The organism is Pseudomonas pharyngis (genome assembly GCF_021602345.1).
GTDB lineage: Bacteria > Pseudomonadota > Gammaproteobacteria > Pseudomonadales > Pseudomonadaceae > Aquipseudomonas > Aquipseudomonas pharyngis.
The window spans coordinates 1-55,609 of record NZ_BQID01000008.1 but is presented as its reverse complement, the minus strand read 5'-3'; the positions used below and the strand labels follow the sequence as shown (position 1 = coordinate 55,609).

The 55,609-nt window shown below is 60.5% G+C and carries 55 protein-coding genes; 21 read left to right on the top strand and 34 right to left on the bottom strand.

The window, feature by feature from the left end:
• Positions 1 to 35: 35 nt before the first annotated feature.
• Entirely contained in the window at positions 36 to 605 is a 570-nt protein-coding gene (locus tag L6D74_RS17350) for an elongation factor P (protein ID WP_007955690.1), read from the top strand.
• A 79-nt stretch (positions 606 to 684) separates the two neighbouring features.
• On the opposite strand, the gene L6D74_RS17345 is transcribed toward L6D74_RS17350, so the two are convergent.
• The 4 genes from L6D74_RS17345 to L6D74_RS17330 all read right to left on the bottom strand — a co-directional run bounded on the left by L6D74_RS17345 (position 685) and on the right by L6D74_RS17330 (position 3,929).
• The gene (locus L6D74_RS17345) at positions 685 to 1,698 is read right to left on the bottom strand and encodes an alpha/beta hydrolase (RefSeq protein WP_236189900.1); all 1,014 of its coding nucleotides are present in this window, start codon (positions 1,696 to 1,698) and stop codon (positions 685 to 687) included.
• Between the two features lie 33 nt (positions 1,699 to 1,731).
• Complete coding sequence (locus L6D74_RS17340) at positions 1,732 to 2,151, bottom strand: organic hydroperoxide resistance protein (protein ID WP_034155242.1); 420 nt, start codon at positions 2,149 to 2,151, stop codon at positions 1,732 to 1,734.
• Positions 2,152 to 2,424: 273 nt separating this feature from the next.
• A complete protein-coding gene (locus L6D74_RS17335; protein WP_039770460.1) occupies positions 2,425 to 2,889 on the bottom strand; it encodes a MarR family winged helix-turn-helix transcriptional regulator in 465 nt (154 codons plus the stop codon).
• Positions 2,890 to 2,972: 83 nt separating this feature from the next.
• Positions 2,973 to 3,929: a LysR family transcriptional regulator gene (locus tag L6D74_RS17330; RefSeq protein WP_236189898.1), complete on the bottom strand. Its 957-nt coding sequence runs from the start codon at positions 3,927 to 3,929 to the stop codon at positions 2,973 to 2,975.
• A gap of 112 nt (positions 3,930 to 4,041) precedes the next feature.
• Between L6D74_RS17330 and L6D74_RS17325 the strand changes: the two genes are divergently transcribed.
• Positions 4,042 to 4,791, top strand: coding sequence for a sulfite exporter TauE/SafE family protein (locus L6D74_RS17325; RefSeq protein ID WP_236189896.1), 750 nt, complete (start codon positions 4,042 to 4,044; stop codon positions 4,789 to 4,791).
• On the opposite strand, the gene L6D74_RS17320 is transcribed toward L6D74_RS17325, so the two are convergent.
• Positions 4,781 to 5,635, bottom strand: coding sequence for a LysR substrate-binding domain-containing protein (locus tag L6D74_RS17320; protein ID WP_170844876.1), 855 nt, complete (start codon positions 5,633 to 5,635; stop codon positions 4,781 to 4,783). The genes L6D74_RS17325 and L6D74_RS17320 overlap by 11 nt on opposite strands.
• A gap of 97 nt (positions 5,636 to 5,732) precedes the next feature.
• On the opposite strand from L6D74_RS17320, the gene L6D74_RS17315 reads away from it, so the two are divergent.
• Positions 5,733 to 5,948 (top strand): DUF1127 domain-containing protein, encoded by a 216-nt coding sequence (locus L6D74_RS17315; RefSeq protein WP_039770454.1) that lies wholly within the window; start codon positions 5,733 to 5,735, stop codon positions 5,946 to 5,948.
• A gap of 64 nt (positions 5,949 to 6,012) precedes the next feature.
• Entirely contained in the window at positions 6,013 to 7,233 is a 1,221-nt protein-coding gene (locus tag L6D74_RS17310) for a winged helix-turn-helix domain-containing protein (protein WP_236189895.1), read from the top strand.
• Between the two features lie 17 nt (positions 7,234 to 7,250).
• Here the strand turns inward: L6D74_RS17310 and L6D74_RS17305 are convergent, their stop codons facing one another.
• A complete protein-coding gene (locus tag L6D74_RS17305; RefSeq protein ID WP_007955704.1) occupies positions 7,251 to 8,597 on the bottom strand; it encodes a class II 3-deoxy-7-phosphoheptulonate synthase in 1,347 nt (448 codons plus the stop codon).
• Between the two features lie 150 nt (positions 8,598 to 8,747).
• On the opposite strand from L6D74_RS17305, the gene L6D74_RS17300 reads away from it, so the two are divergent.
• Entirely contained in the window at positions 8,748 to 9,503 is a 756-nt protein-coding gene (locus L6D74_RS17300; protein ID WP_236189894.1) for a spermidine synthase, read from the top strand.
• Positions 9,504 to 9,506: 3 nt separating this feature from the next.
• Here L6D74_RS17300 and L6D74_RS17295 read toward each other — a convergent pair whose 3' ends face one another.
• Complete coding sequence (locus L6D74_RS17295) at positions 9,507 to 10,298, bottom strand: crotonase/enoyl-CoA hydratase family protein (protein WP_064598321.1); 792 nt, start codon at positions 10,296 to 10,298, stop codon at positions 9,507 to 9,509.
• Positions 10,299 to 10,720: 422 nt separating this feature from the next.
• On the opposite strand from L6D74_RS17295, the gene L6D74_RS17290 reads away from it, so the two are divergent.
• The gene (locus L6D74_RS17290) at positions 10,721 to 12,394 is read left to right on the top strand and encodes a DEAD/DEAH box helicase (protein WP_007955707.1); all 1,674 of its coding nucleotides are present in this window, start codon (positions 10,721 to 10,723) and stop codon (positions 12,392 to 12,394) included.
• Between the two features lie 77 nt (positions 12,395 to 12,471).
• On the opposite strand, the gene L6D74_RS17285 is transcribed toward L6D74_RS17290, so the two are convergent.
• The gene (locus L6D74_RS17285; RefSeq protein ID WP_236189893.1) at positions 12,472 to 13,239 is read right to left on the bottom strand and encodes a DODA-type extradiol aromatic ring-opening family dioxygenase; all 768 of its coding nucleotides are present in this window, start codon (positions 13,237 to 13,239) and stop codon (positions 12,472 to 12,474) included.
• A gap of 102 nt (positions 13,240 to 13,341) precedes the next feature.
• On the opposite strand from L6D74_RS17285, the gene L6D74_RS17280 reads away from it, so the two are divergent.
• Positions 13,342 to 13,995 (top strand): thiopurine S-methyltransferase, encoded by a 654-nt coding sequence (locus tag L6D74_RS17280; protein ID WP_236189892.1) that lies wholly within the window; start codon positions 13,342 to 13,344, stop codon positions 13,993 to 13,995.
• Positions 13,996 to 14,054: 59 nt separating this feature from the next.
• Here L6D74_RS17280 and htpX read toward each other — a convergent pair whose 3' ends face one another.
• Positions 14,055 to 14,942, bottom strand: a complete 888-nt coding sequence (gene htpX, locus L6D74_RS17275) for a protease HtpX (protein WP_064598312.1) — start codon at positions 14,940 to 14,942, stop codon at positions 14,055 to 14,057.
• 304 nt (positions 14,943 to 15,246) lie between these two features.
• A complete protein-coding gene (locus L6D74_RS17270; protein ID WP_007955711.1) occupies positions 15,247 to 16,458 on the bottom strand; it encodes a pyridoxal phosphate-dependent aminotransferase in 1,212 nt (403 codons plus the stop codon).
• A gap of 225 nt (positions 16,459 to 16,683) precedes the next feature.
• Here L6D74_RS17270 and msrB point away from each other — a divergent pair, with 225 nt between their 5' ends.
• The 3 genes from msrB (at position 16,684) to L6D74_RS17255 (ending at position 18,125) form a co-directional block, all read left to right on the top strand.
• The gene (msrB, locus tag L6D74_RS17265) at positions 16,684 to 17,079 is read left to right on the top strand and encodes a peptide-methionine (R)-S-oxide reductase MsrB (protein ID WP_064598308.1); all 396 of its coding nucleotides are present in this window, start codon (positions 16,684 to 16,686) and stop codon (positions 17,077 to 17,079) included.
• Between the two features lie 102 nt (positions 17,080 to 17,181).
• On the top strand, positions 17,182 to 17,667 hold the full coding sequence (locus L6D74_RS17260; protein ID WP_011335290.1) for a glutathione peroxidase: 486 nt from the start codon (positions 17,182 to 17,184) through the stop codon (positions 17,665 to 17,667).
• The gene (locus L6D74_RS17255) at positions 17,664 to 18,125 is read left to right on the top strand and encodes a MarR family winged helix-turn-helix transcriptional regulator (RefSeq protein ID WP_064598306.1); all 462 of its coding nucleotides are present in this window, start codon (positions 17,664 to 17,666) and stop codon (positions 18,123 to 18,125) included. The genes L6D74_RS17260 and L6D74_RS17255 overlap by 4 nt, the downstream gene beginning before the upstream one ends.
• On the opposite strand, the gene L6D74_RS17250 is transcribed toward L6D74_RS17255, so the two are convergent.
• Positions 18,109 to 20,472: a hybrid sensor histidine kinase/response regulator gene (locus tag L6D74_RS17250; RefSeq protein ID WP_373874476.1), complete on the bottom strand. Its 2,364-nt coding sequence runs from the start codon at positions 20,470 to 20,472 to the stop codon at positions 18,109 to 18,111. The two genes, L6D74_RS17255 and L6D74_RS17250, sit on opposite strands and share 17 nt — an antisense overlap.
• Positions 20,473 to 20,596: 124 nt before the next feature.
• Between L6D74_RS17250 and L6D74_RS17245 the strand changes: the two genes are divergently transcribed.
• Positions 20,597 to 21,487: an ATP-binding protein gene (locus L6D74_RS17245; RefSeq protein WP_007955716.1), complete on the top strand. Its 891-nt coding sequence runs from the start codon at positions 20,597 to 20,599 to the stop codon at positions 21,485 to 21,487.
• Complete coding sequence (locus L6D74_RS17240; protein ID WP_039770434.1) at positions 21,484 to 21,966, top strand: GAF domain-containing protein; 483 nt, start codon at positions 21,484 to 21,486, stop codon at positions 21,964 to 21,966. Before L6D74_RS17245 ends, L6D74_RS17240 begins: the two co-directional genes overlap by 4 nt.
• On the opposite strand, the gene L6D74_RS17235 is transcribed toward L6D74_RS17240, so the two are convergent.
• From L6D74_RS17235 to L6D74_RS17200, 8 genes are all read right to left on the bottom strand, one after another.
• Positions 21,967 to 24,909 carry an HD domain-containing phosphohydrolase gene (locus L6D74_RS17235; protein WP_236189890.1) on the bottom strand — a complete coding sequence of 981 codons (2,943 nt, stop codon included), beginning with the start codon at positions 24,907 to 24,909 and terminating at the stop codon, positions 21,967 to 21,969.
• A gap of 49 nt (positions 24,910 to 24,958) precedes the next feature.
• Positions 24,959 to 28,603 carry a transporter substrate-binding domain-containing protein gene (locus L6D74_RS17230; RefSeq protein ID WP_236189889.1) on the bottom strand — a complete coding sequence of 1,215 codons (3,645 nt, stop codon included), beginning with the start codon at positions 28,601 to 28,603 and terminating at the stop codon, positions 24,959 to 24,961.
• Positions 28,604 to 28,611: 8 nt separating this feature from the next.
• Entirely contained in the window at positions 28,612 to 29,238 is a 627-nt protein-coding gene (locus tag L6D74_RS17225) for a response regulator transcription factor (protein WP_064598296.1), read from the bottom strand.
• Between the two features lie 347 nt (positions 29,239 to 29,585).
• Complete coding sequence (locus L6D74_RS17220) at positions 29,586 to 30,914, bottom strand: deoxyguanosinetriphosphate triphosphohydrolase (RefSeq protein ID WP_064598294.1); 1,329 nt, start codon at positions 30,912 to 30,914, stop codon at positions 29,586 to 29,588.
• Positions 30,915 to 30,982: 68 nt separating this feature from the next.
• Positions 30,983 to 32,146, bottom strand: coding sequence for an EAL domain-containing protein (locus L6D74_RS17215; RefSeq protein ID WP_039770425.1), 1,164 nt, complete (start codon positions 32,144 to 32,146; stop codon positions 30,983 to 30,985).
• 124 nt (positions 32,147 to 32,270) lie between these two features.
• Positions 32,271 to 32,609, bottom strand: a complete 339-nt coding sequence (locus L6D74_RS17210) for a hypothetical protein (RefSeq protein ID WP_064598290.1) — start codon at positions 32,607 to 32,609, stop codon at positions 32,271 to 32,273.
• Positions 32,606 to 32,992 (bottom strand): phage holin family protein, encoded by a 387-nt coding sequence (locus L6D74_RS17205; RefSeq protein WP_011335280.1) that lies wholly within the window; start codon positions 32,990 to 32,992, stop codon positions 32,606 to 32,608. The genes L6D74_RS17210 and L6D74_RS17205 overlap by 4 nt, the downstream gene beginning before the upstream one ends.
• A 2-nt stretch (positions 32,993 to 32,994) precedes the next feature.
• A complete protein-coding gene (locus L6D74_RS17200; protein ID WP_007955729.1) occupies positions 32,995 to 33,309 on the bottom strand; it encodes an ElaB/YgaM/YqjD family protein in 315 nt (104 codons plus the stop codon).
• Positions 33,310 to 33,627: 318 nt separating this feature from the next.
• Here L6D74_RS17200 and L6D74_RS17195 point away from each other — a divergent pair, with 318 nt between their 5' ends.
• A complete protein-coding gene (locus L6D74_RS17195; protein ID WP_064598288.1) occupies positions 33,628 to 34,836 on the top strand; it encodes an ammonium transporter in 1,209 nt (402 codons plus the stop codon).
• Here L6D74_RS17195 and L6D74_RS17190 read toward each other — a convergent pair.
• A complete protein-coding gene (locus tag L6D74_RS17190) occupies positions 34,833 to 36,545 on the bottom strand; it encodes a cation:proton antiporter (RefSeq protein WP_236189887.1) in 1,713 nt (570 codons plus the stop codon). The genes L6D74_RS17195 and L6D74_RS17190 overlap by 4 nt on opposite strands.
• 190 nt (positions 36,546 to 36,735) lie before the next feature.
• Here L6D74_RS17190 and L6D74_RS17185 point away from each other — a divergent pair, with 190 nt between their 5' ends.
• From L6D74_RS17185 to L6D74_RS17175, 3 genes are all read left to right on the top strand, one after another.
• Entirely contained in the window at positions 36,736 to 36,972 is a 237-nt protein-coding gene (locus tag L6D74_RS17185; RefSeq protein WP_064598283.1) for a glutaredoxin family protein, read from the top strand.
• 165 nt (positions 36,973 to 37,137) lie between these two features.
• On the top strand, positions 37,138 to 37,455 hold the full coding sequence (locus L6D74_RS17180; RefSeq protein WP_064598282.1) for a hypothetical protein: 318 nt from the start codon (positions 37,138 to 37,140) through the stop codon (positions 37,453 to 37,455).
• 69 nt (positions 37,456 to 37,524) lie between these two features.
• Positions 37,525 to 38,418: a pseudouridine synthase gene (locus L6D74_RS17175; RefSeq protein ID WP_085612225.1), complete on the top strand. Its 894-nt coding sequence runs from the start codon at positions 37,525 to 37,527 to the stop codon at positions 38,416 to 38,418.
• A gap of 82 nt (positions 38,419 to 38,500) precedes the next feature.
• Here L6D74_RS17175 and L6D74_RS17170 read toward each other — a convergent pair whose 3' ends face one another.
• A complete protein-coding gene (locus tag L6D74_RS17170) occupies positions 38,501 to 38,722 on the bottom strand; it encodes a YgdI/YgdR family lipoprotein (RefSeq protein WP_039770418.1) in 222 nt (73 codons plus the stop codon).
• A 78-nt stretch (positions 38,723 to 38,800) separates the two neighbouring features.
• Positions 38,801 to 39,403, bottom strand: coding sequence for a molybdenum cofactor guanylyltransferase MobA (gene mobA, locus L6D74_RS17165; RefSeq protein WP_064598277.1), 603 nt, complete (start codon positions 39,401 to 39,403; stop codon positions 38,801 to 38,803).
• Between the two features lie 81 nt (positions 39,404 to 39,484).
• Between mobA and moaB the strand changes: the two genes are divergently transcribed.
• Both moaB and L6D74_RS17155 read left to right on the top strand, forming a co-directional pair.
• Positions 39,485 to 40,024 (top strand): molybdenum cofactor biosynthesis protein B, encoded by a 540-nt coding sequence (gene moaB / locus L6D74_RS17160; protein WP_064598275.1) that lies wholly within the window; start codon positions 39,485 to 39,487, stop codon positions 40,022 to 40,024.
• Positions 40,008 to 41,234, top strand: a complete 1,227-nt coding sequence (locus L6D74_RS17155) for a molybdopterin molybdotransferase MoeA (protein ID WP_236189885.1) — start codon at positions 40,008 to 40,010, stop codon at positions 41,232 to 41,234. Before moaB ends, L6D74_RS17155 begins: the two co-directional genes overlap by 17 nt.
• A gap of 56 nt (positions 41,235 to 41,290) precedes the next feature.
• Here L6D74_RS17155 and L6D74_RS17150 read toward each other — a convergent pair whose 3' ends face one another.
• Positions 41,291 to 41,599, bottom strand: a complete 309-nt coding sequence (locus L6D74_RS17150) for a hypothetical protein (protein WP_172829499.1) — start codon at positions 41,597 to 41,599, stop codon at positions 41,291 to 41,293.
• A gap of 314 nt (positions 41,600 to 41,913) precedes the next feature.
• Between L6D74_RS17150 and yegS the strand changes: the two genes are divergently transcribed.
• Positions 41,914 to 42,831, top strand: coding sequence for a lipid kinase YegS (yegS, locus tag L6D74_RS17145; RefSeq protein ID WP_064598268.1), 918 nt, complete (start codon positions 41,914 to 41,916; stop codon positions 42,829 to 42,831).
• Here yegS and L6D74_RS17140 read toward each other — a convergent pair.
• The 3 genes from L6D74_RS17140 to L6D74_RS17130 all read right to left on the bottom strand — a co-directional run bounded on the left by L6D74_RS17140 (position 42,815) and on the right by L6D74_RS17130 (position 45,314).
• Positions 42,815 to 43,474, bottom strand: coding sequence for a response regulator (locus tag L6D74_RS17140; RefSeq protein WP_064598266.1), 660 nt, complete (start codon positions 43,472 to 43,474; stop codon positions 42,815 to 42,817). The genes yegS and L6D74_RS17140 overlap by 17 nt on opposite strands.
• A complete protein-coding gene (locus tag L6D74_RS17135; RefSeq protein ID WP_236190004.1) occupies positions 43,471 to 44,364 on the bottom strand; it encodes a sensor histidine kinase in 894 nt (297 codons plus the stop codon). Before L6D74_RS17135 ends, L6D74_RS17140 begins: the two co-directional genes overlap by 4 nt.
• 479 nt (positions 44,365 to 44,843) lie before the next feature.
• Entirely contained in the window at positions 44,844 to 45,314 is a 471-nt protein-coding gene (locus L6D74_RS17130; protein ID WP_236189884.1) for a hypothetical protein, read from the bottom strand.
• A gap of 453 nt (positions 45,315 to 45,767) precedes the next feature.
• Here L6D74_RS17130 and L6D74_RS17125 point away from each other — a divergent pair, with 453 nt between their 5' ends.
• Both L6D74_RS17125 and L6D74_RS17120 read left to right on the top strand, forming a co-directional pair.
• Positions 45,768 to 46,703, top strand: coding sequence for a chemotaxis protein CheV (locus L6D74_RS17125; RefSeq protein WP_003226705.1), 936 nt, complete (start codon positions 45,768 to 45,770; stop codon positions 46,701 to 46,703).
• A 90-nt stretch (positions 46,704 to 46,793) separates the two neighbouring features.
• Positions 46,794 to 47,600, top strand: coding sequence for an MOSC domain-containing protein (locus tag L6D74_RS17120; RefSeq protein WP_236189883.1), 807 nt, complete (start codon positions 46,794 to 46,796; stop codon positions 47,598 to 47,600).
• Between the two features lie 70 nt (positions 47,601 to 47,670).
• Here the strand turns inward: L6D74_RS17120 and ppnP are convergent, their stop codons facing one another.
• The 8 genes from ppnP to L6D74_RS17080 form a co-directional block, all read right to left on the bottom strand.
• Entirely contained in the window at positions 47,671 to 47,955 is a 285-nt protein-coding gene (gene ppnP / locus L6D74_RS17115; RefSeq protein WP_007940055.1) for a pyrimidine/purine nucleoside phosphorylase, read from the bottom strand.
• Positions 47,956 to 48,037: 82 nt separating this feature from the next.
• The gene (locus tag L6D74_RS17110; RefSeq protein WP_236189882.1) at positions 48,038 to 48,580 is read right to left on the bottom strand and encodes a 3'-5' exonuclease; all 543 of its coding nucleotides are present in this window, start codon (positions 48,578 to 48,580) and stop codon (positions 48,038 to 48,040) included.
• A gap of 69 nt (positions 48,581 to 48,649) precedes the next feature.
• The gene (locus L6D74_RS17105; RefSeq protein WP_236189881.1) at positions 48,650 to 50,611 is read right to left on the bottom strand and encodes an acetyl/propionyl/methylcrotonyl-CoA carboxylase subunit alpha; all 1,962 of its coding nucleotides are present in this window, start codon (positions 50,609 to 50,611) and stop codon (positions 48,650 to 48,652) included.
• A 130-nt stretch (positions 50,612 to 50,741) separates the two neighbouring features.
• Positions 50,742 to 51,539, bottom strand: a complete 798-nt coding sequence (locus L6D74_RS17100; RefSeq protein WP_236189880.1) for an enoyl-CoA hydratase/isomerase family protein — start codon at positions 51,537 to 51,539, stop codon at positions 50,742 to 50,744.
• On the bottom strand, positions 51,536 to 52,693 hold the full coding sequence (gene atuD, locus L6D74_RS17095) for a citronellyl-CoA dehydrogenase (protein ID WP_007908685.1): 1,158 nt from the start codon (positions 52,691 to 52,693) through the stop codon (positions 51,536 to 51,538). The genes L6D74_RS17100 and atuD overlap by 4 nt, the downstream gene beginning before the upstream one ends.
• 29 nt (positions 52,694 to 52,722) lie before the next feature.
• The gene (gene atuC, locus L6D74_RS17090; protein WP_236189879.1) at positions 52,723 to 54,339 is read right to left on the bottom strand and encodes an acyl-CoA carboxylase subunit beta; all 1,617 of its coding nucleotides are present in this window, start codon (positions 54,337 to 54,339) and stop codon (positions 52,723 to 52,725) included.
• A gap of 3 nt (positions 54,340 to 54,342) precedes the next feature.
• Positions 54,343 to 55,212, bottom strand: a complete 870-nt coding sequence (locus L6D74_RS17085) for an SDR family oxidoreductase (protein ID WP_236189878.1) — start codon at positions 55,210 to 55,212, stop codon at positions 54,343 to 54,345.
• Between the two features lie 12 nt (positions 55,213 to 55,224).
• The coding region (locus L6D74_RS17080) for an AtuA-related protein (RefSeq protein WP_445009182.1) at positions 55,225 to 55,609 on the bottom strand (385 nt) is incomplete at its 5' end.

Genomic DNA, 55,609 nt, shown 5'->3' with positions numbered 1-55,609 from the left:
TTTTTGTAAATCCCATCCAAATTCGGATATTCGCAATGAAAACTGGTAAAGAACTCAAACCCGGTACCGTGATCCGTATCGACAACGATCCTTGGCTGGTTCAGAAAGCTGAATTCACCAAGTCGGGCCGTAACAGCGCGATCATGAAGACCAAGCTGAAGAACCTGCTGACCGGTTACAAGACCGAAACCGTTTACGGTGCGGACGACAAGCTGGACGATGTGATCCTGGACCGCAAAGAAGCGACCCTGTCCTTCATCAGCGGTGACTCCTACACGTTCATGGACACCACCGACTACACCATGTACGAGCTGAACGCCGAAGACATCGAAAGCGTTCTGCCATTCGTGGAAGAAGGCATGACCGACGTTTGCGAAGCCGTATTCTTCGAAGGCCGTCTGGTTTCCGTAGAGCTGCCGACCACCATCGTGCGTCAGGTTGACTACACCGAAGGTTCCGCTCGCGGCGACACTTCCGGCAAGGTGATGAAGCCTGCCAAACTGAAGAACGGTACCGAGCTGTCGGTTGCTGACTTCATCGAAATCGGCGACATGATCGAAATCGATACCCGCGAAGGCGGTTCCTACAAAGGCCGTGCCAAATAAGCACTGCTTTTTGCGGAAAGAAAAAGCCCGACCATTGAGTCGGGCTTTTTTGTGCCTGATGTCTCGTCCTGAATAAGGTTTACTTCTTCAGGTGCTGCTTCAGTTCTTCCGAGGCCTGCAGCATCGCCGAACGCACTGCCGGTACCTGGCTGACCACGTTGAGCAAACCGTAGTCGTGGATCATGCCGTTGTAGCGCACCGAGGTCACCGGCACGCCGGCTTCGTCAAGTTTGCGGGCATAGGCTTCACCTTCGTCACGCAGCACATCGGCCCCGGCGGTCTGGACCAGTGCAGGCGGCAGACCTTTCAATTGCGCGGTGGTGGCCCGCAGCGGCGAGGCGTAGACCTCGTTCCGCTGGTTGGCGTGGGTGGTGTAGTTGTCCCAGAACCACTTCATCATGTTGCGAGTGAGGAAGTGCCCCTCGGCGTACTGGTTATACGAACCGGTATCGAAATTGGCATCGGTCACCGGCCACAGCAGCACCTGGAATTTGATCGCTGGCGTGCCTTTGTCTTTGGCCATCAGGGCGACGACTGCCGCCATGTTGCCGCCGACGCTGTTGCCCGCCACCGCCAGACGCTTGCCGTCGACGTTGATCTCTTTACCATGTTCGGCCACCCACTTGGTGGCGGCGTAAGCCTGGTTGATCGCCACCGGGTAATGCGCTTCCGGCGAAGGGGTGTAGTTGACGAACACCGCCGCCGCACCCGAGCCGACCACCAGATCCCGCACCAGACGTTCGTGGGTCGGGAAATCCCCCAGCACCCAGCCGCCGCCGTGGAAAAACATGAACACCGGCAGCTCGCCCTTGACCCCGGCCGGCCGGACGATGGTCAGGCTCAACGGTTGGCCATCGACCTGGATGGTTTTCTCGCTGACGTCCGCTTTGGGCAGCGTCAGTTTGACCCCGGACTGCGCGCCCGTCAGCACGGCGCGGGCATCCTTGGGCGTCATCTGTTCCATCGGTTTGCCGGTGCCGGCATTCAGCACATCAAGGAACGCCTGGGTGTTGTGTTCAACCTCCCCGGCGAATGCGCTGTGGATGGACAGGGCGAGAAGAGTACCGGTCAAGACTTTGCTGAAAGTGTTCATGTTCATTTCCTGTACGGGCCTGAGTGTCAGTGATTACACGGTGACGTGCAGACGCACATCGACGTTGCCGCGAGTGGCGTTGGAGTACGGGCAGACCTGGTGGGCAGCGTCGACCAGGCTTTGTGCGTCAGCCTGTTCCAGGCCCGGCAGGCTGATGTGCAGGTCGATGTCCAGACCGAAACCGCCAGGGATCTGGCCGATGCCGACGTGAGCGGTGATCGAGGCGTCGTCCGGGATTTTGCGTTTGGTCTGGCTGGCGACGAATTTCAGGGCGCCGATGAAGCAGGCCGAGTAGCCGGCGGCGAACAGTTGCTCAGGGTTGGTGGCTGCGCCGCCGGCACCGCCGAGTTCTTTCGGGGTGGCGAGCTTGACGTCGAGGATGTTGTCACTGGAGATTGCACGACCGTCACGGCCGCCAGTGGAAGTTGCGATTGCGGTGTAGAGAGTTTGCATGATGTGAGCCTCATAAAGTGTGGTTTGTTGCGCTAATTGTTTGCGCGCTAACTAGGTGCGGAGTAAATGTACTTCGCTAATATTTAGCGCGCAAGATAAATTTTTGAAGAAAGCAGGAATTAGCGCTTGGGTTGGGAAGTGGCGTGATCTCAAGCTTTTGATATTAAAGGATTTTTTGAATGTAAAACGAGATGAAAAATTTTTCTGTGATAAGCGGGGAAGGGGCGATGCGCCTGCAGGCGCAAGGCTGCGCCCACAGGAAAAGGGGGAGTTTTAAGTGAGGCTGTCCTGCAAATGACCACGCAAGGCCTGCAATTCGGCTTGCAGGTTTTGCAGGCGCTCCAGCGTGAAGCCACTGGCCCCCAGGATGCATTGTGGAACGGTCCGGGCCTTGTCTTTCAAGGCGCGTCCCTGGGCAGTCAGTTCAACGATCACCACACGCTCATCCTCACGGCTTCGCGTACGGCTGAGCAAACCTTCACCTTCCAGCCGCTTGAGCAACGGGGTCAGTGAACCCGGGTCGGTCAGCAGGCGCGTGCTGATTTCTCCGACGGTCAAACCATCCTTCTCCCACAGCACCATCATCGCCAGGTATTGCGGATACGTCAGGCCAAGCGCTTGCAACAGCGGCTTGTAGACCTTGGTCATCATCAGCGAAGTGGAATGCAGGGCGAAGCAGGCCTGATTGTCGAGCAGCAAATCTTCGCAGTGATCGGAGGTGTTGCGGTCGGTGGTCATGTCAGTGCCTTGGACGGTGATGCAGATGAATCTAGCGCTCGAATCTTTAATGCGCCAGACAATTGTGCCCGGTGGCGAATCGGTCAGTGCCGGCCCAGCTCCCGTTGCAATGCCAGATCCCAAGGCGGCACGGGGCTGAACCGGGTCTTCAGGTATTCCAACAGCAGACGGCTGCGGGAGCTGGCCTGTTGCTCCAGCCGCAGTGCATAGATGCCGGTGCTTTCCGGCTTTGGCAGGCCGTGTTCGCAAAACAGCGGCAGCAACTCGCCACGCAACAGGTATTCGCTGGCCAACCAGGTTGGCAGATGCGCGATCCCGAGTCCCGCCAGCGCGCCGCACACCAGCGCCTCGGCGTTGTTGGCGCTCATGCGCACCCGCGCCGGGCGGTGCAATTGCATCTGCCCGTTCTGTTCGAAGCGCCAGGCGAAGGGCGGGGCAAGGCCGTCCCAATCCAGGCCGTCATGCTCGCTCAATTGCGCGGGTTCGCTCGGCACGCCGCGGCGCTTGAGATAGTCGGGGCTGGCGCAGGCGATGCGCACCATGCTCGCCAGAGGGGTGGCCACCAGCCGGGTGTCAGCCATTTGCCCGGCGCGCAACACCAGATCGACTTTGCCCAGGTTCGAACCGTCCATGTCGACGAAGCTGTCGATCAGATGCAGTTGCACATCCAGCCCCGGGTACAGCACCAGAAAATCGGCAATCACCGGCGCCAGATGCCGCCGCCCGAAGGCCGCCGGCGCATCCACCCGAATCAGACCTTCCGGGGCGCTGCTCAGGGACACCGCTTCAGCCCGGGCCAGTTGCAACTCCGCCACAATCCGCCGCGCTCGTTCGGCAAATGCCAGACCCGCCGGCGTGGCGCGCACTGCGTGAGTACTGCGGATAAACAACTGGCTGCCGACAGCACTTTCCAGACTGTCGATACGCCGGGCAACGGCGGATGGCGTCAGAGGATGTCGGCGCGAGGCAGCGGAAAAACTGCCACTCTCCAGCACATCGAGAAACAGCCCGAGTTGTTCGGTCAATTGATTGGGATTCATGAGTCGACTCAGTGCCTATGCGGATTTGGCACAGCCATTGTGCGTTGCTGTGCGTTTCCGTGCCAGCGCCGACTGCGTAGGATGAGTCGCCTGACGTATGAGGAATTCTGCTGTGATCGAGTTTTTGCTGTACCTGTTGTTTGGCGCCGCCCTCGGTACCCTGGGTGGGATTTTCGGTATTGGTGGCGGGCTGATCGCCATTCCGCTGCTGGGCGTGTGGTTCGGGCTCGATCAGCAGATCGCCCAAGGCACGGCGCTGGTGATGGTGGTGCCGAACGTAATGTTGGCGCTGTGGCGTTATCACCAGCGCAACCGCATCGAATTCCGCCATGCGTTGCCGCTGGCGGTGATGGGATTCTGTTTCGCGTGGATCGGCTCGATCTGGGCCGTGGGCATCGACGCGCAAACCATGCGCATCGGTTTTGTCGCGTTCCTCGTGGCGTTGTCGGCCTACAACCTGGTGCGCATGTTTGGCGCGCGTCCGGCAGCGACTTCCGAGATGCGTTATTCATGGCCGTGGCTGGGGGTGCTCGGCGCGGCGTCGGGCACCATGGGCGGCTTGTTCGGTGTCGGCGGGGCGGTGGTGGCGACGCCTGTGCTGACCAGTCTGTTCGGCACTACTCAAGTGGTCGCTCAGGGTCTTTCGCTGGCGCTGGCATTGCCGAGCACCGGCGTCACGCTGGTGACGTACGCGGTGCACCACGAAGTGGACTGGATGATCGGTCTGCCGCTGGCCATTGGCGGGCTGGCCAGCATCAGTTGGGGCGTGAAAGTCGCCCACGCGATGCCGGAAAAACTCCTGCGCGGGCTGTTCTGCGGGTTTCTGGTGCTGTGCGCGGTGATGCTCGCCTTTAAAGTTTGAAGCCTTCGACGATGTGCTCGGCCAGGCATTCAGTGATCGGCGACGGATTGTTGAGGTTGCGGATCAGCATGATGCTGGCCTCGGGCAGCAGCGGCAGATTTTCGGCATCTCCAAGAATCCGCATGTCGGGGGTAATCAGGCTCTCCAGTTGCGCGGTGATCGCCAGACCCGCGCTCACCACTGCCATCAGCGCCGATAGGCTGGTGCTGTTGTAGGCAATCCGGTATTCGCGGCCCATCGCGTCCAGCGCATTGCAGGCCCACAGGCGGCAGAAGCAATCACTGTTGAACATCGCCAGCGGCAACGGCGTCTGCTCGTGGGCGCTGAAATTCTGCGCCTCGGCCCACACGAAGCGTTCCTTGCGCAGCAACTGGCCAATTTCGTTGCCCGGCTCGCGGGTGACGATCGACAGATCGAGGTCCGTGCGTTGCAGCAATTGTTTGGTTGACTCGCAGTGCACTTCGATCTGGATCAGCGGATAGAACTGCGCAAAACGCGACAGAATCCCCGGCAGAAAGCGCATCACGTAATCGTCCGGGGTGCCGATCCGCACGGTGCCGACCATGTGTGGCTCGCGCAGGGTGTTGAACACTTCGCTGTGCAATTTCAGGATGCGCCGCGCATAACCGAGCAACACCTGGCCTTCAGCGGTCAGGCGCACCTGACGCCCGTCGCGCTCGAACAACTGGCGCTGCAGCACGTCCTCTTCCAGACGCTTCATCTGCATGCTCACCGCCGATTGGGTGCGGTTGACCATTTCGCCGGCGCGGGTAAAACCGCCCTGATCGGCAATCGCGACAAAGGTGCGCAGGACATCGGTATCGATACTGGGATATGCCGACAATTGATGAATCTCCGTGATGCATGCCATCAGAAACATTCGTTGGATTGATCGTAGCTCTGGCGGGAGACTTGAGCCATCCCAAAAAGGAGGCAACACGATGAAAGGTCAAAGAGAGTACGCAGGCGAAGAAAAATTTTCCGGCCATATCGTTTCCGATCTGTTGCACAAGTTTAGCCGCTGGTACGAATTGCACCGTGAGCGCGAGCTGCTCGCCAGCCTGAGCGACGAAGCGCTCAAGGACATCGGGGTCAGCCGTGCCGATGTCGAACACGAGTCGGTGCGGCCGTTCTGGGACGATCCGATGCATAAATGATGAGGCCATCGCTACACAAACCCTCTTGCAGTGAGGTAGGTTGCGAGCAGACATGGAGGTACACATGCCCGCGACACTGTCCTTTTCCCTTAAACAGGCTCGACGTCTGGCACTGGCTGCCCAAGGGTTTCACGGGCGCCAGCCGCCGGCTGTCAAGGCGATGCACGTCAACCGGCTGATCGAACGCCTTGGCCTGTTGCAGATCGACTCCGTCAACGCTGTGGTGCGCTCGCACTACCTGCCGCTGTTCTCCCGTCTCGGTTCCTATTCTGCTGACTTGCTCGACCAGGCTGCCTGGAGTTCGGGGCGACGTCGTTCGCTGTTCGAATACTGGGGCCATGAGGCGTCGTTGCTGCCGCTGTCGATGTACCCGTTGATGGGCTGGCGCATGCAGCGGGCCAAACGCGGTGAAGACATTTATCAGCAACTGGCGCGGTTCGGCCGTGAGCAGCAGGACACCATTCGCCGGGTGCTGGCGTCGGTTGAGGAGCAGGGCGCACTGGGCGCCGGCAGCCTGTCGACCCGCGAGGAAAAGGCCGGGCCGTGGTGGGACTGGAGTGCGGAAAAACATGCATTGGAATGGCTGTTTGCTGCTGGCGAAGTCACCGTCGCCGGACGCCGTGGCTTCGAGCGGTTGTATGACTTGCCGGAGCGGGTGATTCCGGCTTCCGTGCTGCAACAGCCATTGCCCGATGAAGCCGAGGCGCAGCGCGGTTTGCTGCTGCATGCAGCGCAGGCGCTGGGTGTCGGCACGGAAAAAGACCTGCGTGATTACTTCCGACTGAATCCTTCCGATGCCCGCCCGCGTCTGGCCGAACTGGTCGAGGACGGGCAGCTGCTGACTTGCGAAGTCGCCGGATGGCGGCAGATCGCTTATTGCCTGCCCGAGCCAAAAGTCCCGCGCAAGGTCGAGGCGAGTGCATTGCTGTCGCCGTTCGACTCACTGATCTGGGAACGCAGCCGGACCGAGCGGCTGTTCGACTTCCGCTATCGGCTGGAGATTTATACGCCGCAGGACAAACGTGTCTACGGCTATTACGTGCTGCCGTTCCTGCACAACGAACGGATCGCTGCGCGAGTTGACCTGCGCGCCGAACGGGCGGCGGGGCGCCTGGCTGTGCATGCGGTGCACGAGGAAGAAACGGGGCTGGATGATGCGGGGATGCTGGCGCTGGCGCTGAACCTGCGGCGCATGGCGGACTGGTTGGGGCTTGAGCGGGTGCAGCTCAATTGTCAGCGGGAAAGTGCAGGGCGGTTGCGGATGGCGCTGGCTCAAATTGACTGAGCCAGCGCCCTCGCGATTTAGCGTTTGACCTGTTTCAGCGTTTCTGCGATCAAGAACGCCAGTTCCAGCGACTGATCGGCATTCATCCGTGGGTCGCAGTGAGTGTGATAGCGATCCGACAAGCCATCTTCAGTGATTGGCCGCGCGCCACCGATGCACTCGGTGACGTTCTGCCCGGTCATCTCGATGTGGATGCCGCCAGCGTAGCTGCCTTCCGCTTCATGAACCTGGAAGAACTGCTTCACCTCACCAAGAATCTGCGCGAAGTCGCGAGTCTTGTAACCGCTGCTGGCCTTGATGGTGTTGCCGTGCATCGGGTCGGAGCTCCACAGCACCTGCTTGCCTTCACGCTGCACCGCACGGATCAGCGCCGGCAGGTGATCGCCGACCTTGTTCGCGCCCATCCGCGCGATCAGGTTCAGACGGCCCGGATCGTTGTCCGGATTGAGCACGTCGATCAGACGGATCAGGTCGTCGGGGTTCATGCTCGGGCCGACTTTGACACCGATCGGGTTGTTCACCCCGCGCAGGAATTCGACGTGGGCGCCGTCGAGCTGACGGGTGCGGTCGCCGATCCACAGCATGTGCGCCGAGCAATCGTAGTAATCGTTGGTCAGGCTGTCGCGGCGCACGAAGGCTTCTTCGTAGTTCAGCAGCAGCGCTTCGTGGGCGGTGAAGAAACTGGTTTCGCGCAGTTGCGGCGAGCTGTCCATGCCGCAGGCGCGCATGAATGCCAGGGTTTCATCGATGCGGTCGGCGAGGTGGCTGTACTTTTCGGCCAGCGCCGAATTGGCGATGAAGTCCAGGTTCCACTTGTGCACCTGATGCAGGTCGGCAAAACCGCCCTGGGCGAAGGCGCGCAGCAGGTTGAGGGTGGCGGTGGACTGGTGATAGGACTGCAGCAGACGCTCCGGGTCCGGTACGCGGCTGGCGGAGTCGAAACCGATGCCGTTGACGATGTCGCCCCGGTAGGCCGGCAGAGTCACGCCGTCGATGGTCTCGTCGTTGGCCGAGCGCGGCTTGGCGAACTGGCCGGCCATGCGCCCGACTTTGACCACCGGGCAGCCGGCGGCGAAGGTCATGACGATCGCCATTTGCAGCAGCACTTTGAAGGTGTCGCGAATCTTCGCGGCGGAGAACTCGGCGAAGCTTTCGGCGCAGTCGCCGCCTTGCAGCAGGAACGCCCGGCCCTGGGTGACTTCGGCAAACTGACGGCGCAGCTCGCGCGCTTCGCCGGCAAACACCAGCGGCGGATAGCTGGCCAGCGTCTGCTCGACCTGGCGCAGATGCGCGGCGTCGGGGTATTGGGGTTGTTGCTGGATCGGCAGGGCGCGCCAGCTGTCAGGGCTCCAGGGTTGGCTCATCACGGTCTCTAAGGTTCTACGCACGGACGGCCATGTTAGCAGCAATTAGTGCGTGACCTGCTCCCGCCGCTTCGCCGACAATCGCCGCTTTGCCACGGCACCGCAGCGGTGCCATCGCGTCACCGCGCCCGGTGACCACCAGGAGACGAAATGACTGAGGAGCGCGTCGAGCTGTTGCTCGCCGAGGTACAGGATGAGTTCGGCGTGATTCGCGTGCTGGAAGTGGCCGACTACCGCTTTCTGGAGTTCGGCGATGCGATTGAGCAAAGCTGTGTGTTTACCGCCGACCCGAGCTGGCTGGAGTACGACTACACCCGGGCGATGCTGATTGGCGCGTTGTGCCATGAGCAGCCGGAGAGCGCGCTGTTCCTCGGGCTGGGCGCGGGCACGCTGACCCAGGCCTGCCTCAAGTTCCTGCCGCTGGAAGATGTCGAAGCCATCGAGTTGCGCCCGGACGTGCCGCGTCTGGCCATCGAATACCTCGGGCTGGATGACGATCCACGGCTGTACATCCGCGTCGGTGATGCCCTCGAACTGCTGCCGACCGCTGAACCTGCAGATCTGGTCTTCGTCGACCTGTACACCGATGTCGGCCCCGGCGCCGGGCACCTTGCGTGGAATTTCCTCGGGGACTGTCAGAAACGTCTGAATCCCGGTGGCTGGCTGGTGATCAACCAATGGGCCACCGACGACGGCAAACCGTTGGGCGCGGCGCTGTTGCGCGGGCTCTATCACCGGCATTACTGGGAACTGCCGGTGAAGGAGGGCAACGTGATTCTGATCGTGCCGGCGGATCTGGATCAGGTGCTGGACATGCAGGCGCTGACGGCACGGGCTGAAGCGCTGGCGCCGAAGCTGGGCTACTCGTTGCAGTCGTTGATCAACTGCATCCGTCCGGCGACCTGATCTTCAAAGGCCTTTGAAAACCCCTGGTCTGCGCTCCACCAGCGAGCGCACACCTTCCTTGGCATCTTCAGTGGCCAGCAACTTCTTCACCAGCGGCGGCAAGCTCTGCGCCGCTGCGGTCTCACCTTCATAGCGTGCCTGCCGCGCTGACATCAGCGTCGCCTGTACGCCAAGCGGCGCCTGGCGGGCAATGCGCTCGGCCAGTTCGATGGCGCGTGGCAGCAAATCTTCAGTGGCCATGATTTCCTGCACCAGCCCCAGGCGTAGCGCATCGTGGGCATCGAATTCGTCGCCGGTCAGCAGCCAGCGCATCGCGTTGCCCCAACCGGCGATCTGATGAAAGCGTAGCGTCGCACCGCCGAACGGAAAGATCCCACGCTGCACTTCCATCTGGGCGAAGCGGGTGTTGCTGGCGCACAGGTTGATGTCAGCAGCGAGCATCAGCTCGATGCCGATGGTCAGGCAATAACCCTGCGCAGCGACGATCACCGGTTTGCTGACCCGCGGCCCGACGAACACGCCCCATGGATCGCAACCACCGGGCGGCACCTGCCAGCCCTGGGCGAGGGCGGAACTGGCGTTGACCAGATCGAGCCCGGCGGTGAAATGCTCGCCATGCCCGAACACCACCGCCACCCGTGCGTCGCTGTCGGCCTCGAATTCGCCGTAGGCCAGGGCCAGGTCGTTGAGCAGGTCGAGGTCGAAGGCATTGCGCTTGGCGGCGCGGTCCAGGCCAATCAAATGCACGTGACCGTGACGCGCACGGCTCACGCGGCCGGGGCAGGGCTGATTCATGGGTGTTTCCTCGAAGGGGAAGAAAGGGTCCAGCGACCAGATGCCGCACATCGGTGAATCGTTTAAGCGCCATCGCCCGCAGGGCCGGGGTCTTTGAAAAATAGACCTTTGCCCGATTATCCGCAAAACCCCGTTACATAGCGGTGACAACTGCATTTTGCCGATAAAAAAAGCTCCCTTTTTGGGCAAATTCCGGTATAGTGCGCGCCGGCCTTTAACCGGGCCGCGTTTAGGTAGCGCAATTCCCCGAAGTCAGCTTCGGCTGCACGTCCGCACTGCGGGCTCTTCCTTGACGATTCTTTTTCATTCATTCGTTTTCGCAAATCCCCGCCGACAAAGCTGCCAGGGCGACTCTTGAGTCTCAACACGGCATGTGCAGCTTTGGAGCATGGGTCTTTGCGGATGCACTTAGAGGCAGACCCATGACCCAGGAAATCGGCGGCTTCGCCGCTCTTGAACTTCATCCCAATATTGTCGCTGCAGTAGTCGCTACCGGCTATGAAGAGCCTTCGGCCATTCAGCAGCAGTCGATCCCGATCATCCTCGCCGGTCACGATATGATTGGTCAGGCGCAAACCGGTACCGGTAAAACCGCTGCCTTTGCCCTGCCTATCCTGCACCGCATTGATCCGTCCAAGCGCGAGCCGCAAGCTCTGATCCTGGCCCCAACTCGTGAGTTGGCGCTACAAGTTGCAACCGCTTTCGAAACCTACGCCAAGCAAATGCCGGGCGTGACTGTTGTGGCTGTCTACGGCGGCGCGCCGATGGGCCCACAATTGAAAGCAATCCGTAATGGCGCACAGATCGTTGTCGCCACTCCGGGCCGTCTGTGCGACCACCTGCGTCGCGACGAAAAAGTACTGCAGACCGTGAACCACCTGGTTCTCGACGAAGCAGACGAAATGCTCAAACTGGGCTTCATGGACGACCTCGAAGTCATCTTCAAGGCCATGCCGGAAACCCGTCAGACCGTATTGTTCTCGGCGACCCTGCCGCAATCGATCCGTGCCATCGCCGAGCGTCACCTGCGCGATCCGAAGCACGTGAAGATCCAGAGCAAGACCCAGACCGTTACCGCGATCGAACAGGCTCACCTGTTGGTTCACGCTGACCAGAAGACCTCTGCCGTTCTCAGCTTGCTGGAAGTGGAAGATTTCGACGCTCTGATCATGTTCGTGCGCACCAAGCAAGCGACCCTGGATCTGGCCAGCGCCCTCGACGCCAAAGGCTACAAAGCCGCCGCGTTGAACGGCGACATCGCCCAGAACCAGCGTGAGCGCGTGATCGACTCGCTCAAGGATGGCCGTCTGGACATCGTTGTGGCGACCGACGTTGCCGCCCGTGGCCTGGACGTACCGCGCATCACCCACGTGTTCAACGTGGACATGCCGTACGATCCGGAATCCTACGTACACCGTATCGGCCGTACCGGCCGTGCCGGTCGCGAAGGCCGCGCGCTGCTGCTGGTGACGCCACGTGAGCGCCGCATGCTGCAGGTAATCGAGCGTGTAACCGGTCAGAAAGTTGCCGAAGTGCGTCTGCCGGACGCTCAGGCCGTTCTCGATGCCCGCATCAAGAAACTGACCAACAGCCTGTCGCCGCTGGTGGCTGACGCCGAATCGACCCACGGTGATCTGCTGGATCGCCTGACCGCCGACATCGGTTGCACCCCGCGTGCCCTGGCTGCCGCACTGCTGCGCAAGGCTACCAATGGTCAGGCGTTGAACCTGGCAGCGATCGAGAAGGAACGTCCACTGGTGCCGAACAGCGCGCCGCGTGGCGACCGTCCTGAGCGTTCCGGTGATCGTCCGGACCGTGGTGATCGTGAGCGTCGTGCGCCAATGCCTTTGGGCGAAGGCCGTGCTCGTTGCCGTACTGCGCTGGGCGCGCGTGACGGTATCGCGGCGAAAAACCTGCTCGGCGCCATCCTCAACGAAGGTGGTCTGGCACGTGAAGCCATCGGTCGCATTCAGGTGCGTGACAGCTTCAGCCTCGTCGAGCTGCCGGAAGATGGTCTGGACAAACTCCTGACCAAGCTGAAGGACACTCGCGTTGCCGGTAAGCAGTTGAAGCTGCGTCGCTACCGCGAAGATTGATCCGCCCTTGGGCTGATTGATCGAACATAAAAAATCCCCGACTGGTTCGGGGATTTTTTATGCCTGCGATTTGGGCATCAGCCGAAGCGGTAGATGTCCATGCCCAGTGCGCCCATGGTGAAACCTTGATGGGCAATACTGAAATCACCGCCGGCACCTCGGGCGAAGTACAGCGGCAACAGGTGCTCGTCGCTTGGATGATTGCGTGCTGCGTTCGGTGCCTGCTGGCGGTAATCGTGCAGGGCGGCTTCGTCGTTGGCGGCCAGTTTGTCGACTATCCAGTCGCGGAAGTCCCGGGCCCACGGCTCGACGCTTTCCGGGCCGGCGTGCCAGTCCAGTTCCCGCAGGTTGTGGGTGATGCTGCCGGAGCCGATCAACAGAATGCCCTGTTCGCGCAGCCTGGTCAGCGCCTGACCGACGCGGTTCTGCAGCGCCGGACCGCCACGACTCGGTAGAGAAACCTGCACCACTGGGATGTCAGCTTGCGGGTACATCAGCGACAGCGGCACCCACACACCGTGATCGAGCGGTCGTTGTGGGTCGAGGCGTGCCGGCAGGTCGTTGGCGGTCAGCAGATCGGCAACCTCACGAGCCAGTTGCGGATCGCCCGGGGCCGGATACTGCACTTCAAACAGCGCGCGGGGGAAACCGCCGAAGTCGTGCCAGGTTTCCGGTTGCGGATGGCTGCTGACCAGCAGCTCATGGCTTTCCCAGTGGGCGGAAACGATCACGATGGCTTTCGGGCGTGGCAGTTCGGCCGCCAACCGGGCCAGGGCCGGGCCGCTGGCGCCGGGCTCCAGTGCCAGCATGGGCGAACCGTGGGAGATAAACAGGCTGGGAAACATGGAAGGGTTCCTGAGCGTTAAGATGGTTCATCTTCAGTCAGTTCATTGATCTAATTCCAATATAAGTATTAACGCCTTTTGATCGAATTCTTAGGAGGATGCATGCGGCCGGAGTTTTGGCACAAGAAGTGGGAATCGAACCAGATCGGCTTTCACCAGCCGGAGGTGAACCCGTATTTGCAGCGGCACTGGCCCGATCTGGCCATCCCGGCGCAGGCGCGTGTGTTGGTGCCGTTGTGTGGGAAAAGCCTGGATCTGCTGTGGCTTGCCGGGCGTGGGCATCGGGTGCTCGGCGTCGAGCTGTCGGAGAAGGCCGTGGAAGACTTCTTCCGTGAGCAGCAATTGCAGCCGCAGGTGAGCGAGCAGGGCGACTTCAAGGTTTATCGCGCTGACGCGATCGAGTTGTGGTGCGGGGATTTTTTTTCGCTGACTGCGGCTGACGTGGCGGGTTGCACCGCGCTGTATGACCGTGCGGCAGTGATTGCCTTGCCGCAAGCGATGCGCGAGCGTTATGCAGCGCACTTGCAGGGTCTTTTGCCGACATGCCGAGGGCTGTTGGTGACGCTGGATTACGATCAGTCACAGATGGCGGGGCCACCATTTTCCGTAGACGATGCCGAAGTGCAGCGTTTGCTGGGCAGTACCTGGCGTGTCGAGATGCTGGAGGAGCAGGATGTGCTCGGTGACAGCTGGAAGTTCGTACAAGCCGGCGTAACTCGGCTGGAAGAGCGGGTTTACCGGATTTGCGGGGAGTAATCGACAGGCAAAAAAAGGCCCGCATCACTGCGGGCCTTTTGGTTGGTGCGCCGGTTTGATCAACCGCGACGACGCAGGGCGTCGATACGCTCTTCCAGCGGCGGGTGGCTCATGAACATGCGAGCAAACCCCTGTTTGATACCGCCGTTGATGCCGAAGGCATTCAGGGTGTCAGGCATGTGCACCGGCAGGCCCTGTTCGGCGCGCAAGCGTTGCAAGGCGTTGATCATCGCCCCCGTACCGGCCAGGCGGGCGCCGGCATCGTCGGCACGGAACTCGCGTTTGCGCGAGAACCACATCACGATTGCGCTGGCCAGAATGCCCAGCACCAGCTCGGCGAAGATGGTCGCGATGTAGTAGGCCATGCCCTGGCCTTCTTCGTTCTTGAAAATCACCTTGTCGACGAAGTTGCCGATGATCCGCGCGAAGAACATCACGAAGGTGTTTACCACGCCCTGGATCAGCGCCAGGGTGACCATGTCGCCGTTGGCCACGTGGCCGATCTCGTGGGCCAGCACGGCCCGCACTTCATCTTCCTTGAAACGCTCGAGCAAGCCCTGGCTGACCGCGACCAGTGCGTCGTTCTTGTTCCAGCCGGTGGCGAAGGCGTTGGCTTCATAGGCCGGGAAAATCCCGACTTCGGGCATCTTGATCCCGGCTTCCCGGGACAGTTGCTCGACGGTTTGCAGCAGCCATTGTTCGTGGCGAGTACGTGGCTGGGTGATGATCTGGGTGCTGGTGCTCATCTTCGCCATCCACTTGGAGATGAACAGCGAGAAAAGGGAACCGGCGAAACCAAAGACTGCACAGAAAACCAGCAGCTGATTGAGGTTGAGATCAACCCCGTTGGCCGCCATGAACCCGTTGAACCCGAAAAGGCTCAAGGTGATGCTGGCTATCAGCACGACCGCCAGGTTAGTGGCCAAAAACAGCAGAATGCGCATCATGGTTGTAGAAATCTCCTCAAGCTAAAGATGTAGCGTACTGCGGGGTATATAAGGTGCGGCACCTGGCGATTCAACCGAGTGACTATTTCAAACTGTGTCCTACACCGGATTCGCCCTGCCATGGGACATTTCCCACCGGTGAAATCGCTATGGATGACAGGCACGCACCACCCGCCCTGATTGCGTCAGGCACGCATGATTGGTATGAATCGCAAGTGTAGAAGGTGCTGGAGGAGGGGCGCAGCAGAAGTGTTGCTGAATCAGACAGTGCGCAACGTTCGGGCCGTTGCGCACCGAGCGCCGGTTACTGGCGGTAGGACTTGAGGAAGTTGCCGATGCGACCGATGGCCATGTCCAGGTCATCGACCCGCGGCAGGGTCACCACACGGAAGTGGTCAGGCCACGGCCAATTGAACGCCGTACCTTGCACCACCAGCAGCTTCTCGGAGAGCAGCAGATCGAGCACGAATTTTTCGTCGTTATGGATCGGGCAGACTTTTGGGTCAATCTTCGGGAATGCGTACAGCGCGCCCATCGGCTTCACGCAGCTCACGCCGGGGATGTCGTTGAGCAACTCCCAGGTGCGGTTACGTTGCTCCAGCAAACGGCCTTGCGGCAGTACCAGATCGTTGATGCTCTGATAGCCGCCCAAGGCGGTCTGGATCGCATGCTGGCTTGGCACGTTGGCGCACAGGCGCATATTGGCCAGCATGTCGATGCCTTCGATGTAGCTGTGAGCGTTGTGTTTCGGCCCGGAGATGGCGATCCAGCCGGAGCGGAAACCGGCCACGCGATATGATTTGGACAGACCGTTGAAGGTCAGGCACAGCAGATCCGGGGCCAGGGATGCGGTGCAGATGTGCACGGCGTCGTCGTAGAGGATCTTGTCGTAGATCTCGTCGGAGAACACCACCAGGTTGTGCTGACGGGCCAGCTCGAGCATGCCCAGCAGCACCTCCTTCGAATACACCGCGCCAGTCGGGTTGTTCGGGTTGATGATCACCATCGCCTTGGTGTTCGGGGTGATCTTGGCCTTGATGTCGGCCAGATCCGGGAACCAGTCGGCACCCTCGTCGCACAGGTAATGCACCGCGTTACCGCCGGCCAGGCTCACGGCAGCGGTCCACAGCGGGTAGTCCGGCGCCGGCACCAGCACTTCGTCGCCGTTGTTGAGCAGCGCCTGCAGCGACATTACGATCAGCTCGGACACGCCGTTGCCCAGGTAGATGTCTTCGATGCCGACACCTTCGACCTGCTTCTGCTGGTAGTACTGCATCACCGCCTTGCGCGCGCTGAACAGGCCTTTGGAATCGCTGTAGCCCTGGGCGGTCGGCAGGTTGCGGATCACATCCTGGAGAATTTCGTCCGGCGCCTCGAAACCAAAGGGTGCCGGGTTGCCGATGTTCAGCTTGAGGATGCGATGGCCTTCCTCTTCCAGGCGTTTGGCGTGCTTGAGCACCGGGCCGCGAATGTCGTAGCAGACGTTGGCGAGCTTGTTCGATTTGCTGAACTGCATGGCGATGTGATCCCGAAAATGAACGATCCAGGCGGCGGGTGGACAACCGTGCTGGGAATCCTGCGTCTTCACACAGGCAAGTGTCTCAAGCGGCGGTTTCCAACAATCCGTTTGAATGCGCAGGAACCCGCTGCCAGACTGGCGTGTGACGAGGCGCAATCATACGTGCCGCCCGATCCGTGGAAAAGGTACAGATCGGGCTTTTTCAGCCGCTGAGGTGTGATGATGGAAAAGATTGAAAAGACCCTGGAAGAATGGCGGGCGATGCTCGACCCCGAGCAGTTCAACGTGTGCCGCCTGAGCGCCACCGAGCGGCCGTTCTCCGGCAAGTACAACGCCACCAAGACCGATGGCGTCTACCACTGCATCTGCTGCAATGAGCCGCTGTTCGACTCTAGGACCAAATTCGACTCCGGTTGCGGCTGGCCAAGCTTCTACGCGCCGATCGGCGACAACGCGATGACCGAAATCCGTGACACCAGCCACGGCATGATCCGCACCGAAGTGAAATGCGCCAAGTGCGATGCACACCTTGGCCACGTGTTCCCGGACGGTCCGCCGCCGACCGGCCTGCGTTACTGCATCAACTCGGTGTGCCTGGACCTGGTGCCGCGCGAATAACCGATACGAGCGATCCTCGGGTCGCCTTTCGGATAATTAAATTGCACACAATTCAATTGCTCGCTATTTTTGCCGTCTACCCATTTCTCAAGAGTGCGCACCATGAGCGATAACCTGCTGAACATTCCGTGCACCACCATCAAGGGCGAGCAGAAGACCCTCGCCGATTTCGCCGGCAAGGCGGTGCTGGTGGTCAATACCGCCAGCAAATGCGGTTTCACGCCGCAGTACAAAGGCCTTGAGGAGCTGTGGCAGACCTACAAGGATCAGGGCCTGGTGGTGCTGGGCTTCCCGTGCAACCAGTTCGGCAAGCAGGAGCCGGGCAACGAGGGCGCCATCAGCGAGTTCTGCGAACTGAACTACGGCGTCAGCTTCCCGCTGTTCAAGAAGATCGAAGTCAATGGGACCGGTGCGCACCCGCTGTTTGTGCAATTGAAGAAACGCGCGCCGGGCGTGCTGGGCTCCCAGGGCATCAAGTGGAACTTCACCAAATTCCTGATCGGCAAGGACGGCCAGTTGGTCAAGCGTTTCGCCCCGGCCACCAAGCCGCAGGATTTGAGCCGCGAGATCGAAGCCCTGCTCAAATGAACAACCTGTCCGCCGATTCGCTGAGGCTCGACAGCCAACTGTGCTTCAAGTTGTATGCCGCATCGCGGGCGGTGATCCGTGGCTACAAGCCGATGCTTGATCGGCTTGGCCTGACCTACCCGCAATACCTGGCGATGCTGGTGTTGTGGGAATGGCAGCAAACCGCGCCGGAGCAACCGACCGTCAAGGCGCTGGGTGAGCGGTTGGCACTGGACTCAGGAACGCTGACGCCGCTGCTCAAGCGTCTGGAGCAACTTGAACTGGTTCAGCGTCAACGCTCGGCCCGTGACGAGCGCGAGGTTCATCTGAGCCTTACTCCACAAGGGCAGGCGCTGCGTGAACAGGTCGGGCCATTGAAGGCGCAGCTGTTGTGCGAGAGCGGGCTGGATCTGGACCGGCTCAACGAGTTGCGTGAGGGACTCGATCACCTGCTGGGCCAGATCAAAGCGTTGTCGTAGTTGGTATCCACTGATCCAGCAGCGCCGCCAGCTCTTCACGGCGAAACGGCTTGGCCAGGTAGTCGCTCATGCCCGCCGCCCGGCAGCGCTCCCGTTCCTCGGACATCGCGTTGGCGGTCAGGGCGACAATCGGCAAGTGCGGCCAGCGACCGCTCTGGCGGATCTGGCGGCTGGCTTCGTAGCCGTCCATCACTGGCATGTTGCAGTCCATCAGCACCAGATCGAACTCGTCGTGTTCCAGCTGATCCAGTGCCTCCACTCCATGGGCGGCAACCACGACATCGCACCCCAGTTTGCCCAGCATGCCCTTGGCCACCAACTGGTTGACCGGGTTGTCTTCCACCAGCAGCACCCGACCGCGCCGCTGCGACGGCACGCTCTCAAGGCGTGCACGGTCGATGGTGGTGAGGTCCGGCAACAGCGTCCTACGCAGATTCTGATACAGCGCGTTGCGAGCCAGCGGTCGGGCCTGCTGCTGCAACGGGGCGAGGGCCGCGGCTTCTTCACCCGGCAAGAAGCTGCCGTAGGCGGTCACCAGCAGAATCGGCGCCGTCATCACCGGGCGCAGGCCGAACAGGCATTCGGGGCAATCGGTGATGATGACGTCGGGGGACAGACCGAGCAGCGGATCGTCGAGGGTTCGCTGCTCGTAGGTCAGCCCCCAGACCGGCAGCAGGCTTTCCAGCAGTTCCGCCAGCCCGCTGACCGCGTTGGTGATCGCCAGCACCTTGCCGTGCAACGGTGGCGGAATCACCGCGCGGGTGTGGCAGGGCAGTGGCAGTTCGGCGCAGAACTGGCTGCCGAAACCCACTTCGGAACTGATCGTCAGACGTCCCTGCATGGCTTCGCACAGGTTGTAGGTCAGCGCCAGACCGAGCCCGGTGCCGCCGTACTGACGAGTGATGCCGGCCCCCGCCTGGGTGAACGGCTGGAAAATCTTCACCTGGGCTTCCTGGGCGATACCGATGCCGGTGTCGCAGACTTCGATTCGAACGCCGTCCTTCCAGGTGGACAGACGCACATCGACCCGACCGAAGCGGGTGAATTTCAGCGCATTGGACAGCAGGTTGCTGACGATCTGCCTGACCCGGGTCGGATCGCCGAGCACCAGCGCCGGAAAGTATGGATCGATCAGGCATGTCAGCTCGACGCTCGGTGCCGCGTTTTGTGACAGCAGGTTGGCGGTGTCTTCGATCAGTGAACCGAGATCGAAGGGAATGTGTTCGAGTTCAAGTTGCCCTGCATCGAATTTGGACAGGTCGAGAATGTCGTTGAGCAGCTCCACCAGCACTTTGCCCGAGTCGTGGGCGATGGACAGTTGCTGCTGCTGTTCGGCATTCAGCGGGCCGTCGAGCGAGAGGGCGATCATCCCCAGCAGGCCGTTGAGCGGAGTGCGGATCTCGTGGCTCATGTTGGCGAGAAATGCCGAGCGTGCCTCGGCCATGTCCAGCGCCGTACTGCGAGCCACTTCAAGCTCCTGGTTGGACTGGCTGAGTCGTGCATTGATCGCCTTGAGCTCTGCGGTACGCGCTGACACGATGTCTTCGAGTTGTGCGAGGTATTCAGTGAGGCGGTTTTCCGCATTGCGTCGCTGCTGGATTTCCGTGGCGATGTTCTCGAACTGCTGGTTGGCGACCTTGACCAGCACGCCGATCTCGTCATTGGCATGCCCGGCTGGACATTCCAGGGTGGTCGGCTCGGCGCTGCGCGGGTCGCGACCGCTGAGTTCGCGGATTACCCGTACCAGCGGTTTGGTCAGCATCACGTAGAACAGCGCGAGCAGAATTCCGGTGAGAATCAGGCTGCGGGCGAAGCCGTTGAGCAACGTGACCTCGGCACGGCGCAGGAAGCGGCTGCCGAACGCGTAGGTGTCGACTTCCAGTTTCAGGGTGCCTAGGGATTCGTTGGGCAAGTGATCGAGATAGAGGCGGTCTTCAAACTGACGTTTGGCGCCGAACAGGAAGTCGCTGATCATCCGGTAGCCGCTTTGCAGCTCCGGCCGTTTGACGTTGGCCAGCACCGTCTGATTGTTGTCGGTCAGTTGCGCCGAGATGATCGCTGGCGAGCGCAGCAGGCCCAGGGTCAGTTCTTGCGCCAGTTCGGCGTCGATGTTGTAGGCGATGCGCGAGGCCGGGTTATGGCTGATTTCCAGCAACGACAGGATTTCACGGTTGATGGACGCGTCTTCACTGGCATAATCGATGCCGATTTGCAGCAGGCTGAGCAGCGTGCCCAGAATGAACCCGACCAGCACGGTAAGCCGGGCCTGTTTGTACGACAGCCGGTGGGTGAATTTGATATCCATGGGGTGTTGAACCACTTCCGTTTCCCTTCGCTGCTCAAGCATAGTCGATCATGCACGGATTCCGGGGTTCCCGAAGCGCCTTGTAACAAGGCCTGGGACAGGTTTCGAACGCTGTCTGTCGTCGCTGCACCGCCATCATTACTGTGAACGAGCCCGAGGAGAAGACGTGGATTCCCGATTGAATGCTTTTCTTGAGCGCGCCGAGTCGGTTCTGGCGCGGATCGAACCACTGCTGCCGGCGCCACGCCCGGTCATCGATTGGGGCACCTGCCTTGCCGCTCGCTGGCAACGTGACGGTCGCAGCGGTTATCTGCTGCCGCTGGAAGTCAGCCTCGACATGCGCCTGTCGGACCTGATCGGCGTCGACCGGCAGCTGGAGCAACTGGGCCGCAACACTCAGCAATTTCTCGACGGCATGCCGGCCAACCATGCGCTGCTGTGGGGGTCGCGCGGTACCGGTAAATCGTCGCTGGTGCGTGCGTTGCTGGCTGAACACGCCAAGGCCGGTTTGCGTCTGATCGAAATCGAGCGTGATCACCTGGCGGACCTGCCACGGGTGGTGGAGCAGATCGCCAAGCTGCCGCAACGTTTTGTGCTGTTCTGCGATGACCTGTCGTTCGAGTCCGGCGAAGGCGACTACCGCGTGCTGAAAAGTGTGCTGGACGGCTCGCTCGAACAGGCGCCGGACAACGTGTTGTTGTACGCCACCTCCAACCGCCGCCATCTGGTGCCGGAGAAGGAAAGCGACAACGAAAACTGGAAGCGCGTCGATGGCGAACTGCATCCGAGCGAAGCGGTGGAAGACAAGATCGCGCTGTCGGATCGCTTCGGCCTGTGGCTGTCGTTCTATCCGTTTACCCAGGAACATTTCCTCAACGTCGTCGAACACTGGATCGGCCAGTTGGCCGCCAAGGCCGGCCTGAGCTGGGAACGCGACGAACAACTGGACATCCTCGCCGTGCGCTGGGCAACCGGCCGCGGCAACCGCAACGGACGTTGCGCCTACCAATTCGCCCGTTATTGGGTGGGACTGAAATTGTTGGAGCACAAGGCATGATTGATTTGCAGCAGAGCGGCCAGGGCCTCGAAGGCTATGGCATGTTGGCCGCGCAACTGGAGTCGCTGCTGGCGGACGAGCGCGATTTCATCGCCAACGCCGCGCAGTTTTCGGCGTTCCTGTTCAACCAGCTCGATGACCTGAACTGGGCCGGTTTCTACCTCAATCGCAATGAAGAGCTGGTGCTCGGCCCGTTCCAGGGCCAGATCGCCTGCGTGCGCATTCCGTTCGGTCGGGGCGTTTGCGGAGCGGCGGCTGCCAGCCTGCAGACGCAGCGGGTCGAAGACGTTCATGCGTTCCCCGGCCATATCGCCTGCGACAGCGCGTCGAACAGCGAACTGGTGGTCCCGTTGGTCAAGGACGGTCGCCTGATCGGTGTGCTCGACCTCGACAGCCCGAAGCTCGCGCGTTTTGGTACGGACGATCAGGCCGGTATCGAACAACTGGCGGCGATCTTCCTGCGTCTGACCGATTGCTGATCACGTCGTCAGGCCTGCCTTGAGCAGGACGGCCGCCGGGTCCACGGCATCGATCTGCCGTGGATCGAGAAAACGCGTGGCGTATTGCAGATACACGCCATCGCGAATGAACAGCTCGAATAGCTCGGCATCGATGTGCGCGTCGCGGCACATGGTGGCCATGATCCCCAGTGCTTCGCTCAGGGACTTGGCCTTTTTGTACGGGCGATCGGCGGCGGTCAGGGCTTCGAAAATATCGGCAATCGCCATCATGCGCGCCGGCAGGCTCATGTCTTCGCGCTTCAGGCGCTTGGGATAACCGGTGCCATCCATCTTTTCGTGATGCCCGCCAGCGATTTCCGCGACGCTGTTCAGGTGTCCGGGGAAGGGCAGGTGGCTGAGCATCAGGATCGTCTGCACCATGTGGTGGTTGATGATGTAGCGTTCTTCGCGGGTCAGCGTGCCCCGGGGGATGCAGAGGTTGTACAGCTCGCCGCGATTGTATTTGTAGGGCGGCACGTCGAGTTTGAAACCCCACGGATTGTCTTCCGGGATCAGCTCGCTTTCGGCGCGCTCCAGCAGATGTTCGGGCTTGTCCGCCAGCAGCGGTTCGGTGACCGGCAGGGTCGGTGCCGGGGTGCGTGCCTGACGCCGGTTCTCCTCCCATGACAGGCCCAAGCGATCATCCAGCGTGCGCGTCCAGGTGCGTTGCGCGATGCCTTGCAGACGTTGCAGGTCAACCTCGAGCATGGTTTCACTGCCCAGATTGCAGCGGGCGACGAACGCAAAATCATCATCCAGTGCTTTCAGGGTGGCCTCGCGTAGACCGGCCAGTTGCTGTTCTTCACCGCCCAACGCCAGGGCTTGCCAATAGTTGATCCAGGCGTCGCGCTTGAGCACTTCGAAGCGGGTGCGGATTTCGTGAAGGCGATCGTTCAGGGTCTCCAGCTTGGTGGCTTTGTCGACCACGTATTCCGGGGTCGTGACCTTGCCGCAGTCGTGCAGCCATGCAGCGATGTGCAAGGCTTCCCATTCGTCTTCGCTCGGCTGGTAATCGCTGAAGGCCGGGGCCTGACTGGCTGCAGCGGCACGGGCGAGCATCAGGGTCAGTTCCGGCACGCGCTGGCAATGCCCGCCGGTATAAGGACTCTTGGCATCAATGGCGCCGGCCAGCAGTTGAATGAAAGCATCCAGCAGTTGTTTCTGTCTGGCTTGCAGGCGTTGACTCTCGATACTCACCGCGGCCGCCCCGGACACCGCTTGCAGAAAGGCGATGCGATCTGGCCGGAGTTTTTCCAGGTCACTCGGCGTGCCGCCATCGTTGATCAACAGCACCAGCAGGCCGACGGTTTCGTTGTGCCGGTTATGCAGACGGATTCCAATCAAATGCACCCTCGGCGAACCCATGGCCAGCAGCACTTTCTGCAGGTCGGTGGCCTGTTCGAAACCCAGGTTGCTCACGACCGTGTCGGCGTTGGCCAGTTGCCGGAACCATTCGGGGCTTTGCGAGGCTTCTAGACTGCGGCTTTGCAGATCGAATGTCGCCAACGGTTGAGACGAGTCTGCGACCACCAGGCCGTAGGGCTCCATGCGATTGCCATCGTTTTCACGCAGATAAATCAGCCCCGCCTGGGCCTGGGCGATCTGCACTGTCTCGAACAGTACCCGTTGCAGCAGCGGGTCGAAGCGGGTTTCGGCGGTCAGGCTGTCAGTGATGCGAAAGAAGCTGGCCAGGGTGTCTTTCATGCGAGCCATCGACAGGCTCAACTGGTCAATCTCCAGCACCAGCGATCGGCGGGTCACCGGGAAATTGAAGTCGAAGCTGCGAATTGCATCGGCTTCCTTGACCAAGGCATGCAAGGGCGTCACCAGTACCCGCGAGATCAGCCAGCCGAGCGGCAGACATAGCAGCAAGGTAGCCAGCGTGATGAGCGCTCCTTGCCAGCGCAGGCGATAGGCATCGACCAGCAGTTCGTCTTCGGGCACCAGTAAAGCCATCTGTAAACCTTTCGGTCCGCCTTCCTGCAGCTGGCTGCGGGCGACGATCCATTGTCGGCCGTCTACTTCGAGCCGATTGCCCTGGTGCCCGGACAACAAGGTGTGCAAGGCGGGGCTCAAATCGGCAGCCTTGGCCAGGCGCGCCGTGCGGTCATCGACGATCAGCCGGCGGCTGTCGGGGTAAGCCACGGCGTTGCCGTCGGCGTCGAACAGGACGATTTCCGTGGCCGGTGTCACCACGTGTTTGATCAGGGTCGCGGAGAGTGCATCAAGGGTCAGGTCGGCGCCGATCACGGCGTACTCGCCGCTGCGTCGGGCCAGCGTCGTGCCAACGTTGTGGGTGGAGAAAAAGACGTAGGGTTCGGTGGTGATCTGTTCGGCCTGCTGCCGTGCGTTGATGTACCACGCCCGGCTGCGAGGATCATAAGGATCATCGGGGTGGTCCTGTCGGCCGACCGGGGACAGTGCCTGGTCGAAGAACAGTGACTGTGAATGTGTCTGACCGCTGGCGTCATGTTCGATGCTCCAGACTTGAAACGCTGCTGCGTCCGGTGCCTTGAGCAGGGTTTTCAGCGCTGACGTGCGCAACGGACGAACCATGAAAAAATCGCCATTGCCATAACCCAGATACAGCGAGGCCAGATCCGGGTTGTTCGTCAGGGATTGACTGAACGGCTTGAGCAGCGCCATGCGCGATTCGAGGTTGAAAGATCCGGCGGCGGGGGTCTCTGCCAGCAGGCTCAGCAGGTGCCGGATCGGTGCATAAGTGGCCTGCAGGTCGAGACGTACATCCTGTTCGATCCGGCTGAACAGCTTTTCACTGCTCGACAGAATGATGTGTGTGGTCTGGTGGTAGTTGAACAAGCCCAGCACCACCCCGGTGAGCAACAGCAGAAAGGTGAACATGACGCTGATGTGTACATGCAGCGGAAACCGGCGTCTTTCCGGGCGCAGTGGGCTGGGCATTGCAGACTCTCCGTGTAGGTTAAGCACACTGCTCAGCCTTCAAGCATAGTTAAGCCCCGGCCATTTTGCTTTTGGCGATCCGCGCCAGTTGCTGTTCCAGTGCCTGCTCCAGTTCCAGGATAGCGAGGCGACTGGCCTGGCAATGACGCTCGATTTCTTCCCACGGCAGTGCTTGCAGACAAGCCTGCTCAAGCGCATCGCAGCAGTCGATCAGACGCGAGGCCTGGGCAATGCGTGCGGCACCTTTGATCTTGTGTGCGATGACGGCCAGCGCGGAGGGATCCCGGGTGAGGGACAGTGCTTGTAACTCCTGCCGATCGAGGCGACTGCTGTTGAGCAGTTCTGCCAGCAGTCGGTGGGTTTGCGAGGGGTTGTCACCGGTCAGCTGCGCCAGCCCCTGCAAGTTGAACGCCGGTGCACGAAATAGCGGCTGAACACCGTTGACCCATTGGCTCAGGCTGTTGAGGCTCAGGGGTTTGAACAGGCATTCGTTCATGCCCGCCTGTTTGCAGCGCAGGATCTCTTCCGGCTGGGCATTGGCGGTGAATCCCAGCACTGTGCAGGCCGGGCGACTGGTAAGCTTTTCGTGCTGACGAATCGCCCGGGTCAGCTCATAACCGTTCATGACGGGCATGTTGCAATCGGCGATGACCAGATCGAATTCGCCGTTCTTCCATTGTTCCAGCCCGCGCTGGCCATCTTCGGCGATACAGAATCGATGGCCGAGGTATTCCAGTTGCTGGCACATCAGCAGTCGATTGGCCGGATGGTCATCGACCACCAGAACCGTCAACGGAATCAGGGATGTCTGAATCTGTGGTTCATCTTCAGCTCTCGCCACTTGTGCAGGCAGAATGGTCACCGGTAGCGATACCCGAACCTGGGTGCCAATTCCGGGCAGGCTGCTCAATCGCAGTTTTCCACCCATCATTTCGCACAGGTTGCGGCTGATGACCAGCCCGAGTCCTGCGCCGCTGACGGTTCGTTGCCCATCCTGGCCGGCCTGGGCAAAAGGTTCGAACAACCGCAACTGATCCTGCGTCGTGATCCCGATGCCACTGTCCTGTACGGTCAGCTGCACCATCGAGCCTTCGCTATCATCCGTGGGCAGAACATCCAGTGTGATTCTGACCTGTCCTGCCTCGGTGAACTTGATCGCATTGCTGATCAGGTTCGACAGCACCTGTTTGAAGCGCAGAGGATCGAGTTCCACATCGACATTCAGTTCAGGAGGCGAGACGGACACTGTCAGTGACAGCTGTTTCTGCCGGGCGAGCCCTTCGAAGATTCGCACCACCGAACCCACGGTGTCGATCAGGTTGATTCGCTCGGGATTCAGGCTCAGTCGCCCGGATTCGATGCGGGCAATGTCCAGAATGTCACCGATCAGGCCCAGCAGATCCCTGGCCGAATGGTAGGCCGTTTCAATGCCGGAGCGGTCCGGGTGGGTATGATCCATGCGTTTGAGCGTCAGCTCGAGCATGCCGATCACTGCGTTCATCGGCGTGCGGATCTCGTGACTCATGGTTGCCAGAAACGTACTCTTGGCCCGGTTGGCTTCGTCTGCCCGTTCCTTGGCCGCGCGAAGTTCATCGAGCAGTTCGCGGCGTTCGCTGATGTCGATCCAGCCGCCGATGATCCCCTGGACTTCGCCGCTGGAGTCCCGGTACGGCAGGATCCAGTGATAGATCGTCAGTCGTCGGTTGCCTATATGCAACGGCCGGTCGAGCACCAGTGGTTTGCCTTCGGTCACTACCCGTTGATAGTCGGCCTGATACGCCTGTGCCTCGAAAGCGTTGTTCAGTGCTCCCTGCATGACATCTTTGCCGATGACGTCTTCGCGCCGGGCATTGAAGGCCTGAAGATAACTGTCATTGCAGCTTTGCAGCAGGCCCTGTCGGTCACGCACGTAGATTGGGTGGGGCGTCCCGTTGACCAGTGAACCCATGAACTCCAGTTGGTCGTTCAAGGCCCGTTCGGCCGATTTGCGTTGTTTGATCTGGCGCCGCATGTAGGCATTCCAGAGCAACGACAGCAACAACAGCAGGCAGGCGCCGCCGATCAACTGAAAGAAGAAACGCTGGTATTGATGCCAGGTGCCTTGCGAAATGTTTGAGTAGCCCCGCCAGCGACCATTGATGATGCCCAGTTCTTCGGGTGTGATGCTCATCAGCGTCTTGTCGATGATCGAGCCCAGTTCCGTGTTGTCCCGGGCAGTCGCCAGAGAGAACGCTGCCTGCCGGGTGCCGATGGTGGTGGTGATCTGCAGGGGATGTTCGAAGGTTCGCGAGGCGATGAAGTAGTTTGCGATGACGAGGGAATTCACTGCGCCTTCGACCTGACCTTCGTCGAGCAGCGCCACTGCACTGAAGGTGTCCGGCGTTTCGATCAGATGGATGCGTGGAAACTCGCTGCGCAGGTATTCGATCATCGGATTGCCCTGAGCAATCGCAAGGCGCTTGCGTTTGAGTTGACCCAGGTGAGTAGGGCTGTCGGCGGCTTTTCGGGTCAGCAGTACGTATGAATTTTCCAGGTAGGGACGACTGAACTTCAGGGTTTCCTCGCGCTGGGCAGTAGGGAGCAAGGCTGCGATCAGGTCAGCCTGGTGGTGTTCGACCTGCTTGACCATTTCGGCGTCGCTGCGGCTGCGACGGATTTCGAAGCGCAGTCCGGTGCGCAGACGGATGAGTTCCAGCAAGTCGGCGCTGATGCCGCGAAAGTTGCCGTCACTGTCAAAAAACGTCAGGGGCGCGAAAGCCTCGTTGACGACCACGCTCAGCACCGGATGTTTTTTCAGCCACTGCTCTTCACGTTTGGTCAGTTGCAGCCTCTGGTCGGTCAGAAGTACGTCGCTGCCCACGCTCCACCGTTTGGCGATATTTTCGCGCTCGCTGCCCGGCACGGCCTTTAGCGCAGTATTGATGATGGCGAGCAGCTGTGGATTGTTGCGATGTACGGCGAAGCTGAAACCGTGAGCCTCATGCTTGCCGAAACTGGCCATGCGGATGTTGTTCAGGTAACCCTTGTTGATCATGTAGTGGGTGGAAATGGTGTCGCCGAGAAACACGTCCGCCTGGTCGAACGCGACTGCGTTGATTGCGTTCTGGTAGGACGGATAAGAGGTGATGAGGGCCTTGGGATACATGGCCTTGACATCATCCAGCGGCAGGTAGTGATACAGCATGCTGAGTCGCAGGCCTGCCAGACCTTCGGTCAGCGTGCGGGTTTCGCCCTCACGTGTCACAAGGACCGGTTGATCGATGGCGTAAGGCCTGGACAGTACTATTTCGGCGTTTCCTGCCTCGAATCCGTTGGCAGTGCCGAGCATGTCGATCTGGCCGTCGATCAATGCCCGTATGGCGACCTCCCGCGTGGCGAAGCGTTTGACCCTGATCGGCAGACCGGTCGCCTGACCAATCAGTACTGCGTAATCCGCCGTGTAGCCTTCGTAGTCTTGTCCGCTGGCCGTCATGTCGAAGGGAGGATAGTCTGGCGCGGAAGTCCCCAGAACCAGCTCATTGCGAGTGTGCAGCCACGCCACTTGCGATGGATCGAACAAGGCCTGCACCGTCGGTTCGGTCGAGCGACCGAGCAGGGTGAAATCTTGCGAGGTGGGTGATGCGGCTGTTGCAGAGGTGCAGAAACCCAGGCATGCACTCAATGCAATCAGGAGACTCACTAAACGGCTGGGCATGTTGGCTCTCACACGAGTGCGTTACGTTTGGCCATTTCGATAAGTTCTACGAGAGACTTGGCCTTCAGTTTTTGCATCAGTCGTTTTTTATAAGTGCTTACTGTTTTGTTGCTGAGAAACATGCCTTTGGCAATTTCCTTGTTTGTGCGGCCTTGGGCGAAAAGTTGCAAAACCATGAGTTCCCGATCATTGACTGATTTGAAAAGTTCCAGCTCGGCATAACGCACGTCATCATGACGAACAGGGTTCAAAGCCTGGCTGGGAAAGTAGTTGTAACCGGAAAGGACCGCTTTGATCGCACTGACCAGTTCACTCAGGTCTTCCTGCTTGCACACGTAACCCGATGCACCCGACTGCATACAGCGAATGCCGAACAGGGTCGGGCATTGCGCAGTCAGTACCAGTGTCTTGAATGGTGAGCTCATGGCGTTGAAGCGGGCCAGGACTTCCAGGCCATCGAGCTTGGGAATGCTGATGTCGAGAACGATCAGGTCGGGCATGCATTCGCGAATCATCTGCATGGCATCGACACCGTTATCGGTTTCTCCGACGACTTTATAACCTTCATGCTCCAGCAGCATTCGAACGGCGAGGCGGATGACCGGGTGATCGTCGACAATAAAAACGGAGTTCATAATCAAATCCCATACGAGCGCAAATAAAGGGCGAACCTTAGCTCAGTTGCATGAACACTCGCATGAACCGACAGGGTATTAGCAGCAATCTAGGATAAGTCCTACAAATAAAGAAGAATCAGACTACGTGTTAACTAGGTTTGGCGTAGGTAGACGCGTGAGATGTTCGATGGCTGGACTTGATGAAGTTTACGGCGCACGGAAAAATTTATCGGGTAAAGGCTTTCAATGATTGTTGTTAGTTGATTTCAGGTTTTATTTTCAGCCCTGCCGACTGCACAAACTTTGGAAGAGGTTCAGTCGTCGGCGCCCGACCGATCCATTGCGGATCGGTCGGGCAGCAGACGTCAATGGCTGGAACGTCCGGTCATTTCCAGCGCCATGTCACTGGCGTAGCTGTCGGTCATGCCGGCGATGAAGTCGATCATGCGCAGGAACGATGCGTGCAGCGGACCGCGCGGATCCGGTGCATTGTTGCCCAACAGGTCGAGGATCCGGCGGCTCTTGAAGGACGGCGTGCGGCCGTTGTGCTGTTCCAGGGCGGCACCGCAGAAGGCGTTGAGCAGGATCTCCAGGGTCGTGTAGGCGCCGATCTCATGCAACGTCTTGCGCTTGTCCTGGAAAATTTTCTTGCGGGCGATGTCCTTGGCGTTCAACACGCAACGTTTGGCCGGACCGTGCATGTGTTCCACCAGATCCCCCGGCAGCGTACCGGCCAGCAGTGCGTCCTGTTGTTCGACGAAAGCCCGGGCGGCGGCGTTGGTCAGGTGCTCGATGGCCTTGCCGCGGAGGATCGCCAGTTTGCGCCGGCGCGAATCCTGCGGGCCGAGCTGGCGGTAGGTTTCCGGCAGATCATCGCCCACCAGACCGAGCAGCAGCGACTCGACTTCGGCGTAATCAAGCAGCTCCATTTCCAGGCCATCTTCCAGATCGATCAAGGCGTAACAGATGTCGTCCGCCGCCTCCATCAGATACACCAGCGGATGGCGCGCCCAGCGCTGTTCTTCGAGTTGCGGCAGCCCCAGTTTGTGGGCGATCTGTTCGAGCAACGGCAGTTCGCTCTGGTAGCAGCCGAATTTGTGCTTTTTGTAACCGAGGGAGTCGGCGTGACGGGCTGTCCAAGGGTATTTCAGATAGGTCCCGAGTGTGGCGTAGGTCAGCCGGGTACCGCCGTCGAACTGGTGATACTCCAGTTGCGTGAGTACCCGGAAGCCTTGGGCGTTGCCTTCGAAGTTCAGGAAATCCCCTCGTTCGGCATCGCTCATCGCATCCAGCCAGCCGCGGCCCGCAGCCTGCTGGAACCAGTGACGGATCGCGTCTTCGCCGGAATGGCCGAACGGCGGGTTGCCAATGTCGTGTGCCAGACAGGCCGATTGAACCACCATGCCCAGATCGCTCGGATCGCACCATTCAGGCAAGGCGCGACGCAGGGTTTCGCCGACGCGCATGCCCAGAGAGCGGCCGACGCAACTGACTTCCAGCGAGTGGGTCAGGCGGGTGTGAATGTGGTCGTTGCTCGACACCGGATGCACCTGGGTCTTGCGCCCCAGACGGCGGAAGGCGCCGGAGAAGATGATGCGGTCATGGTCTTTATGGAACGGGCTGCGGCCAAGTTCCTGCGGGCTGTGCAACGGTTTGCCGAGACGTTCGCGGTTGAGCAGGGTATGCCAATCCAAGGCTGATTCTCTCCGTCTGGTGACTGATTCCCTAGCTTCCCGGTTCAGGCTGGCATCTGCAAGCGCAACTACAGCCCCGCCGCATCGATGTCGATCAACAGCAGGCGCTCGCCGTTATCGAAAAACTGTCCGGCGGTCAGGCAATACTGGTTGCTGGTGGCGTCGCGGTAGGTGTTGGAAAGGGTCAGGCGCCGTTCCTCCCAGCCTTCGGCCAGCAGGTGATAGAAGTAGGGGCGCCACGACCAGTTGTGACCCAGATAGCGATTGTCGGCGACCCAGCCGCTGGGGCGCCACTCCAGGTTTGGCGTCAGTTGGGTGCCGTGGCGGTCACATTGATAAAAACGCAGCAGCCAGGGGAAGGCGTCGAGCTGTGGCAGGGCGCTGAGCGGAGCGCGGGCCTGGGCCCAGGTTTGCAGAATGGTCATGAGTTCGCTGAGCTGCTGGCGCATGAACATCAGCTTGCTGCGCTCGGCCAGCTTCTGACGCACGTAAGACTGGCGCAGCTCGGCAAAGCGCTCCACGAAGTCATTCGTACCGAAAAGCGCCTCCTGCGCCCGGGCGAACAGAAAACCCTGCACGTAGCGCGATCCGCATTCCAGCGCGAAATTCAGTTGCGCCGCAGTTTCCACGCCTTCGGCAATGATCCAGCAGCCGGTTTTTTCGGCCATTTGCGCGAGGGCCTTGACCACGTCACTGCTCGGCCCGCCCAGTGCGGCGGCCTGGAACAGACGCATGTCGAGTTTGAGAATATCCGGTTGCAGCGCCAGCACACGATCGAGCTGCGAATAACCGGCGCCGAAATCGTCGATAGCGATCCGGGCGCCGGCATCGCGGTAGCGCGCCACGACTTCGGTCAGGCGCTGGCTGTTACCGCCCAGTTCAGTGATCTCGAAAACAATCCGTTGCGGGTCGATACCGTGCCGCGCGAGTTGCTTCAGGCTGGGCAGTGCCTGATCGGCACGCAAGCGGCTGATCCAGCGCGGTGACATGTTCAGGCTGAGAAACCAGTCCGGCGGGGCTTCGTGCAGTCGACTCAGCGCGTTGTCGCGGATCTGCCGGTCCATTCGGCGCAGCGCGATGGCCGGGGTGCGCGGGTCGGCGAACAGCGGTCCGACGGACGCCAGTTGGCCATCGGCCTGGCGCAGACGGCCCAGTGCCTCGACCCCGGCAATGCGTCCGGTGGCGGTATCGATGAAAGGTTGAAAGCAGGCGAGCGGTTGCCCGTCGATCACGGGGCCTCCTTGTCGTTCTTGTTCTGGTCGAATTCTGCCGGCCGGACAGGCAAGCGGGATTGAACCTCCGGATAAGAGATTCAATCCCGCCGGTGTTGCAAGAATGCAGCCAGATGCGTGGGGATCAGCGCTTGCTCGAACTCTGCATGACCAGCTTGATCAGCGGAGCGAGGCTGGTGCCCAGGCGGATCAGTCGGGTCAAACCGCCGACGCCACCGCTCTTGGCCCCTTTACCCGTGATGAAACCCAGTAGCGTCACAGCCGCCACGCCCCACAACGGCGCGTGCTTGATGCCGAAACCACCCTGCAGGTTTTGCGTCATGCCACGCATGCGTTGCAGTGGTTGCAGGACCTGGCCGGTTTCATGGCGGATTTCCTGACGATGCATTTCCATGCGCAGGCGGATCAGTGCCTTGCGCATTTCCCGGCGTGAGCTGTTGTGCGGAAGTTCAGGCAGGCTCATGGCAGCAGGCGCTCCCGATCATTGGCCAGTTCTTCCAGCGTGCCGTGGAAGGGCGAGGATTCATCGAAGATCGCGGCTTTGAGACGCAACGCGCAAAAAATTGCCGCCAGGGTGTAAAACACGCACAGACCAATGATTGCGGCGAGGCGATAGGTGTCCCAGAACACGATCAGTACGAGGGTCGACAGGCCGACCAGCAACAGCAGCGCAAACACCAGCGCCAGGCCGGCGAACAGCAACAGGCTGACGGTGCGTGCTTTCTGTTCCTGCAGTTCGATGCCGAACAGTTCGACGTGGCTGTGCAGCAGGCCGAGAACGGCAGCACCCAGACGACGCGTGGAGGAGGCGGTGCCCGAGTTCGGGCCGGATTCACCGATCGACATGATCAGCGCCGCGTGGCCAGCAGGCCAATCAGAAAGCCGACGCCGGCGGCGATGCCCACCGATTGCCACGGGTTGGCCGACACATATTCCTCGGTGGCGGTGACCGCCGCCTGACCGCGCTCGCGCAGGGTGTCTTCGGTCAGCTTCAGGGTTTCCCGCGCGCGCAGCAGGCTTTCGTGGATCTGTTCGCGCAACTCATCGGCCTGATCACCGGCCAGCGTGGCGGTGTGCTCCAGCAAGCGTTCAGTGTCGCTGACCAGGGTCTGGAAGTCGTTCATCAGGATTTCTTGAGCAGTCTTTGCCTTGATGCTGGCCATGGGGGATCTCCGTAAGTGGCGTTCTGAAGCGGTGTTCTGAAGCGTTCGAGTATGAGCCAAGAGTGAAGGTTCAGTACAAATGACTGGTACAAACTTTGCTGTGTCGTGGTGCGTCGATCGGTGGCAGTGCGCTGTTGCCGGGCGTGAAACCGGGCAAATCTTGGCCCGGATGATGAAGGTTCATGTCAGCCCATCGACCTTGTGCGCCAAAGCGGTTCACCGACCTGCCGGATCAGTGACTGCGTGGTCGCAACTTGGTGCATGAAATGTGCGCATGAACCGCTTTGGTGCCTTTTTCAGCCTCGGGTCTGCCTTCTCATGGAAAATCTGCAAAGCGCTGTGGACACGCTGGTCCACAGTTCCAACACGTTGTTCATTCTGATCGGTGCGGTCATGGTGCTGGCCATGCACGCCGGTTTCGCGTTTCTGGAGGTCGGAACGGTTCGCCAGAAAAACCAGGTCAATGCCCTGTCGAAGATTCTCAGTGACTTCGCGGTGTCGACCCTGGCCTATTTCTTTATAGGCTACTGGCTTTCGTACGGAGTGACCTTCCTGCAACCGGCGGCGGTACTCAGTGCTGATCATGGTTATGGACTGGTGAAGTTTTTCTTCCTGCTGACCTTTGCGGCGGCGATCCCGGCGATCATTTCCGGCGGCATCGCCGAGCGAGCGCGGTTTGTGCCGCAACTGTGCGCCACGGCGCTGATCGTTGCGTTCATCTACCCGTTTTTCGAAGGCATGATCTGGAACGGCAACTACGGTGTGCAAGCCTGGCTGACCGCGCAATTCGGTGCAGCCTTCCATGACTTTGCAGGTTCGGTGGTGGTGCATGCCATGGGCGGCTGGCTGGCGTTGGCGGCAGTGCTGCTGCTCGGGCCGCGCAACGGACGCTATCGCGATGGCAAGCTGGTGGCGTTCGCGCCGTCGAGCATTCCGTTTCTGGCATTGGGGTCGTGGATTCTGATCGTCGGCTGGTTTGGCTTCAACGTGATGAGCGCGCAAACCCTGCAAGGGGTCAGCGGGCTGGTGGCGGTCAACTCGCTGATGGCCATGGTGGGCGGAACGGTGGCGGCGTTGATCGTCGGTCGCAACGACCCTGGCTTCCTGCACAACGGCCCGTTGGCGGGGTTGGTGGCGGTGTGCGCCGGTTCCGACCTGATGCATCCGGTCGGTGCGCTGGTAACCGGCGCGATTGCCGGTGCCCTGTTTGTCTGGTGCTTCACAGCGGCGCAGGTCAAATGGCGCATCGACGACGTGCTGGGTGTCTGGCCGTTGCACGGTCTGTGTGGCGTGTGGGGCGGCATTGCCTGCGGGATCTTCGGGTCGACCGCGTTGGGCGGGCTCGGTGGCGTCAGCCTGATCAGCCAGTTGATCGGCACCGCCCTTGGTGTGGCGGTGGCGCTTATCGGCGGTTTCGCCGTCTATGGTTCGATCAAGGCACTGCATGGTCTGCGCCTGAGCCAGGAACAGGAGTACTACGGCGCCGACCTGTCGCTGCACAAGATCGGCGCGGTGAGCCAGGACTAGGTCTCCTCATCGTCGGCTCCGGGGTAAAAACCGTGAAGCAGGCGATAACGATCGATACGCACCTGATCGACTTTCTCCTGCACCCGGTGCGCGGGGAACCCCAGCAGGATCAGGGCATGGGAACCGAGCATCAGGCTCGACTCCAGCAGTTCCGGCACCACTTCACTGGCGCCGGCTGCTTTCAGCTCGGCCGACTGGCTGTCGTCCCGGGTGCGCACCAGGATCGGCACTGTCGGGTTGAGGCGTCTTGCCTCCTTGAGAACCCGCAGAGCCACGTCGGCTTGATCCACAGCAATCACCAGCAACCTGGCGCGCAGCAAACCGACGGCGGTCAACAGATCGCCGCGGGTTGAATCGCCGTAGTGGACGTCGCGCTCGGCGTTGGCGGCTTCCTGGATCCGCACCGGATCGTTGTCCAGCGCGACGTAGGTTTGCCCGGCATTGCGCATGAAACGCCCGATCGACTGACCGACACGGCCGTAGCCACAAATCACCACATGCCCGTCGAACTCCGCATTGAGGGCGCTGATTTCCTCGATCTGCGCTTCCTGGTTGGGTTTGCGGTGCAGGGCGGCGGCGATGCGCGGTGCGGCGCGTAACAGCAGGGGCGTCAGCAGCATCGAGCAGAAGGTGGCGGCGAGCAGCAGCGCACCGAGTTCGGCGGGGAGCAACCGGGTTTGCTGCATCTGTGCCATCAGGGCGAAGCAGAATTCACCGCCCTGGGCGAGGGCGAGGCCGCTGCGCCAGGCCGTTTCACTGTCGCTGCCGCGCCATTTCACCAGCAGCGCCACCACCAGGCCTTTGATCACCAGTAAACCCAGGGTCATCCCGATAATCAGCAGGCTGTGGCTGGCGAACAGTTGCAGGTCGATCAGCATGCCGATGCTGACGAAAAACAATCCCAGCAGAATGTCGCGAAACGGCCGGATATCGGCCTCGATCTGATGTCGGTAATGGCTCTCGCCCAGCAGCATGCCCGCGAGGAACGCGCCGAGGGCCGGTGACAGGCCCAGCAGGTGGGTCAGCCAGGCCGTCAGCAGCACAATTACCAGTGCCAGCAGTACGAACAGCTCCGCCGAGCGGGACGCCGCGACTTCCTGAAACAGGCGGGGAAGCAGCCAGCGGCTGGCCAGCAACAAACCGAAAAACAGCAACACGGTCTTCAGCAAAGTCAGGGGCAACGCCCAGTACCAGGCCTGATCACTGCTGCCGGCGAACACCGGCACCAGCGTCAGCAGCAATACGGCCACCACGTCCTGGAACAACAGGACTCCTACCGCGTTCTGGCCGTGGCTGCTGAAGATTTCGCCGAGGCTGCTCAGTTCCTTGGTCACAATCGCCGTGGATGACAACGACAGGCCAGCGCCCAGCAGCAAGGCCGGTGTGGCGGGCATGCCCAGGAGCATCAGCACGCTTCCCAGCAGCAGTGTGGTGATCAGCACCTGCTGGCTGCCCAGGCGGAAAACCACCTTGCGCAGGGCAATCATTTTCGACAGGGAGAATTCCAGCCCCAGGGAAAACAGCAGAAACACCACCCCCAGTTCGGCAAGATCCGGCAAGTGTTCGCTTTCATTGATCCAGTCGAACGCCTTCGGCCCGACCATCAATCCCACGCATAGGTAACCCAGCACAGGTGGCAGGCGCAGGCGACGGAACAGGGCAATCATCACCAGGGACGACGCCAGAATGATCAGCAGATTGGCAAACACAAGACACTCCGGAACAGGTCAGGCTCTTCAAGCGTAGAGGTAAAAAACACCGGAGCATCGCGTAAACGGCAATTTTGTGGGCTGATTTACATCAGGGTTTTGCGAAGAGCGGATTTGAGCCCGGTGGGCAGGTCGACGGGCCTTGCGGGCAGGCCTAGAATGAGCACTCGTTTTCTGGGGTTGAGCGCATATGCTTCCTGAATGCCAGTTGTTCGGCACCCTGGGGTGCCATTTGTGTGCAGTCGCCGAGGCTGAACTGATGCCTTTTGTCGAGCATGGCCTGCTGGTGGAACTGGTGGATATTGCTGACGATGAGTCGTGGTTCGAGGCTTACAGCCTGCGGATCCCGGTCTTGCGCAGGGTCGATACCGGCGCGGAACTGGGGTGGCCGTTCAGTGCCGATCAGGTGGTGGCATTCCTGCTTTAATGGTCTTTTCCCTTCTGCGTTGATGGCGCTCGTCACCTTCGCTCAATCACGACTTGGCACTTTTCGGGTTATTCGGTTACTGTATGCGCATACAGTAATTGAGTTGGCCTGCCATGCCGTTTTCGGGCATTCGCCAGGGCAAGCCGGATGTCAGAGGGAGTCACCGTGGTCAATGTCGAACAGTTGAAAAGCAGCGTGAACGGGATGTCGGTTGACGTGGTGCGCGAGGCCGTCCACGAATTGCGCCTGGACGGTCTGGTCACGGAAGGCAAGACTCCCTTCAACAAGCTGCATTTCAATACGTGCTTTGCCGAGATCGAGGCCTTGTTTCAGCGCGCCGGTTATCACAAGCAACTGGATGTGGTCGGTTATCAGGGACTGTTGTACGCCTTGTACGACCCAGGCCGCTGGGAGGCCGTCGATGTTCTGCGCTGGCTCAAGGAATTCACCGAGGCGGCGGCGCTCAAATCGATCCCCGCCTGATTCTGCGCTAGGTCTGCTGCGCCCGGTGTTGGATAATGCCGCTCTGCTTTGAAGGTTCGAGTTCTCTGTATGTCCAGCACCCCCACGTTTTCCGCCGCACTGAATCAGGCCAGCACGCTGTATCTGCCCCCCGGCAACTGGCGGACAGTGCTCGACTGCCTGTGTGAGCATTTCAGTGCCATCGGGCGCGATCAATGGCTGGATCGGATTGCCCGGGGCCGGGTGCTGGATGGTCAGGGGCGGCCGATCGCGCTGGATTTGCCCTACAGGGAAGGGCTGCGCATTCACTACTTTCGTGAAGTGCCGGATGAAAAACCGATTCCGGTAGTTGAGTCGATTCTGTATGCGGACGATCATCTGGTGGTGGCCGACAAGCCGCATTTCCTTCCGGTGACCCCGGCAGGCGAGTACGTCGAACAGACGCTGCTTCGCCGATTGATCCGGCGCCTGAACAATCCCCATCTGGTGCCGCTGCATCGGATTGACCGGCACACGGCCGGGCTGGTGATTTTCTCGGCCAACCCACAGACGCGGTCGGCATATCAGTCGCTGTTCCCCACCCGGCAGATTGAAAAACGCTATGAAGCCATTGCGGCCGCGTTACCTGGGCTGGACTTTCCGTTGGTACACAAAAGTCGTCTCGTCGATGGCGAACCTTTCTTCCGCATGAAGGAGGGGGCGGGTGCAAGTAACACCGAAACGGCGGTGGAGGTGCGTGAAAGGAATGGTGATCTCTGGCGCTACGGCCTGTATCCGGTGACCGGCAAGAAGCATCAGCTGCGAGTACACATGACGGCGCTGGGGGCGAGCATCTGCAATGATCCGTTTTATCCCGAAGTGCTCAAAGACGTTGAGGATGACTACGCCAATCCGCTGAAACTTCTGGCGCAAGGCCTGCGATTCATCGATCCGGTTACGGGGCAGCCCCGCGAGTTCGAGAGCCGCATCACGCTGGACTGGTGATCCCGCTATCGATTGTTTTCGGTCAGACACGAAAAAGCCCGCATATTGCGGGCTTTTCTGTATCGGGTGTCGAACTGAAGAATTAAAGCTCTTTGACAGTACGAACCTGATCCTTGTTGATGCGAGTGTGCTTGCCGTCCAGTTGTTCGAACTCGTAGAAGCCCGAATCTTCATCATATTTAGGGGCGTCGACAGCCTGGATTTCGCGACCGTCATTCAAGGTGATCACTGTTGGCGAGGCGCAACCGGCGAGGGTGGCGAGGCCCAGTGCGAGCATGAAAGTGGCGAGGGTCCGTTGAGTCATGAGTGTGTCTCCGAAGGGAAATTCTTTTGGTTACTGAGCTTGAGACGTATACAAGGCGTGCAAGTTCCTTGAGTGCTGTCAGTCTGACACAGTGTTGTGCGAACTCAACAGTTCAGGGGTGTTGAGATTGGCCAGGCGTGGGTCGTTGTCAGGGCAAACCAGGGCTTGGGCATCAAGAGTGCGCATCAGCCGGCCGGGGCTGCGTTCTCCAGCGTTCCAGGCGTTTTCGAAGGCGGGCAGGAGTGCCACGGGGATTACGCAAAGCAGCGGTTCCCAGTGATCGTCATGGCGCAACATTAAAGGTTTTTCAGAATTCAGACTGGCCGCCTCGCGCATGCTCTGCAGCAACGCAAGGTCGATGCGCGGGACATCGCAGGGCAGTACCAGCAGGTGGGTGTGGCGCGCGGCTTTCAAGCCGGCACGAATGCCGGCCAACGGACCGGGAAAATCTTCCTCGTCATCGCCTACCAACTGGTCGGCAAATGGCGCATAGCGTTCACGATTGCGGTTGCAGGAGATGATCAGATCATCGGTCAACGACCGAACTTTACGATGAAGATGCGCGATCAACGGTTCACCGTGCCATTCCACGAGCCCCTTGTCCTTGCCGCCCATGCGCTGGCCGCGCCCACCCGCCAGTAACAGAATGGAGCAAGGTGGTAATGGCGTGTTCGAGGTCATGGCAACTCTCCGCGGGGGCGGCGAAAAAAGGGGGCGCTGTGATATAACACCGGGCTGTTTCTCCTACAACTGGACGAGCCTATGAAAGCCAAGGCTGATGTACCTTTCGCACCGCTCAATATCGCAGTGCTGACGGTCAGCGACACCCGAACCCTGGAAACCGATACCTCCGGCCAGGTCTTCGTCGACCGTCTGACGGCCGCCGGCCATCATCTGGCGCAGCGCGTGCTGCTCAAAGATGACCTGTACAAGATCCGTGCGCAAGTTGCCCACTGGATTGCCGAAGACGTCGTGCAAGTCGTGCTGATTACCGGAGGCACCGGTTTTACCGGTCGCGACAGTACACCGGAAGCCGTTGCCTGCCTGCTGGACAAACAGGTCGATGGTTTTGGTGAGCTGTTTCGCCAGATATCGGTTGCCGACATCGGCACCTCCACCGTGCAATCCCGAGCTCTGGCGGGATTGGCCAATGGCACGCTGGTCTGCTGCCTGCCAGGTTCGACCAATGCAGTGCGCACCGGTTGGGATGGCATCCTCGCCGAGCAACTGGACTCACGTCACCGCCCATGCAATTTCGTTACTCATTTGAAAAAGGCAGCGCCTTGTGAATCCCGTGGGTAAGCCGGGCAAGACCGGCAGCCTCATGCCTGTTGAAGAGGCATTGGCGCGTTTGCTGGAAATGGCCGAAACCTCGCGGATTGTCGAGTGCGAGTCTTTGCCACTGGCGCAGATTCACGGGCGGGTGCTGGCGCAGGATCTGATTTCGACGCTGGATCTGCCGCCATGGCCGAACAGCGCCATGGACGGATATGCCTTGAATCTGGTCGACTGGACCGGCGAGCCGTTGCCGGTCAGTCAGAAGATTTTCGCCGGTCAGGCACCGGAACCTTTGAAACCGGGCACCTGTGCCCGGATCTTTACCGGCGCGCCGGTGCCTGCGGGGGCCGACTGTGTCGAGATGCAGGAAAACGTCGAGATTCATGCCGATGAGCGCGTGAGTTTCATCGAAACGATGGTGGCCGGGCAGAACATTCGTCCACAAGGCCAGGAAACGACCGTCGGTGAATTGGTCTTGTCCGCAGGAACTCGGCTCGGTCCGATCGAGCTGGGGCTGGCTGCATCGCTGGGTTGTGCAGGGCTTGAGGTCGTTCGACAGGTTCGTGTGGCGGTTTTGTCCACCGGAGACGAGTTGGTCGAGCCCGGCACGACGTTGGGGCCGGGACAGATCTACAACAGCAACCGGGTGCTGTTGTGCAGCTGGTTGCAGCGCCTGGGATGTGAAGTGGTTGATGCCGGTATTCTGCCTGATGACCTGCCCACTACCCGTGCGAAACTCGGGGAGCTCCAGGATGTAGACCTGATTCTGTCGACCGGTGGGGTATCGGTCGGAGAGGCGGATTTCCTCGGAATCGCATTGAGGGAAGAAGGCGAGCTGACACTCTGGAAGCTGGCAATCAAACCTGGCAAGCCATTGACGGTCGGGCATTTTCGCGGTGTCCCGGTGATTGGATTGCCGGGTAATCCTGCCTCGACACTGGTGACTTTCGCCTTGTTGACCCGACCTTATCTGTTACGTCGCCAGGGCGTGCAGGATGTCGAGCCGCTGAAGTTTTCGGTACCCGCAGGATTTGTCTGGCCCCATGCCGGTAACCGCCGTGAATTTCTGCGAGGGCGTCTGGAGCAGGGGCAAGCGATTATCTACCGTAACCAGAGTTCGGGCGTTCTGCGCAGCGCTGCCTGGGCCGAGGGGCTGGTGGAGGTACGGGAGGGAGGAGTCCTGGCCGAAGGAGACCTGGTGCCATTCATTCCACTCAGCGAGCTTCTCGGTTGATCGCAGGTATTTGAAAGGCAGGCACAGTGGTTACACGATGCCTGCCTTTCTGCCAGTCAACGACTGATCAGTGCAACGAGCTGGTCAAACCGGCTATTGGCAATCCAGCCCACCAGTCCGAGCACCATCGCTGTCGCACCTGCCGAGTAGGCAAGGCGGTGCTTGATGGCTTTGACGTCTCCTCTGACTTCGTCCATGTCGCGTCGAATGTACTTGAGGTGAGTTTCCAGCTCGGTGATACGCGGTTCCATATTGTTTTCTCCGGTATTTCTGGCGCTGCATTTGAATTCGTCTTTGAGGCTGGCGCGACTTTCGGAGAGAGAGGCAACCGGACTCACGGCTAGTCCTGCTTCATGGCTTTGCATGGAAACGTCCACCTGCTGCAGTGGGGGTCTCTTGGCAAATGCCGAAATGCAAAATATCGAAAGTCCTGAACCTGTTTCCACTCATTACATGCACATCCTTGTGTAATTGAATTGAAGATCACTAACGCCGACACACGTTGTACCAATGGCCGGGCCGGGTCAATTGAGCCGATTCCTTACGTTCTGTACGAAAAAGTACCGGTATGTAGGACAAGGAGGGCGAGCTTCAGGAATTAATCAGAAAGAGTGCGACTTTTTTATCCCTCTTGAGGGTCAAGATGTTCCGTACCGATTTAATTCCGGGAGTAACCGCAATGAGTGAACGCAAGGCATTGTTGATTCTGCATGGCAAGCAGGCGCTCAACGAGGCGGTTCGTGCCGCTGTCGAGAACAAGCGAGAGCAAGGCTGGGAGCTGGCTGTACGTCTGACCTGGGAGGCCGGCGATGCGCAGCGGTTGGTGGAGGAGGCGCTGGCGGCGGGATACCGCCAGATCATCGCCGGCGGTGGGGATGGCACCTTGCGTGATATCGCCGAAGCGCTGGCGGCGCATCCGGGCAAAGCCAGTCTGGTGCTTTTACCGCTGGGAACTGCCAACGACTTTTCCCACGCGGCGAGTATCCCGTTGGAGCCGACCGAGGCGCTTGAGTTGCTTGAAGCGCCCGCCCACGACATCGATCTGGGTGAAGTCGGTGGGCAGATCTTCCTGAACATGGCGACCGGAGGATTCGGCAGCCAGGTAACGGCCAACACGTCGGAAGATCTGAAAAAGGTATTGGGTGGCGCAGCTTATCTGTTCACCGGTTTGACGCGGTTCAGTGAACTGCATGCCGCGTACGGTGAGTTGCAGGGGCCGGATTTCCATTGGCAGGGCGAGTTGCTGGCCCTCGGGATCGGCAATGGCCGTCAGGCCGGCGGCGGACACGTGTTGTGCCCCGAAGCGCTGGTGGACGATGGTCTCTTGGATATCAGCATCCTGCCGGCGCCGCAGGAGTTGGTTGGCACCCTGAAAAATCTGCTCAGCGACGGCTTCGGCATTGACAACATGTTTGTGCGCGCCCGTTTGCCATGGGTTGAAATCAAGGTCGCCGAAGGGCTTTACATCAATCTCGACGGCGAGCCCCTGGAGGGCGAAAGTTTGCGGTTTGCGGCGCGCCCCGGGGCGTTGCGTGTGCATTTGCCGAAGGGCTCGCCGCTGTTGAGTGCAACTCGTCGGCTCAGTCGTCCAGACTGATGATCTGTTCCCGCACGGCAAACAGCACCAGGCCTGCCACATCGTAGATCTGCAGGCGCTTCATGATCTGCGAGCGGTGGGTTTCGACTGTTTTGATGCTCAGGCCCAGGCCGTTGGCGATTTCCCGTGTGGACTTGCCACGCACGATCAGGCGCAGGATTTCCAGCTGGCGTGCGGTCAGGTTGTGCGACTCGGCGACTTCCGGCTGCTGTTTCAGATTGCGGGTCAGCGCCTGATTGATCACGGTATGGGCGATGGCGGGGCTCAAGTAGCGCTCGTTGTTGCGCAGAGCTTCGAGCGCATGTTCGAGTTCGGTGGCCGTGGTGTCCTTGAGCAGATAACCGTGAGCACCGGACTCCAGCGCCTGCATGATCAGCGCGGGGTCGGTGTGCATCGAAAGAATCAGCACTTTGGCGTGCGGACGCACTCGTTTGAGTCGCTGCAGGGCTTCCAGGCCGCCGGTTTCTTTCATGGAAATGTCCAGCAATACGATATCGGGGGACAGCAGCTCGACCATCTCGAGCAGCTGCGAGCCATCATTGGCCTCGCCGATGACTGCATAGCCGGGAATATCCAGCACCAGGGCACGCACGCCGGCCCTGATCAGCGAGTGGTCATCCACCAGAAGTAAGTTACAAGTCAACGCATAACCTTATTCGTACTGGCCCGCTCGAGTGCCCGGGGCGCCCAGGGGAATAGTGCTTCGATTTGAGTGCCTTTGCCCGGCTCGCTGGTCACATTGAGTGTGCCGCCCAGTTGCTCAATGCGCTCGGCCATCCCGGCCATGCCCCGCTGTCCTTCGCGGCCGGGATTCGCCGCCGGGGAAAAGCCCAGGCCATCATCGCTGATAAGCAGGGTCAAGCCCTGTGGCAGGCGTTGCACGCGAATCAGCAGGTTTTTGGCCTGTGCGTGACGAAGGATGTTGGTCACGGCTTCCTGAGTGATGCGAAAGGCTGCGACGGCCATCTCTTCGGGGATTCCATTCAGGCGCTGCTGGCAGTCCAGACTCCAGTGCACCGAATTATTGGCCAATACCTTGACCAGGTGCGCACGCAGGCTCGCTTCCAGACCCAGACTGGTCAGTTGCCGCGGGTTGAGAATGGCCGAAACGTCGCGCACCTTGTTGAGGGTTTCTTCCAGCGTCTCGCAAAGTACCGAACAGTGTTCCTGCATCTCCGCGGGCAAGCGACGCTTGAGCCATTCGCTTTGCAGCTTGGCGGCGGTCAGCAACTGGCCGATATCGTCATGCAGTTCGCGGCTCAGGCGATGGCGCTCGTTTTCCTGGACTTCCAGCAAACGGTCGGCCAGTTCCTGAGGCTGGAATTTGATGGATTTGCGCGACAGGCGATGTTGTGTCCAGACGCAGCCGGCAACCGCCACGTTGATCAGCAACAGGCCGAGTGACAGCGGCGCGGAGGCGCCATAGCTCAACAGACTGCCCAAGGCTGAAACCGTGCACAGCATGAGTGTGAACCTGCGGGCATTTTCTCGGGAGGGAGGCCATGTGGTGATCGACTTGAGGCTGGCGTACATAGCGGATGGAGCCAATGGATGTTCGCTGCGGGCAGACCGTCAGAAGGGCTGGCGGTCTCTGTCTGGAAAACGTTTGCTCAGGTTGTTGATTTCAAAACGGTTCAGTGATCGATAATTGAGCGCCAACTTCGGTGGCAACCCATCATTGAAGTCACAATGCCATTAATTGAAGCAACTAACGGGCTGCATAATACCACTTAACATACCGTTGGTCGCGTTTGCCTATATGTCCAAAGAGTCAGGAAACAGGCCATGTTGGACGAGAGTTCCATAATGGAAAAGTTGAAATATCCGACTCGATATTATCGATGCAGCAGCAAGTTACTTTTGCACAGGAAAACCCTGACATCAGCAGAAGGCAGTCAGCATTCATCAAGCGTAATTATTTATTGGAGGATGTCGCAGGCAGGCATGAACTATTCAATTGCGACTTTCGTCTGTGAGAAATGACGGGCCCGAACAGCCCACGGTATGCCCGATTACGCTTGGCGCTCCGACCAGGTTACGAGGGACATCGGCTTGCCATTGAGCGGCAATTGGAAGTGAGTCTGCCCCACCTGGCAGGCAAAGGCTTCGATCAGCGTCACCTGTTCGCTTTCATCCAGGCCCAATTGGCCGGTGCTTGGGTCGGTCAGTTCCAGTTGCCAGGCCATCAGGGTGAAGCAATCCTTCAGTGCTTCCAGGGCCTGTGCATGCAAATCCACGTGACCCTGCACCTGGTTGAGCAAGCCATGCAGGTGCAGGGAGAATTCGGATACCGCCTCCAGCCCCAGGGCATCGGCCTTGTTCGCCAGCTTGAGGAGGGTGCTGAGCATGCAGTCGATGGCGTCCTTGTCATTGCTGATCAGCTGCAGATGGCTGAGGCATTCTTCGGACTTGGCCAGGAGCGTTTCAGCCTCGACAAGGAATTCGGGGAAGCGCTGCGCCCAGTCACTACGGTCGTTCGGCATGCTTATCTCCACCACGTCATGTCTGATGAGGGAATGCCGTGTGTGTCGACGATCATGAACCGTCGCGAGACCGCGCCCCGGTGTGCATTGGCACAGACCTGGGGTTTCAAGAGGATGTGTTTCCACTGAACTGCGATCGCACACAATAGCCTGACTCCGTTCATGCAATGAGAATGGCGTCACATTAATGGCTATTGGATATCGCGAACATCAGGTTGGGCCTGATTGTTCCTAGGGGATTCCCTTAGGCACGGGAACCTGTGGCGCAAATCGGGGTCGCGCCGAGAAGAATGTAGCAGATGATTTCACCGGGCCAGTAAAGCATGATGTTAATGTGACATCAATGCCTGCCAATGGCATTTTTGTTGGTGATTTTGGACGGGATCAAGATCCGCCAGATTCAGCCGATAACCCCCAATAGTGAATTCATCAGAACAAGCCCAGGAGTCATTGATGGCCGGCATTCTCGACACGGTAGACCAACGCACGCAACTGGTGGGTGAGAATCGCCTGGAAATTCTCATGTTTCGACTGGCCGGGCGCCAATTGTTCGCGATCAACGTGTTCAAGGTGCAGGAAGTCCTGCAATTGCCGAAGCTGACTTTGATGCCCCAGCGTCACCCGTTTGTCTGCGGTGTGGTCAACCTGCGCGGCCAGACGCTGCCGGTGATCGACCTGTCCCAGGCGATCGGCATGCGACCGTTGGTGCCGGGCCCGAACAGCACGATCATTGTCACCGAGTACAACCGCTCGGTGCAGGCGTTCCTCGTCGGTGGCGTGGACCGCATCGTCAACATGAATTGGGAAGCCATTCTGCCGCCGCCGACCAGTGCCGGTCGCCAGCACTACCTGACTGCCATCAGCAAGGTCGACGATCAACTGGTGGAAATCATCGACGTCGAGAAAGTCCTCGCCGAAATCGTGCCGTACAACGCCAAGGTCTCCCGGGACAAACTGGACGACCCGGTGCTGGAGCGTGCCCGTGGCCGCGAAGTGTTGCTGGTGGACGACTCCAACGTGGCGCTCTCGCAATTGCGCGACACCCTCGGCCAGTTGGGCGTGAAGATGCACATCGCCAGCGATGGCCTGAAAGCCCTGAACATGCTCAAGGCCTGGGCCGATACCGGGGTGAACATGACCGACAAACTGCTGATGGTGTTCACCGACGCCGAAATGCCGGAAATGGACGGCTATCGCCTGACCACCGAAATTCGCAACGACCCGCGCCTGCGTGGCCTGTACGTGGTGTTGCACACTTCTCTGTCCGGCAGTTTCAACGACTCGATGGTGAAAAAGGTCGGCTGCGACAATTTCCTCTCCAAGTTCCAGCCGGACAAACTGGTGGATGTGGTGCGCCAGCGTCTGATGCTTGACGAAGTGCCGGCCTGATCCACAGGTCGAGGCTGACCCTGCGTCAGCCTTTGATTCGCTGACAAAGCTCGTATAGGGTGGCGTTTTTGACCCACCAGGGAGCTGGCCATGCTGCGTCTGAGCGCGCTTTATCGTTACCCGTTGAAATCCGCCAAGGGTGAGGTCCTGCAAGGGATCGGCCTGGACAAACTGGGGCTTGAGGGCGATCGACGCTGGATGCTGGTGGATGAGGCCAGCGGGCGGTTCCTGACCCAGCGTGCCGAAGCGAAAATGAGCCAGCTCTCCGCGTTGTGGAATGCCAGCGGCGGGCTGACGCTCAGCGCGCCGGGGCATTCGGCAATGGATGTCGCCTTGCCCGGCAGCGACGACAACCTGCGTGGCGTGACCATCTGGCGTGACACCCTGCGTGTGCCGGATGCCGGTGAAGAGGCGGCCCGCTGGGTCAGCGATTTCATCGGCAAGCCGACCCGACTGGTGCAAGTGCCGCTGGATCGCGCCCGGACGACCCAGGCCGGGTACGGCAACGACGATGACCAAGTGGCATTCGCCGATGGTTTCCCGCTGTTGCTGATTGGTGAGGCCTCGCTGCAACACCTGTCGCAGGAAGTCGGGCGTCCGCTGGAAATGCTGCGGTTCCGGCCGAATCTGGTGATCGAAGGCAGTGACGCATACGCCGAGGATGGCTGGAAGCGGATTCGTATCGGCGATGTCGAGTTCCGCGTGGTCAAGTCCTGCTCGCGGTGCATTCTCACCACGATCGATCCGCAGACCGGTGAGCGCAGCGCTGACCGCGAACCACTGGCGACCTTGCAGAAGACCCGTGCTCAGGCCGACGGCGCGATGTTCGGCCAGAACCTGGTCAACGACAGCAACGGCCGGCTTGAAATCGGCATGCCGGTAGAAATCCTCGAATAACCCGCCAGAAACGAAAAATGCCCGTGTCCCTGGACACGGGCATTTTTCATGACCGCAGGAAACCGGAGTTTCAGCCGCGGTATTCGCACAGGTAAGCGGTGTCGACGGCGACTTTCAGCTGGAACTTGCTGTTGGCGGGCACGTTGAACTGGCTACCGGCGGCGAAGGTTTCCCAGTCGCTGCTGTCCGGCAGTTTGACGGTCAAGGCGCCCGAAACCACGTGCATGATTTCACGCTGGCTGGTGCCGAATTCGTATTCGCCCGGGGCCATGACGCCGATGGTCGCAGGACCTTCAGCAGTGCCAAAAGCGATCGACTTGACGGTGCCGTCGAAGTACTCGTTGACTTTAAACATGGGCGATTCCTCTCGAAAAGGGCTTAAAAGGGTCAAAAAGGGGCGGCCAGTATGCACAAGGCTTCCGATGCCGTCACCTGTGCTAGAGCGGCAATACCAGTGGCAGCAGGCGTGCGGTATTGCGCGCATCTTCCAGCGCCCGATGCTGCTGACCGCTGAATTGCATCCCCGCCAGTTGCAACGCGCCATTGAGGCCCAGAGGCCGTTCGAGGCGCCGGGCCTTGGCAAAGCGCTGTTTGAGGTTCATGTGCGGCACCCGGCTCAGGGCGCTGTCGAGTTGAAGACGCTGCCATTCCTGAAGCAATTGCTTGCGGTCGTAATCGCCCCAGCTGGCCCAGCCTTCAAGGCGCGTCTGGTGCTGACCGAGCCAGCGCTCGAAGGCCGGCCAGACCTCGCTCAACGGCTGCGCCACGTCGATGTTGGCCTGGGTGATGTGCGTGAGTTCGCGGCAAAAGGGCGTCAACAAGGGGCGCCGCGTCGGTTTGACGAAGCGCTGAAAGTGATCCTGCTCGCGACCCGCGCGATCCACCAGGGTCGCGCCGATCTCGATGATCTCCATTTCCGTAACCGGCCAGCCACCCTCATCGGTGGTGGCTTCCAGATCTATGACCAGCCAATGGGGCATCGCAGGGTTCCTGATTTCCGCGTCCTGATTATTCAGAGCGTAGTCAAACCTTGCGGATGCGCGCGGCGACTACTCGACCTGCAACAGAACCTGACGATTTTTTACCTGATCGCCGACCTTGACCTGCACCCGCTTGAGCACGCCGTCGATGCCGGCCTTGAGCGGGTGCTCCATTTTCATCGCTTCCAGCACCACCAGCAGCTGGCCCTTGCTGACCGGGCTGCCTTCGCTGACGAGCACATCGATGATGGCGCCATCCATCGGCGCTTTCAACGTGCCGGAACTGACGCTGGTCTGACTGTCGATCACCGCATGAGTTCGGTCCACCAGATGCAGGCTGCCGGGGTGGGTGAACAGCCAGAGCTGGTCGTTGTGCAGGCGATAGGCATGGCGCTGGCGCAGGCCATCGATTTCCAGTGTCACGGCCCCGGCGGTGTGCTCGACCAGCGTGAGTTTGATGACACGTTCGGCGACCTGCACTTCAAACGCCTTGTCCGGACTGGTACGCAGTTGCACATTCCAGTCGCGGGCGTCGAGGCCGATTCGATAGAGCAACGGTGCGCCGGCGTTGTTGCGCCATCCGGACAGCGGTGCGCGGTGTTGCTGCGCGGCGGATTGGTAAAACAGCACCGCCGCGATGGCCAGCTCTTCGGCACTGGGCGAATAGGCGTGCAGGCAATCGTGATCGGCGAAATGTTGAGGGATGAAGCCAGTGCCGAACTCCCCGCTGATGAACTGCGGATGCTGCAACAGGCTGGCGAGCAAACGCTGATTGCTCTGCACGCCCAGCAACACGCTGTCCTGCACCGCACACAACAGTTTGCGCCGGGCCTCTTCGCGGGTCGCACCATAAGCGATCAGTTTGCCGAGCATCGGGTCGTAGAACGGTGAAATCGACTGTCCTTCAATCAGGCCGTGATCGATCCGCGCACCGCGATCCAGTGCCGGCGCCCAGGCTTCGACACGCCCGGTCTGCGGCAGAAAACCCTGGGCCGGATCTTCGGCGTAGAGACGCACTTCCATCGCGTGACCATCGAGTTTCACCTGCGCCTGGGTCAGCGGCAGCGGTTGGCCCTCGGCGACCGACAGTTGCCACGCTACCAGATCCAGCCCGGTGATCAATTCAGTCACCGGATGCTCGACCTGCAACCGGGTGTTCATCTCCAGAAAGTAGAACTGGCCGCTGGCGTCGAGGAGAAATTCCACGGTGCCGGCACCCACGTAGTTCACCGCACGCCCTGCCTTGAGTGCCGCTTCGCCCATCGCCTGGCGCAGTTCTTCGGTCATCACCGGGCACGGCGCTTCTTCGATGACTTTCTGGTGGCGACGCTGTATCGAACAGTCGCGCTCGCCGAGGTAGATCAGGTTGCCGTGATGGTCGCCGAACAGCTGCACCTCGACATGGCGCGGCTCGATCAACGCCTGTTCGAGGATCAGTTCATCACTGCCGAAACCGTTCAATGCTTCCGAGCGGGCGGTGCGCAATTGCGCCGGCAGTTCCTCGGCGCTGTGCACCAGTCGCATGCCGCGCCCGCCACCACCGGCGCTGGCCTTGATCATCAACGGATAACCGATGCGCTCGCCTTCACGGGCCAAGGTCGCATCGTCCTGCTCGGCGCCTTGATAGCCGGCGATGCAGGGGACGCCGGCGGCGAGCATGGCGATTTTCGATTGGCGTTTGCTGCCCATCAGTTCGATGGCTTCGACGCTGGGGCCGATGAAGGTCAGGCCGGCCTGTTTGCAGGCGCGGGCGAACTCGGCATTTTCCGAGAGAAAGCCGTAGCCTGGGTGGATGGCGTCGGCGCCGCTGCGCCGGGCGGCGTCGAGAATGGCCGGGATGTTCAGGTAGGACTGTTGCACGGGTGCCGGACCGATGTTCACGGCGTCGTCCGCCATTTGGACATGCAGTGCGTCAGCGTCGGCATCGCTGAAAACGGCGACGGTGCGATAACCGAGGGCCTGGGCGGTGCGCTGGATGCGGCAGGCGATTTCACCGCGGTTGGCGATCAGGATTTTGTGGAGGGCGGGCATGGTGGTTTTCCTGAATATTGGCGGTGGATTGAAGGGCCTCATCGCGGGCAAGCCCGCTCCCACAGGATGCAGTGGTGCTCACAAAAACTGTGGGGGCGGGCTTGCTCCGGGCGGCGTTCCGACGAAGCTTTCAGGAGGCCCACCTCGGTTTGCGCTTTTGCACAAACGCCATCGTGCCTTCGATGCCCTCGGCACCGGTCACCGCGGCGCTGAACCACTGCGCGGCTTCGTCCAGCAATTCACTCGACGGCTGGCCGGCGCTGGCCAGCAGCAGTTTTTTCGTCACGGCATTCGCTTCCGGGGCGCAACACAAGACATGATCGAGTACTTCATCCAGCCGCTCGGCGAGCGCCTGCGGGTCCTGCTCGACAAAATGCACCAGCCCCAGACGCCGGGCCTGATGGCCGTCGAAACGGGCGGCGGTCAGGGCCAGGCGTCGGGTCTCGGTCAGGCCGATGCGCTGCACCACAAACGGCGCGATCTGCGCCGGCAGCAGGCCGAGGCTGGTTTCCGGCAAACCGAATTGCGCCTGGTGATCGGCTATCGCGATATCGCTGACACAGGCCAGCCCGAAGCCACCCCCGAGCACTGCGCCTTGCAGCACGGTGATCAGCACTTGCGGTGCGTGCTGTGCTTCTTCCAGCAACGATCCGAACGCTCGGTTCAGGTCGCGATAGGCATCACTGCCCTGAGCGCGGGCGTTGGCCATGTCCTTGATGTCTCCGCCGGCGCAGAAATGCCCGCCGGCACCGCTGAGCACCAGTGCGCGGACGCTGCGGTCATCGCACACGCTGGCCAGCACGGCGCGCAACTCGGCGACCATTTGCAGGCTCATGGCGTTGCGGCTGTCCGGGCGATTGAGGGTGATGTGCAACACGCCGTTGTGCCGCTCCAGCAGCAGCGTCTGGCAATCGGGCAGGGCGCTCATTTCTTTTTCCCCGGCAGGATGCCCATCAGTTTGCAGATGATCCCCAGCATGATTTCGTCGGCGCCGCCGCCAATCGACACCAGCCGCACGTCGCGGTAGGCGCGGGCTACCGGGTTGTCCCACATGAAGCCCATGCCACCCCAATATTGCAGGCAACTGTCGCTGACTTCACGACCGAGGCGCCCGGCCTTGAGCTTGGCCATCGAGGCCAGTCGGGTGACGTCCTGGCCTTTGACGTATTGCTCGGTGGCCTGATAGACCAGCGCCCGCAGGCATTCGATTTCGGTCTGCAATTCGGCGAGGCGGAAGTGGATCACCTGGTTGTCGATCAGCGCGTTGCCAAAGGTTTTACGTTCCTTGCAGTACTCGATGGTGCTGTCGACGCAGTATTCCAGGCCCTTGATCATGTTGGCCGCGCCGAACAGGCGTTCTTCCTGGAACTGCAGCATCTGCATCATGAACCCGGCGCCTTCGTGGCCGATGCGATTGCGCTGGGGCACACGCACGTTATCGAAAAACACCTGGGCGGTTTCCGAGCTGCGCATGCCGAGCTTGTCCAGGTGCGAACTGAGGCTGATGCCCGGCGTGTTCATCGGCACCATGATCAGCGATTTGTTGATGTGCGGTTTGTCGTCCGAGGTGTTGGCCAGCAGGCAGATGAAGTCGGCGCTCGGCGAGTTGGTGATCCACATTTTGCTGCCGTTGATCACGTAGTCGTCGCCATCCTTGCGCGCGGTAGTCTTGAGCCCGGCGACATCGGAGCCGGCGCCGACTTCCGAGACGCCGATGCAGCCGACCTGCTCGCCGGTGATCGCCGGACGCAGGAATTCTTCGCGCAGTTCATCGGAGCCGAAACGGGCGAGGGCGGGAGTGCACATGTCGGTTTGCACGCCGATCGACATCGGAATGCCGCCGCAGTGGATGGTGCCGAACTCTTCGGCGGCGACGATCGAATAGCTGTAATCCAGACCCATGCCGCCGAATTTTTCCGGCTTGGAAATCCCCAGCAGACCGAGGTCGCCGGCCTTGCGGAAAATCTCGTGGATCGGAAAGCGCCCGGCCTTTTCCCATTCATCGACATGGGGGTTGATCTCGTGCTCGACGAACTGGCGGACGGTACGGCGCAGTGCTTCGTGTTCCGGGGTGAAGATCATTTTTATTGTTCTCCTTTAATCCGTGGCGATCAGAACCGGCTGACGCCGAAGCTGTTGGGTTGCAACGTGCGGATATCGGCTTCGTGGCAGATGTCCAGCAGGTAACCGAGCAGGGTGCGGGTGTCGCGTGGATCGATCAGCCCGTCGTCCCACAGGTTGGCGCTGCCGTAGAGGGCGGTGGACTGGCTGTCGAGTTTCTGCGCGGTGACCTGCTCCAGCATGTCGAGCATTTTCGGATCGGGCACCAGACCGTCCTTGAGCTGTTTGGCTTCGGTGACGATGCGCAGCACCTTGCCGGCCTGGGCGCCGCCCATCACCGCGGTGCGGCTGTTGGGCCAGGCGAAGATGAAGCGTGGATCGAGCCCGCGTCCGCACATCGCGTAGTTGCCTGCGCCGTAGGAGCCGCCGACCACGATCGTCAGTTTCGGCACCCGCGCATTGGCCACAGCCTGGATCAGTTTCGAGCCGTGCTTGATCACGCCGTGCTGCTCTGACTCGGTGCCGACCATGAACCCGGTGGTGTTGTGGAAAAACAGCAGCGGCGTCTGGCTCTGGTCACACAGTTGAATGAACTGCGCCGCCTTGCTCGCGCCGTTGGGCGTGATCGGGCCGTTGTTGCCGATGAAACCGCAGGCGCGCCCCTGAATCTTCAGGTGGCCACAAATGGTCTGCTGATCGAACTCGCCCTTGAACTCCAGGAAGCGCGATTCGTCGGCGATCCGCGCAATGATTTCGCGCACGTCGTAGGTTTTTTTCGGGTCGTCCGGGATCAGGCCGAGCAGTTCGTCGATGGGGTACAACGGCTCCTTGAATGGCGGCTCAGGCAGCCACGGCAGTTGCTCGTTCCAGTTCAGCAGGCTGACGATTTCCCGCACCTGACGCACGCCGTCGGCATCGTTTTCGGCCAGGTATTCGGCGGTGCCGGCGACTTGCGCGTGCATCTCGGCGCCGCCCAGTTCTTCGTCGGTGGCGACTTCACCGGTCGCCGCTTTAAGCAATGGGGGGCCGGCGAGAAACAGCTTGGCCTTGCCGCGCACCACCACCACATAATCCGACAGCCCCGGCTGATAGGCACCGCCAGCGGTGGCTGAGCCGTGCACCACGGTGATCTGCGGCAAACCCATGGCCGACATCCGCGCCTGATTGGCAAAGCTGCGTGCGCCTTCGACGAAAATTTCCGCCGCGTAATTGAGGTTGGCGCCGCCGCTTTCGGCGAGGGTGATGACCGGCAGTTTGTTTTCCTGGGCGATCTGTTGCAGGCGCAGGGATTTTTTCAGGCCCGACGGGGAAATCGTTCCGCCCTTGATCGCGCTGTTGTTCGCCACGATCAAGGCGCGCACGCCGGACACGTAACCGATGCCGGCGATCAAGCCGCCACCGGCCGAACTGCCGTCCTTGTCGTCGTGCAGTTTGTAGCCGGCCAGGCTCGCCAGTTCGAGGAACGGCGCGCCGGGGTCGAGCAACAGATTCAGACGTTCACGGGGCAGCAATTGTCCGCGTTTGTCGAATTTCGGTTTGGCCTCGGCAGCCTTGTTCAGCAGGTTCTGTTCGAGTTGCTGGACTTGCTCGATGGCGGCGATCATCGCTGCGCGGTTGCGGGCGAAGGCTTCGCTGTGCGGGTCGAGTCGGGATTGAATGACCGGCATGGCTTACTCCTTGTCCTTCAAGACATCCGGCATATAGGCCCGGTGAAAACCGTTGAACGATTCGCTGTGGGTCGCCTTGTGCAACGGCCAGGCGCGACTGCCCAGGCTGGCCGCACCGTCGATGCGCAAGGTGCTGCCGCTGATGAACGCGGCAGCCGGGCTGAGCAGAAACACGATCGCCGCGCTGACTTCCGATTCGGTGCCGATGCGCTTGAGCGGCACGTGTTCGCGCAAGGTCGGGATCACCGCTTTGAACGCGCCTTCATAGGTGTCCATGCCGCTGGAAGCGATCCAGCCCGGCGCCACTGCATTCACCCGAACACCGGCATAACCCCATTCGAAGGCTGCGGTTTTGGTGAAATTATCCATGCCCGAACGCGCGGCGCCGGAGTGGCCCATGCCGGGCATGCCGCCCCACATGTCGGCGAGCATGTTGACGATGTTGCCGCCGTGTTTGCTCATCGACTGATTGAATACCTCGCGGGCCATCAGGAAACCGCCGACCAGATTGGTCCGCAGCACGGTTTCGAAACCTTTCTGATTGATCGAGGCCAGGGGCGACGGGTATTGGCCGCCAGCATTGTTGACCAGCCCGTGGATCGGCCCGTGTTCACGGATCAGTTCGCTGATCAGCGCCTTCACCGCTTCTTCGTCACGGATATCGCACGCCTTCCAGCTCGCCCGACCGCCGTCCTCGGCAATTTCGGCGGCGACGGTTTGCAGCTTTTCCGGCTTGCGTCCGACCAGCACCACGTTAGCCCCGAGCGCCGCCAGTTCATGGGCGGTGCAACGCCCGATGCCACTGCCGCCGCCGGTGACGATGACGGTCTGACCGCTGAACAGATCAGCCCTGAAAATCGATTCGAACGCCATGGTGCCAATCCTCTAGTCGAACTGTTCGGCGATGCTCTGCGGCACCGGGATCTGGATTTCCAGTAGTTGTTGGGCGAAGGCCTTGCCTTGCGGGTCGATGCGCAGGCTCGCCACGCCGCCGCCACCGAGGGCGTTTTCCAGCAGGAAGTTGAGGCTGTGGGTGCCCGGCAGATACCAGCGTTCGACCCGGCCGTGAATCGGATCGAGGACATGGTTCATCCAGTCGACGACCACCGCCGGGGTCAACGCCTCGGCGATCCACGGCAGGTATTCGGGACGGCGCGGCATGACGCCGATGTTGCTGTGATTGCCCTTGTCGCCGGAGCGCGCCACGGCCAGTTTCACCAATGGCACGCTCGCGTCGGCGCGGCCCTGGGGTTTGGGCGTTTCATGGGGC

What these genes read in the sequence shown, in the direction of transcription:
- L6D74_RS17350 (WP_007955690.1), top strand. Translation starts at nt 36, where the DNA reads ATGAAAACTGGTAAAGAACTCAAACCCGGTACCGTGATCCGTATCGAC.
- L6D74_RS17345 (WP_236189900.1), bottom strand. Translation starts at nt 1,698, where the DNA reads ATGAACACTTTCAGCAAAGTCTTGACCGGTACTCTTCTCGCCCTGTCC.
- L6D74_RS17340 (WP_034155242.1), bottom strand. Translation starts at nt 2,151, where the DNA reads ATGCAAACTCTCTACACCGCAATCGCAACTTCCACTGGCGGCCGTGAC.
- L6D74_RS17335 (WP_039770460.1), bottom strand. Translation starts at nt 2,889, where the DNA reads ATGACCACCGACCGCAACACCTCCGATCACTGCGAAGATTTGCTGCTC.
- L6D74_RS17330 (WP_236189898.1), bottom strand. Translation starts at nt 3,929, where the DNA reads ATGAATCCCAATCAATTGACCGAACAACTCGGGCTGTTTCTCGATGTG.
- L6D74_RS17315 (WP_039770454.1), top strand. Translation starts at nt 5,733, where the DNA reads ATGAAAGGTCAAAGAGAGTACGCAGGCGAAGAAAAATTTTCCGGCCAT.
- L6D74_RS17310 (WP_236189895.1), top strand. Translation starts at nt 6,013, where the DNA reads ATGCCCGCGACACTGTCCTTTTCCCTTAAACAGGCTCGACGTCTGGCA.
- L6D74_RS17305 (WP_007955704.1), bottom strand. Translation starts at nt 8,597, where the DNA reads ATGAGCCAACCCTGGAGCCCTGACAGCTGGCGCGCCCTGCCGATCCAG.
- L6D74_RS17300 (WP_236189894.1), top strand. Translation starts at nt 8,748, where the DNA reads ATGACTGAGGAGCGCGTCGAGCTGTTGCTCGCCGAGGTACAGGATGAG.
- L6D74_RS17295 (WP_064598321.1), bottom strand. Translation starts at nt 10,298, where the DNA reads ATGAATCAGCCCTGCCCCGGCCGCGTGAGCCGTGCGCGTCACGGTCAC.
- L6D74_RS17290 (WP_007955707.1), top strand. Translation starts at nt 10,721, where the DNA reads ATGACCCAGGAAATCGGCGGCTTCGCCGCTCTTGAACTTCATCCCAAT.
- L6D74_RS17285 (WP_236189893.1), bottom strand. Translation starts at nt 13,239, where the DNA reads ATGTTTCCCAGCCTGTTTATCTCCCACGGTTCGCCCATGCTGGCACTG.
- L6D74_RS17280 (WP_236189892.1), top strand. Translation starts at nt 13,342, where the DNA reads ATGCGGCCGGAGTTTTGGCACAAGAAGTGGGAATCGAACCAGATCGGC.
- htpX (WP_064598312.1), bottom strand. Translation starts at nt 14,942, where the DNA reads ATGATGCGCATTCTGCTGTTTTTGGCCACTAACCTGGCGGTCGTGCTG.
- L6D74_RS17270 (WP_007955711.1), bottom strand. Translation starts at nt 16,458, where the DNA reads ATGCAGTTCAGCAAATCGAACAAGCTCGCCAACGTCTGCTACGACATT.
- msrB (WP_064598308.1), top strand. Translation starts at nt 16,684, where the DNA reads ATGGAAAAGATTGAAAAGACCCTGGAAGAATGGCGGGCGATGCTCGAC.
- L6D74_RS17260 (WP_011335290.1), top strand. Translation starts at nt 17,182, where the DNA reads ATGAGCGATAACCTGCTGAACATTCCGTGCACCACCATCAAGGGCGAG.
- L6D74_RS17255 (WP_064598306.1), top strand. Translation starts at nt 17,664, where the DNA reads ATGAACAACCTGTCCGCCGATTCGCTGAGGCTCGACAGCCAACTGTGC.
- L6D74_RS17250 (WP_373874476.1), bottom strand. Translation starts at nt 20,472, where the DNA reads ATGCTTGAGCAGCGAAGGGAAACGGAAGTGGTTCAACACCCCATGGAT.
- L6D74_RS17240 (WP_039770434.1), top strand. Translation starts at nt 21,484, where the DNA reads ATGATTGATTTGCAGCAGAGCGGCCAGGGCCTCGAAGGCTATGGCATG.
- L6D74_RS17235 (WP_236189890.1), bottom strand. Translation starts at nt 24,909, where the DNA reads ATGCCCAGCCCACTGCGCCCGGAAAGACGCCGGTTTCCGCTGCATGTA.
- L6D74_RS17230 (WP_236189889.1), bottom strand. Translation starts at nt 28,603, where the DNA reads ATGCCCAGCCGTTTAGTGAGTCTCCTGATTGCATTGAGTGCATGCCTG.
- L6D74_RS17225 (WP_064598296.1), bottom strand. Translation starts at nt 29,238, where the DNA reads ATGAACTCCGTTTTTATTGTCGACGATCACCCGGTCATCCGCCTCGCC.
- L6D74_RS17210 (WP_064598290.1), bottom strand. Translation starts at nt 32,609, where the DNA reads ATGAGCCTGCCTGAACTTCCGCACAACAGCTCACGCCGGGAAATGCGC.
- L6D74_RS17205 (WP_011335280.1), bottom strand. Translation starts at nt 32,992, where the DNA reads ATGTCGATCGGTGAATCCGGCCCGAACTCGGGCACCGCCTCCTCCACG.
- L6D74_RS17200 (WP_007955729.1), bottom strand. Translation starts at nt 33,309, where the DNA reads ATGGCCAGCATCAAGGCAAAGACTGCTCAAGAAATCCTGATGAACGAC.
- L6D74_RS17195 (WP_064598288.1), top strand. Translation starts at nt 33,628, where the DNA reads ATGGAAAATCTGCAAAGCGCTGTGGACACGCTGGTCCACAGTTCCAAC.
- L6D74_RS17185 (WP_064598283.1), top strand. Translation starts at nt 36,736, where the DNA reads ATGCTTCCTGAATGCCAGTTGTTCGGCACCCTGGGGTGCCATTTGTGT.
- L6D74_RS17175 (WP_085612225.1), top strand. Translation starts at nt 37,525, where the DNA reads ATGTCCAGCACCCCCACGTTTTCCGCCGCACTGAATCAGGCCAGCACG.
- L6D74_RS17170 (WP_039770418.1), bottom strand. Translation starts at nt 38,722, where the DNA reads ATGACTCAACGGACCCTCGCCACTTTCATGCTCGCACTGGGCCTCGCC.
- mobA (WP_064598277.1), bottom strand. Translation starts at nt 39,403, where the DNA reads ATGACCTCGAACACGCCATTACCACCTTGCTCCATTCTGTTACTGGCG.
- moaB (WP_064598275.1), top strand. Translation starts at nt 39,485, where the DNA reads ATGAAAGCCAAGGCTGATGTACCTTTCGCACCGCTCAATATCGCAGTG.
- L6D74_RS17150 (WP_172829499.1), bottom strand. Translation starts at nt 41,599, where the DNA reads ATGCAAAGCCATGAAGCAGGACTAGCCGTGAGTCCGGTTGCCTCTCTC.
- yegS (WP_064598268.1), top strand. Translation starts at nt 41,914, where the DNA reads ATGAGTGAACGCAAGGCATTGTTGATTCTGCATGGCAAGCAGGCGCTC.
- L6D74_RS17135 (WP_236190004.1), bottom strand. Translation starts at nt 44,364, where the DNA reads ATGTACGCCAGCCTCAAGTCGATCACCACATGGCCTCCCTCCCGAGAA.
- L6D74_RS17130 (WP_236189884.1), bottom strand. Translation starts at nt 45,314, where the DNA reads ATGCCGAACGACCGTAGTGACTGGGCGCAGCGCTTCCCCGAATTCCTT.
- L6D74_RS17125 (WP_003226705.1), top strand. Translation starts at nt 45,768, where the DNA reads ATGGCCGGCATTCTCGACACGGTAGACCAACGCACGCAACTGGTGGGT.
- L6D74_RS17120 (WP_236189883.1), top strand. Translation starts at nt 46,794, where the DNA reads ATGCTGCGTCTGAGCGCGCTTTATCGTTACCCGTTGAAATCCGCCAAG.
- ppnP (WP_007940055.1), bottom strand. Translation starts at nt 47,955, where the DNA reads ATGTTTAAAGTCAACGAGTACTTCGACGGCACCGTCAAGTCGATCGCT.
- L6D74_RS17110 (WP_236189882.1), bottom strand. Translation starts at nt 48,580, where the DNA reads ATGCCCCATTGGCTGGTCATAGATCTGGAAGCCACCACCGATGAGGGT.
- L6D74_RS17105 (WP_236189881.1), bottom strand. Translation starts at nt 50,611, where the DNA reads ATGCCCGCCCTCCACAAAATCCTGATCGCCAACCGCGGTGAAATCGCC.
- L6D74_RS17100 (WP_236189880.1), bottom strand. Translation starts at nt 51,539, where the DNA reads ATGAGCGCCCTGCCCGATTGCCAGACGCTGCTGCTGGAGCGGCACAAC.
- atuD (WP_007908685.1), bottom strand. Translation starts at nt 52,693, where the DNA reads ATGATCTTCACCCCGGAACACGAAGCACTGCGCCGTACCGTCCGCCAG.
- atuC (WP_236189879.1), bottom strand. Translation starts at nt 54,339, where the DNA reads ATGCCGGTCATTCAATCCCGACTCGACCCGCACAGCGAAGCCTTCGCC.
- L6D74_RS17085 (WP_236189878.1), bottom strand. Translation starts at nt 55,212, where the DNA reads ATGGCGTTCGAATCGATTTTCAGGGCTGATCTGTTCAGCGGTCAGACC.